We start from the raw sequence: 57,671 nt of genomic DNA on the forward strand, positions 1-57,671 counted from the left end.
TTAACACTCCAAATTTTAGCCCAAAGAGCAAGGTATGGCGACTCGCCAAAAAACCGCACTACCGAGCACCTGAAATTCCTTTTAGGGGAATGCGCCCTTCCATACTCCAGTTACGGATCATACTGGAGCCGGTATTTCTAATCCGGTAGCGGTATTGGCCTGCCACCCTTGGGAAGAAGTTGCGACTAAAGCTCCTTACACCACGGCTTGTACTCTTAGAAACCGGCACCCATACACCTTTGGTGTTTCGTTCAATAATATGCTCTATAACACTGTTTGGGCTATTGCCTGATAAATCTTTGAATTTAAAAGAAACCGCGCCCAGACAGGAGATTTTAAACGGCCCATACACATTATCGAAAGACCCTGCGGCCACGCGAGATCCGCTGCCAGATACCTTCATATTGACACAAGTGTCCGCCTCTGCGGGATAACTTATACCCAGCAGAAGAAGGATCCCTATGGAGACGAATGATTTTCTGATCTGACACCTCCCGCGTAATAATAAAGACGTCACGCAATAAGTAAGGTCACAGGCAACAGTAATGATTGAACCAATCTATTAAATCATCCTGCCATCTTCGAAACCAAAGTCAAACTGTTGCACCTGAAAGCCTGGCAGTTCGGGGTTAAGCTTCCAGTTCCCTTCCAGCCTGATATCCGGCAGCTGGCCATCACGCAGGATCGACAGCAAGGAGCGGCTGGCACTGTCCCAGGAGAAATTGAGCGGGATATCCAACATGGTTTCACTTTTTGCCGGCAGGCGAGTTTCGCTGTCTTTGCCGATCTGAACCGGTTTCATACCGTTAATCACCAGTGCGGCACTCAGTTGCTCCAGGTTAACACCAAACATATTCGGGTTGTTGACCGGTAGCTGCACATTAAGCTGCAGGCCGCTTAAGCTGACATCACCCAGGCTGATTTTTGGCATTTTGATTTCCGGTAACTTCGGCGTCGCTATGGTTTTGCTTACAGTAACCGGTTTTTGCCATTTCAGCCCCAGAGGGCCGTTCAGGGTCAGCACTGTACCAAAGGTGTACTCCAGCTGATCTTTTTTCAGTAGCTCCGGTGCCAGTTTAACCAGACTGTCCAGGCGGACTTTAAATGGCAGGCTGATATTGGCTTGCCCACTCGGTTTCAGGCTCAGGCCGTTGTTATCACCTGTTACTAACTGTTGACCCTCTACATCCAGCGTATAGTTAAAGCCATCCAGGTTCAGGGCAACCGGGTTGGGGTTCAGCAGTTCGATATCCGCATCAAAATAGATGTAATTGAAGTCCATTTTGCTCACCTGAATCTTCTGGGAGACAACTTGCGGACTTTTAATCGCATTTTCAGCCATTGTCCCCAGCTGGGCACAGCCCGTGAACAAAACGGTAGACAGCAACAGAAACAGGGCTCGGTAATAACCGGAAAGCCGATGAACTGCAGATAAAACGAATGACATAAGAGATTCTCCAATAATGACAAAGTTATAATGCCACAATCACTGGCGAATTAACGCCACTCATAAAAAAGCCCCTGAACCGAAATTCAGAGGCTACTTACAGCATATAGAACTAACAATCAGAACAGACGGTTTAGGCCATTCAGTGCCGCTACCCGGTAGGCTTCCGCCATGGTTGGGTAGTTGAAGGTATTATTGACAAAATATTTGATCGTATTGCCTTCACCTTCCTGGTTCATGATCGCCTGACCAATATGCACAATCTCAGATGCCTGGTCACCGAAGCAGTGGATACCCAGCAACTCCAGAGTTTCCCGGTGGAAGAGTATCTTCAACATACCTGCAGTTTCACTGGTAATCTGAGCGCGAGCCGTATCCTTAAAGAAGGCCTGACCCACTTCATAGGGGATTTTAGCTTCGGTCAGTTCACGTTCACTCTGGCCAACAGAGCTGATCTCAGGAATCGTATAAATTCCGGTTGGAACTTCATTCACAAAGCGGAATTCGTCATCATCCAGAATATCTGCCGCCGCCGAACGCCCCTGGTCATATGCGGCACTTGCCAGACTCGGCCAGCCGATCACATCACCCACAGCGTAAACATGCTCAACGCTGGTACGGTAGTGCTGATCAACTTCTAACTGACCCCGTCCATTCGCTTCAAGACCCACAAGCTCAAGACCAATATCATCGGTATTACCGGAACGGCCATTGCACCATAGGAAGGCGTCTGCCCGTAGTTTCTTACCAGACTTCAGTTCCATCGTGACGCCCTGCTCATCGGCAGTGACTTTCTCATACTCTTCGTTGTGGCGGATCAGAACACCTGTGTTACGCAGATGGTAACTCAGAGCATCAGAGATCTCGTCATCCAGGAAGGAAAGCAGACGATCACGGTTGTCGATAAGATCTACTTTTACGCCCAAACCACTAAAGATAGACGCATATTCACAGCCGATAACACCCGCTCCATAGATGATCAGACGACGCGGTGTGTGCCCCAACGTCAGAACCGTATCACTGCAATAGATACGAGGATGGCGGAAATTAATATCTGCCGGACGGTAAGGGCGCGAACCGGTAGCGATAACGATCTTCTGAGCGCGTAGCTCTTCGGTGCCATTATGCGGGTCACGTACCATTACGGTGTGGGAATCCAGAAAACGGGCCTTGCCGAAATAGACATCAATCCGGTTACGGGCATAAAAGTTTGTCCGCAGCTGAACCTGACGCTCAATCACACGCTGAGAGCGCTCCAGAACCTTTGGGAAAGAGAACCAGCGAGGCTCACCAATATCGCGAAACATGCGGTTGGTATTAAACTGGATAATCTGCTTCACCGCATGACGCAGCGCCTTGGAGGGAATAGTTCCTTTGTGAGTGCAATTACCACCTACAGAGCTTTGCATTTCAACCACAGCCACACGCTTACCGTGTTTTGCTGCGTTCATTGCTGCGCCTTCACCTGCAGGGCCTGTACCTATCACTACTACGTCGTAATTATATACCGCCATTGTCGCCGAATAACTCCCTAACCGTCGTGTTAGATCTGGCTGCACCTGAGCCTTCTGATTTTGAGCCTAAACAGGCCCGAACACCCTAATGTGGACTCATGAGTCACAGCCAGCAATTATGCTTTCGCCTCGTATCTGCAAAAACAAACGTCATTATTATTTATAACATCACACCTAACGCTAAACCTTAACGCTGTACAAACAATTGCATAGCCACTGCTTTCTTATCAGGAAAAATGCCCATCATCTGCAGAAACTGTCATTGCCGACTGTAATGTTATTTATTTTTACCTGCACTTTGTGTTGCATCATATGAAAGATCTGCGCGCTGAGAGGCCTTGCCTGCTTTTTTCTCTTGCTCAGTTTCACAGATATCTTTGTTACCACCACAGATATCACAATCAGCAACCATGCCGATAGCACTCATACCACCACAGGAGCCTGTAATAGGTTTGCGACCAAACAGAACGCCTACAGCCATACCTGTCATAAGTAACGCGATAACAACAAACGCCAGAATCATTGTAGTCATTTAAGAGTACCTCAGATTATTCATTAAAACTCGTTGTAACGATAAATTTATAACGATAAAAAAGACGGAAAATACGACTCAGTACTTCTGATTCGTCAAAGCGGTAAATTGTTCCGTCCGGATCACATCAAAGCCTTCTTCTTCAGCCTTGACCAACATATAAACAGCAAGCTTGTGCTGACGGGCAAATTCAAGCCCTTTTTCAGGCCCCATAACCATCAATGTAGTCGCAAGGGCATCCGCCGTTGCACAGGAAGCATGTAAAACAGTTACTGAAGCCAGTTTGTGCGTAATAGGCCTGCCCGTCAGAGGGTTAATCGTATGAGAATAACGCTGACCATCTGCTTCAAAATAATTCCGGTATCCGCCAGAGGTTGCCACAGCGACATCCGTCACAGCCAGAACCTGCTGTGCTACCTGCCCCTGAGTGTTAGGCTTCTCGATTGCTATCCGCCAGGAAGAACCATCCGGCTTACGCCCTTTAAGCTGGAGTTCGCCACCCACTTCAACCAGGTAATTTTGATAACCCTGCTTCTGTAAATAACGGGCAACCTGATCAACAGCGTAACCTTTTGCAATGGCTGAAAGGTCCAGGTAGATCGCTTTATTTTTTCGAATAGCCGGAGTCTTTCCTTCAAGACCTTTCACCTGAACCGAGTGATGGCCTACCCGTTCAAAAGCAAGTGCCAGCTCAGCTTCACTGGGCACCTGATCAGGTTTAAGGTCCGGGCCAAAACCCCAAAGGTTAACCAAAGGCCCTATAGTAGGGTCAAATGCCCCACCGCTTTCTTCTGCAATCAGCAGTGCTTCGTTAACAACGGCAGCGGTATCCCCCGAAACAGGAAACCACTCTCCAGTATCCATCTGATTAAACCGGGACAGTTCAGAAGACGGTTTATAGGTCGACATTTTAAGATCAACATCGACAAGGGAATCTTTAATGCCCTGAGCCAGCGATTGTCGCCCGGCTTCATCAAGGCTGAGGCCTTCACTTTCGACCACAGAAACATGATATTGCGTGCCCATAATCGGGCCGGAAAATTTAATAACAACCGGATCACTATCACAACCAGCAAGAAGGGCCAGCCCTATTAAGGCCAGCCCTACTTTCAGAGCCTGCCCCGAACGGGACAGGCTGCCAGTGATCAGTTTTCCAATCTGCCGCCATCCTGCTCTGGTATAAACAGTAGGCGACAACCTGAGATCACTGCACATTACTTAACCACCGAAGTCATCAAGCAGAATGTTCTCTGGCTCCACACCCAGATTCTCAAGCATCTGGATCACAGCTGAGTTCATCATTGGAGGTCCACACATGTAGTACTCACAATCTTCAGGCGCTTCGTGATCCTTCAGGTAGTTTTCATACAGTACGTTGTGGATAAAACCAGTCATACCTGTCCAGTTGTCCTCAGGCAAAGGATCAGACAGTGCCAGATGCCAACTAAAGTTCTCGTTCTCTTCGGCCAGCTTGTCGAACTCTTCCACGTAGAAGGCTTCACGTACGGAACGCGCACCATACCAGAAAGAGATCTTACGCTTGGAATGAAGGCGCTTCAGCTGGTCAAAGATATGAGAACGCATTGGCGCCATACCCGCACCACCACCGATAAAGACCATCTCGTTGTCGGTATCTTTAGCGAAGAACTCACCAAATGGACCTGATACGGTAATCTTGTCACCCGGCTTCAGGCTAAAGACATAAGAGGACATCTGACCCGGTGGTACATCATCACGACCCGGAGGTGGAGATGCGATACGGATATTGAATTTAACAACGCCTTTCTCTTCCGGGTAGTTCGCCATGGAATATGCGCGGGTGATAGGCTCATCAACCTTAGACACATATTTCCAGATGTTAAACTTGTCCCAGTCCGGACGATATTCTTCTTCAATATCAAAGTCTTTGTAGTGAACCTCATGGGGAGGCACTTCCAGCTGAACATAACCGCCAGCACGGAAATCTACGTTTTCACCTTCCGGCAGACGCAAGGTCAGCTCTTTAATAAAGGTGGCTACGTTCGGGTTAGACTCTACAGTACATTCCCATTTTTTCACGCCAAATACATCGGCTTCCACTTCTACTTCCATGTCCTGCTTGACAGGAACCTGGCAGGATAAGCGCCAACCTTCTTTTTTCTCGCCCATTGTAAAGTGGGACTCTTCCGTAGGCAGGATAGAGCCGCCGCCGGAAGATACAATACATTTACACTGTGCACAGGAACCACCGCCACCACAAGCTGATGACAGGAAGATACCGTTCGAGGCCAATGTCTGTAGCAGTTTACCGCCAGCAGGGGTGGTAATTTTCTGCTCACCATTAATGGTTACCGTGACATCGCCACTGCTAACCAGCTTGCTGCGTGCTGCCAGAATCACCAGTACCAGAGATACTACGATGATCGTGAACATGACCACGCCCAGCACAATAAGTTGTGAATCAACCATGTTCTGAACCTTTTTGTTCTAAGTTTCCGCCAACTGTAATTACAGCTGTACGCCTGAGAAGGACATAAAGCCCAGAGACATCAGACCTACAGTCACGAAAGTAATACCCAGGCCTTCAAGGCCTTTTGGCACATCACTGTACTTCAGTTTTTCACGGATACCTGCCAGCGCAACAATCGCCAGCGCCCAACCGATACCAGCACCCGCACCATATACCACGGACTCTCCGAAGTTGTAGTCACGCTCTGCCATAAACAAAGACGCACCCAAAATCGCACAGTTCACAGTAATCAACGGCAGGAAGACACCCAGCGCGTTATAAAGTGCAGGTACAAACTTATCGAGGAACATCTCAAGAATCTGAACCATCGCCGCAATAACACCGATGTAACTCAGATACCCCAGGAAGCTCAGATCAATAGATTCCGCACCTTCCATCCCAGTCCAGGTCAGCGCACCTTCGCGCAGCAGGTTGTTATAGATCAGGTTGTTTACCGGTACAGTAATGACCAAAACCACAACAACTGCGATCCCCAGACCCAATGCCGCTTCTACTTTCTTTGAAACGGCCAGGAAGGTACACATACCCAGGAAGAATGCCAGGGCCATGTTTTCTACAAACACTGCCTTAACCAAAAGGCTTAAGTAGTATTCAAACATTATACGGCCTCCTTAGCCTGAGTATTGGGAGCGATCTTAAACTCAGCCACTTCATTCTGGGAAGGCTGCCAGGTACGGATCAGCCAGATAAAGCCCGCAATAATAAAGAAAGCAGAAGGTGGCAGCAGCATCATGCCGTTAGGCAGATACCAACCTCCATCGTTAATCTTTTCAAGAATCTGGATACCGAACAGACTACCGGAACCAAACAGTTCACGAACAAAACCAACGAACAGCAGAACCACAGTGTAGCCCAGGCCGTTACCGATACCGTCGATGAAGCTCATCACAGGACCATTTTTCATCGCGTATGCTTCAGCACGGCCCATTACGATACAGTTGGTAATAATCAGTCCCACAAATACTGACAGCTGCTTACTGGTTTCATAAGCATAAGCCTTCAGTACCTGGTCAACGACGATTACTAAAGATGCAATAATCGTCATCTGCACAATAATACGAATGCTGTTTGGGATCTGATTACGAATCATCGAGATAAACATACTCGAGAACGCGGTCACCAGAGATACAGCCGCACCCATCACCAGGGCAGTACCCAAGTTGGTCGTTACCGCCAGAGCGGAACAAATACCCAGAATCTGTAGAGCAATTGGGTTATTAGCGAAAATAGGGCTTACCAGAACACCCTTTGGAGTATCAGCCATCTTTATACTCCTTCCTTACGAATTTTGCTGAGGTAAGGACCAAAGCCCTCACTGCCGACCCAGTATTTAACCAGGTTACTTACACCACGACTGGTCAGAGTTGCACCGGACAGGCCGTCAACTTTATGCTCAGCGTTTGGAGTACCTGCATCAACGGAACCTTTGATCACTTCGATCACTGGCGTCATGCTACTACCTTCAAACACTTTTTTACCTGGCCAGATCGCTTTCCATTTAGGATTATCAACTTCACCGCCCAGCCCCGGAGTTTCCGCGTGCTGGTAGAAGCCAAGACCGACAACCGTGTTAGCATCAGCCTCCAGAGCTAAAAAGCCATGTAGGGTTGACCACAGGCCGTAACCACGTACCGGCAGAATAATACGGTCAAGCTGACCGTTTTTCTCAACCAGGTATACCGTAGCAAACTGCTCACGGCGCTTGATGCTGGCAATATCTTCACTGTTGGATAGTGCTTTAGACATAGCAGGATCTTTAGCCGCTCTCAGCTGATCGTAAGTTTCAGCGTTAACTTCGTCCGTATACTCACCTGTATTCAGGTTTACCACACGAGGGGTAATCTGAGCATACAGCTCATCGACTGACTTACCTGGTTCTAACAGACCGGCTGCAGCCAGAATATTAGATTTACGATCCAGGTCTTTATTTTCCTGCTGTTGTGCTTTGAAAATAACCGCTGCGCCGGAAACAATCACGGAGCAGACGATACACAGCAGTAACGCTACGGTAAGCGTTTTCTTGATGGAATCGTTGCTACTAGACATTGCGCATCATTCTCCGTTTGATATTGGCCTGAACCACAAAGTGGTCGATAAACGGTGCAAACAGGTTCGCAAACAGAATCGCCAGCATGATCCCTTCAGGGAATGCTGGGTTGATCACCCGAATCATTACGGTCATAACACCGATCAGAATACCGAACCAGAACTTGCCTGTATTCGTCATAGAGGCCGACACAGGGTCAGTCGCCATGAAGAACATACCAAAGGCCAGACCACCCAGCGTCAGATGCCAATACCAAGGCAGTGCAAACATAGGGTTTGTATCAGAACCGATAGCATTCAGAAGAGAACTCAGAGCAAACATACCGACAAACACACCCAGCACAATACGCCAGGATGCAATCTTGGTTGCCAACAGCACGGCACCACCGATCATGATTGCCAAAGTCGATGTTTCACCCATAGAGCCCGGCATAACACCGGTGAAAGAATCCCACCAAGTCAGCGTCTCTGTCAGACCGGCCATGCCATCAGCAGCAGCAACACCCAGAGCCGTTGCTCCAGTATAGCCATCTACTGCAGTCCATACCGCGTCCCCGGAGATTTGAGCCGGATAAGCAAAGTAAAGAAAGGCACGACCTGCCAAAGCAGGGTTAAGGAAGTTCTTACCAGTACCACCAAAGATCTCTTTAGCAACAACCACACCGAAGGTAATACCCAGTGCAACCTGCCACAGAGGAATGGTTGCGGGCAGAGTCAGTGCAAACAGGATAGAGGTAACGAAGAAACCTTCGTTCACTTCATGGCCACGCTTCATCGCGAACAGCACTTCCCAGAAACCACCGACAATAAAGGTCACGGCATAAACCGGCAGGAAGTACATCGCACCGTGGATCATATTGTCCCACAGGCTTGCAGGGTCATAGCCAGCAAAAAGACTGATTAGACCACCACGCCAGCCTTCAGCCGCCATTAGGCCGGTTTCAGCCATCGCCATATTCGCGTGGTAACCCACATTCCACATACCGAAGAACATCGCAGGGAAGGTGCACATCCATACGGTGATCATCATACGTTTCAGGTCAACGCCGTCACGTACGTGAGCTGTGTGCTTAGTTGTAGAACCCGGAGAGTAAAAAATGGTATCAACTGCTTCGTACAGCGCATACCAGTTCTCGTACTTACCACCTTTGTGGAAGTGAGGTTCCATATTATCAAGGATTTTACGCAGACCCATTATGCCCCCTCCTTCTCAATCGTGGTCAGATTGTTGCGCAGGAGAGGACCGTACTCGTACTTACCCGGGCAAACATAGGTGCACAGGGCAAGATCTTCTTCGTCCAGCTCAAGACAACCTAACTGCATTGCAGTTTCGATATCACCAACGATCAGTGCACGCAGCAGCTGAGTCGGCAGGATATCCAGAGGCATAACGCGTTCGTAAGAACCTACAGGAACCATGGCACGTTCACTACCGTTTGTATTGGTAGATGGCGCATAGTTCTTCAGGCCAAACAGTTTGGAAACATAAATATTCAGCATGGAGTGCTTATTCGCGCCCGGCGACAACCAACCCATAAAGTCACGCTCAGTGCCTTCTTTCAGTACACTGACCTGTGTGTGGTAACGTCCAAGGAAAGAGTAAGGGCCTTTAGCGGTTGTTCCGCCAAACACAGAGCCAGAGATCAGGCGTACTGAATCACGGTCTGCGATGTCCGCACCACATACATCTTCCAGAGAGGCACCCAGACGGGTCTTAACCAAACGCGGGTTTTTAACTTCAGGGCCGCCCAGAGCGATGACACGGGAAACATTCAGCGTTCCTGTCAGAAACAGCTGACCAAAGGCTACGACATCCTGATAACCAATCGCCCAAACTGTTTTGCCAGAACTTACAGGATCTAAATGGTGGATATGGGTTCCAGCCAAACCTGCAGGGTGAGGGCCTGCAAACTCTTCAACCACAACCTGGCCGCTGTTTTGAGCCGGTACAGAAGCACCTGCCGCTTTACAGACAAAAACCTTACCATCAGTAAGGCGCGCCAAAACATCCAATCCAGCCTGGAAATCTGCTTCCTGTCCTTTAAGAACAGCCACAGGATCAGCCGCCAGAGGGTTAGTATCCATTGCCGTAACGAAAATGGAGTTTGGCGTGCTTTCCAAAGCAGGAACACGGCTAAATGGACGAGTACGTAGCGCAGTCCACAGACCGGACTCAACCAGCTGCTCCTGAACCTTTGTACGCTCCACCGATGACAGTTCACTCTGACTATATTGAGCAAACTGAACACTTTCTTCCTGCTCGGCAACTTTGATGACCACAGACTGAAGAATACGACGCTCACCGCGGTTAACTGCTACAACCTCACCAGCAGCAGGAGCCGTATACTTCACGCCCGGGGTCTTTTTATCACTGAAGAGCTCTTGACCCAGCTTAACCTGATCGCCGACCTTCACCATCATTGTAGGCTTCATACCCACATAGTCAGTGCCAATCACAGCGACCGTACGTGCCTGAGCAGCATCTTCGATGCTTTGCTTAGGTACGCCGGCTATAGGCAGATCAAGGCCACGTTTGATTTTTATCATACGTCTCGCCCAATCACTTAGTTATTTTTTAAAGGTAAAGCTTAGATAACCTGAGGCAACATGCCCCGATATGCTGAGAAGCACCCTGCATCAGGTCGATAATTCTTATGGCCAGCTTGGCTGTTTTCGTAATCACAGGTCTGCCCACCCGGATCACGCCCAAAATCGAACACATTATAAAGACCTGCCAGCCCCTTTACCACTCGACCTGCGACATTTTGCTACAACCTCAGCCCAACAAACGCATTAGCCTTAAGTTAATTTCGGTCATTTAGGGGGCAACGTCTGAAAATATCCGCCAATTACCGGATAGATAACAGGAAAAATGTTTAATTTTCTTTTACTTAGATGCAAAAAAGCCCACTCATTGAGTGGGCTTTAATTATATCCGGATAAAAGACCGGATCAGCATTTATCAGCGGATCAACGTGCCGGGAAATGCTGGAAATGTACGTTAGAGATCTGCTGTAGAATACGTACAACCTGGCAGCTATAACCAAATTCATTATCGTACCAAACATACAGAACAGCCTGCTTGCCATTCACGATGGTTGCCTCACCATCTACAATCCCTGCATGACGGTTGCCAACGAAGTCGGAAGAAACCACTTCAGGAGACTGAACAAAGTCGATCTGCTTCTGAATAGATGAGTGCAGTGACGCATCACGCAGGTAATCGTTAACGTCTTCCACAGACGTCTCTTTACCCAAGGTCAGATTAAGGATCGCCATTGATACGTTCGGCGTTGGAACTCGGATCGCATTACCGGTCAGCTTACCTTTCAGGGAAGGCAGTGCTTTGGCTGCTGCAGAAGCCGCACCGGTTTCAGTGATCACCATGTTCAACGGCGCGGAACGACCACGACGCTTCGCTTTATGGAAGTTGTCGATCAGATTCTGGTCGTTAGTAAACGCGTGAACTGTTTCAACATGGCCATGCTCAATGCCATATTTATCTTCGATCGCCTTAAGAACAGGTACGATGGCGTTAGTCGTACAGGATGCAGCCGAAAGAATCTTATCGCCTTCTTCGATCACGTCACTGTTAATACCATGTACAATATTCTTGATATCACCTTTACCAGGCGCTGTTAGCAGAACACGGGATGCACCTTTACAGTTCAGGTGCTGGCCTAGACCCGTTTCATCACGCCACATACCTGTGTTATCAACAACAATCGCATCGTTAATGCCGTAAGTCGTATAATCAACTTCAGCCGGCGAGTTTGCATAGATCATCTGGACGTAATTACCATTAATGATCAGCGCTTTTGCTTCCTCATCAACAGAAATTGTACCCTGAAAAGAACCATGCACAGAATCACGACGCAGTAAACTTGCACGCTTCTGCAGATCGCCGTCCTTACCACCACGAACAACAATTGCACGCAGGCGCAACTTATTACCGCCACCCGCTTTCTCAACCAGGATACGCGCCAGCAAGCGGCCAATACGACCAAAACCATAAAGCACAACATCTTTATAGCCATCTTCGCCATTATCCTGATATTTACCTACGGCTGTATCCAGCTCTTTGCGCAGGAAGGCTTCCAGGTCGCTACCGCCTTCGTTCTTGAACTTAACAGCCAGTTTACCAATATCAACGTGAGCAGGGCCCATGTCCATACCTGCCATCGCTTCCAGAATAGGATGCGTGTCACGAACTGACAGCTCAGTACCCTCAACCTGGCGAACAAAGCGGTGGTCTTTCAGGATGCGGATAACCGACTGGTTGACCATTGCGCGGCCATACAGTGAAGTCACTACATTGTTTTTACGATACAGCTGACCGATCAGCGGGATCATACCTTCAGCCAGAGCTTCACGCTCCTGCCAATCCTGGAAACAGCTATCTAACATATCTTGACTCACGGGCGGCCTCACTTTAAATCAAAAAAAATCTCAACCGAAAATGCGGGCGTATTATGAAAGCAGAATGCCCAAAGGGCAAATTTAAACGCCGGTTTTACGGCCAAAGTCTATTTCACGGCCAGATTGAAGCATTCCATATTAAACTTATCTGTTTAAATCCTGAATATGTACGCTTTACATTCATATACACCGCCTTAGACTTATCGTCTTTTCTGTCCCCTAAGACATTTTATACAGCTACGGACCAGACATGATGCAACTGCAGCTCAAGCCTCAAACAGTTCCCGTTAAGCCCGGCGATACCCGTCACTGGGGAAACTTACCCGGGAACGCCCGCGCACTTATTATCAGTGAGCTGGCAAGACAGCAGGACCGCCTGCTGTTTGTGGTGACTCAAAGCCAAAGCGATGCAGAGCAACTGGCGGAGCTACTTGAATTCTTTCTGCCGGATGAGCTACCGGTACTTCGCCTGCCTGACTGGGAAACATTGCCCTACGATGCATTTTCTCCCCATCAGGACATTATCTCAGAGCGCCTGAAAGTACTGTTTCAGCTACCCCAACTGAAAAAAGGCGTACTGGTAGCGCCAGCCTCAACATTAATGCAACGGCTGGCACCGGAAAGTTATATCAGTGGTTCGACCTTTCTCCTGGAAACAGGTCAGTCCTTTAATGCCCAGTCCATGAGCCGCCAGCTGGAACAGGCGGGCTACCACTGCGTTGACAATGTCTACAGCCATGGCGAATACGCAATCCGTGGCGCCCTGATGGATATTTTTCCAATGGGCAGCGATCAACCGATCCGCATCGATCTGTTTGATGATGAGATCGACACTCTGCGTACATTTGATCCCGAAACTCAGCGCTCTCAGGAAAAAACCGATCAGATCCGCATTCTGCCCGCAACAGAATACCCCCTGGACAACAGCGGAAAAACCCAGTTTAAAATCGCTTTTCAGGAACAGTTTGATATCGACTTCCGCCAGTGCCCTCTTTATCAGGATGTCAGCAAAGGCATCCCTTCACCTGGACTGGAATACTATCTGCCGCTGTTTTTTGAGCAAACTGCCGATCTTTTCAGCTACCTGCCGGACAACACTCTGCTGGTCAGCCACAACAATACCGAAGAAGCCGCCGAGCACTTCTGGGCAGAGGTCGAGCGCCGTTACGAAGATCGCCGCTATGATATCCAACGCCCGATTCTGCCTCCTCCGCAGCTGTTTCTGCCGGTAAACCAGCTTTTCAGCCGGCTCAAAAGCTTTGCCCGTATTCAGCTGCATACCTCTTCAATTGAAGAAAAAGCCGGACGGATTAATCTGCCGTTCAGCGAACCTGCTCAGCTTCCTATTGATGCTAAAAGCAATACACCGCTAAAACAGCTGCAGGATCATCTGGCCGGTACAGATAAAAAGGTACTTTTCTGCGCCGAATCCGCCGGTCGCCGTGAAGCTCTTCTGGAACTACTCGCTCGCATTCATTGCACACCAACCGGTATTGATAACTGGCAGGCGTTTACCTCCGCTCCAGAAGCCGAGAGCAAACTGACTATCGCAGTTGCTCCGCTTCTGGAGGGCATCACCTGTGAAAACCCCGCTATTGAGCTGATCAGTGAAAGCCAGCTGTTTGGTCAACGGGTTTTCCAGAGCCGGCGCCGTCAGAAAGCAACCGATATTGGCGAGTACACAATACGCAGCCTGACAGAACTACAGGAAGGCGCACCCGTTGTGCATATCGATCACGGGGTTGGCCGCTACCTGGGTTTACAGGTACTGGATATCGACCAACAAAAAGCCGAGTTTCTGACGCTGGAATATGCCGATGGGGCCAAGCTTTATGTTCCGGTCAGCTCACTACATCTGATCTCCCGCTACTCCGGTGCCGGCGATGATCACGCCCCTTTGCATAAACTGGGCACAGAACAGTGGGAAAAGGCCAAACGTAAAACCGCTGAAAAAATCCGTGATACCGCAGCCGAGCTGCTGGATATCTACGCCCGCCGGGCTGCCCGAAAAGGCTTTAAGCATGATGACCCGGATCACTCCTATGAGGCCTTCTCAGCGGGCTTCCCTTTTGAAGAGACCCCAGATCAGATGATGGCGATCAACGCCGTGATTCAGGACATGACCTCACCCCAGCCAATGGATCGTGTTATTTGCGGTGATGTGGGCTTCGGTAAAACCGAAGTTGCTATGCGGGCTACGTTTATGGCGGTTCAAAGCGGTAAGCAAGTGGCAATTCTGGTACCCACAACCTTACTGGCGCAACAGCACTTTGAAAACTTCCGGGATCGCTTTGCCGACTGGCCGGTGCAGGTGGAAGTGCTCTCCCGTTTCAAGTCTGCCAAAGAACAGAAAGCAGTATTGGAAAGTATGGGCAACGGCAAAGCAGATATTGTCATTGGCACCCATAAGCTATTACAGAAAGATACCCGCTTCGATGACCTTGGCCTGTTAATTATTGATGAAGAGCACCGCTTTGGCGTTCAACAGAAAGAAAAACTCAAATCTCTGCGTTCTGAAATCGATATTCTCACCATGACAGCGACCCCCATCCCCCGCACCTTAAATATGGCAATGTCTGGTATCCGGGATCTGTCGATCATCGCCACACCACCAGCCAAGCGACTTTCCGTGAAAACTTTTGTTCGTAAATATGATAAGCCAACCATTAAAGAAGCGATACTGCGGGAGATTCTCCGGGGCGGTCAGCTCTACTTCCTGCACAACGACCTGAAAACTATCGAAAATGCGGCAGAAACTATTCGGGAGCTGGTGCCAGAAGCTAGAGTCGGCGTTGCACATGGGCAGATGCCGGAGCGGCAACTGGAACAACTGATGTCCGATTTCTATCATAAACGTTTCAATGTACTGGTCTGCTCTACCATTATTGAAACCGGGATCGATATCCCCAGCTCCAATACCATCATTATTGAGCGAGCGGATAAGTTTGGTTTAGCTCAGCTACACCAGCTGCGGGGACGCGTCGGACGCTCACACCATCAGGCATACGCCTACCTGCTAACCCCGGAAGGCAAAAAACTAAGCAAAGATGCCGAAAAGCGCCTGGATGCCATCGCCCTGGCAGACGATCTGGGCGCAGGCTTCACACTGGCCACTCATGATATGGAGATCCGCGGCGCAGGTGAGCTATTAGGTGAGGGTCAAAGCGGTCAGATGGAGCAGGTAGGCTACAGTCTCTATATGGAGATGCTGGATAAAGCAGTAAACGCCATCAAACAGGGTAAAACCCCCGATCTGGATAAGCCCCTGAACCAGGGCGCTGAAATCAATCTGCGTATTCCGGCACTGATACCTGATGACTACCTGCCTGATGTACACACCCGCCTGGTGATGTACAAACGAATTGCTAACGCTAAATCCAATCCTGAGTTAAAAGAGTTACAGGTGGAGATGATCGACCGTTTCGGCTTATTGCCGGAACCGGTTAAAAACCTATTCAATCAAACCCGGCTTAAGCTTCGCGCGGAAAGCCTGGGTATCAGCCGAATCGACTGCGGTGCTGAAAATGGTAGCCTTGAATTCTCCGCTGAAACTCAGGTAGAACCCCTCTCCATTGTTAAAATGGTACAATCAGCGCCAAACCGGTATCGTCTTGATGGTGCAAGTAAATTACGCTTTACCGACCTTATGAACCAACCGGAACGACGGTTCTCGGTGATAGAAACGCTGCTGTCAAAACTGTCACCTGAGAAGGCAGCCTAAAATGAGAACTATTGATCCAATGATGCAAAGCCAAAAAAACAGAACAGCTTTTCTTACATGGGGACGCCAGACAGCAGAGCGCGCAGCAGGCCTGTGCATTCTGTCCACCGCATTACTGGCGATGATGGTTGGCTCACCAGTATTGGCTGCAGATAGCACCGCAGGCAAACCCGCCCCACGCTACTACTCCGTAGAAATGATTATCTTCAGCTATGAAGAGCAAGATGAAGGTTTATCGGAGAATTGGCCGGAAAATATACAGGTCGAACTACCTGCATCTTATTTACAGCTTTACCGCCCTTCCGATATAACGTCTGAGCTCCTTAGGGTCACTCAGCAGGAAGTACAGACGCGCGTAAAGACCAATAGTCAGGGTGAAACTGAGCTGGTCGAAACCCCTGTTGGGGTTGTCCCCCTTAGTTCACAGCAAAGGGCCGATATAAAAAACAATCGACTGCCAAATTTCTTTTATATGCCGAAAAAAAAGATGCAGTTAAATGCTCAGTATAATCGCCTGAAGCGGCGCAGTGGCCTTCGGGTTATGTACCATGAGGCCTGGAGCATGCCGGTCTACGACCGGGAAAACAGCACACCAATCCTGATACAGGGTGGAGAGCAGTTCGATAACCTGTTTGAGCTTGAGGGTAGTATTGAGATTTCTGTTGCCCGATACCTGCACTTGGATACCAATCTCTATCTAAGAGAGTTTGAAGCCAATCACAACACAGATCAGGCTAATCCTGCAGACTTTAATGGGCGTCTAAGCCACCATGATAGCTCTGTGTCGGTACTACAACAGAACACCGCTGTACCCAATCCATCCCTTGCCCTGCTGGGCTTCCGTCAGTACCGAGTAGATACGGTAATCCCTCTTAAGCAGTCACGCAGGATGCGCAGCCGTGATCTCCACTACATAGACAACCCTCGATACGGCATTCTGATTCAACTGTTGCCTTATAACCCGGAAGAAGAGCCTATCCCATTGCGGTAACACTTAGCGGCACACTCAGAAAACACTCCTGCTATAGCTTCCTTCAGAGAGGAATATAACAGGAGTGTTTCAGCAGGAAGCAATAAAGATTTAAACCCTGAATGCCGCTACAACCCGTTGTAGCTGGTCGGCTTGCTGCGAGACCTCTTTACTGGACTCTGAATTACGGCGAACAGCTTCAGCGGTGTCCTCGGTGATATCACGAATCACCACTATATTTTGACCCACTTCATTGGCCACGCTGCTTTGCTCTTCGATGGCGGCTGCAACCTGAGTTGCACGATCAGAAATATCGGTCACGTCCTGTGTTATCGCCATCAGAACCGTTTCAACCTGAAGCGCCTGATCCCGGCTATCCATTCCCTGATTCCGGCTACTGTGAATCAGTTGAACAATATCATCCGTCTTACCCTGTAATGAACGGGTTATATCAGAGATCTCCTGAGTAGCATCCTGAGTACGCCCGGCAAGCGCCCGTACTTCATCTGCCACAACAGCAAAACCACGCCCCTGCTCACCGGCTCGTGCAGCCTCAATAGCAGCATTGAGTGCCAACAGGTTAGTCTGTTCAGCAATACCCTGAATAACCCCCAATACCTGACCAATGGTCTGACTCTGTTCAGACAGTTCTGAAACCGTAGAAACAGATCCTTCCAACTGATCAGAAAGATCCCGGATCAGGCTTATCGCTTGCTTCACCTGTTGCTGGCCACTTACAGCATCCTGATAAGTGTTACGGGCATTATCAGCCATACGCTCAGTGTTATTCGCGATCTCTTCTACCGTACTCACCATCTCAGTCACCGCAGCGGCAACCTGATCTGTTTCCTGGCGCTGACGCTCAACATCAGAAGCCGTTTGAGAGGCATTGTCAGAAAGCTGGTTCGTAGTATGGTTCATCGCGCCGACAGCTTCATTGACCTTACTGATTACTGTCTGAAAACCGGCCAGCATATTATTCAGCGATGAAGCCATCATAGTAATTTCATCTTTACCGCTCTGATCAACCCGAAGCTTCAGGTCATGAGTTTCATGTATTCTTTGAATATCTCTCTGAATCCGGTTAATTGGCTGAAAAATAGAGCGGCCAATCAGGTAGATAGTTACCATAGTGATAAGAAGAGCCACAACAAATACAGAAATCGCCAACGTATAAGCCCAGGCAATGCTGGCAGCTAACTGATCACTTACTTTTTGCAGCGTCGAACTCAGCAAAGCCTCCGTACTCTGAATACGCTCGCGCATCTTAAGTCGCAACCCATTGTTACTACTCAACCCAAGATGCTCCCGGCCCTGTACATAAGCAGAAAACTGCTGCTGATAGCTGCCCGCATAGTCAAGAATTTTCTGATCAACACCCAGCTGCTTCAACTGTTGTTTTAGCACGACGATTAATCTGCTGAATGTCTCTGGATACTTTGCAGTGCCGCGCAAAATAAAATCTTTTTCCGCCCGGCGAAGCTGAAGCATTGTCACCATAACAGCATCAGCGGAGAGCGCTTTCAACTCGCGCTCAATATTGTGCACGGCTTGCCGTAGTTCTCCCTGGAGGCCTGATTCATGATCCAGACCAACCGCTTCAGTGGCCTTTACAACATCATGAAAACTGCTTTGATACTGACTGAAAGTCGTTTTAAGCTGTTTTAGCTCCGGAAGCTGTAGATCATACGTATCAGCAATAACTTGCAGCTCCGCAAGCACAGTACGGGTATGGAGAATTTTCTCATCAAAGCCCGGAACATATTTCAGATCACTGCGGGCCATAAAGTCTTTTTCAAAACGCCGCATACTCAACATATCAGACTCAAGGCTATGAGCAAGTTGCTGCCCACGCCCCAACTTTTCAACCGTAGTTAACGCCCAAATAAAAAGCCCGAACATAACTAACATGACAATCACGACAATCGCCGCATTAATTGAAAGCTTGTGTTTAATCAGCATAGAAAGAAAACCTTAGTCAATTCATTAAAGCTCAAAGACCAAATAGTCTTTAGCAGAGCAGAGCTTGTCGTGATTCCTTTCTAAATAAGCGAAAGCCTCCTTGTTATTCTCGTATTCAGATCAAAATTACATTTTGTCACATACAAGCCTACACTTTATTACATTAATAATTATTATTGTCCAATATAAAAGCGCGGCACCCATAATACAGAAAAAAATAATTATAAAAATCAGTAAGATAAATATTTGGTTAAACATTAAAACGATTCATATGCCCTGATACAGCCTGAACAGAACGCTCCAATTCACCGCTGGCTTGCCGGGTTGAGTTTGCTAATGAAGAAAGCTGATCAGACTGATCATTAATCTCATGTACTGTATCGTTAATATGATTAGCAACTACAGACTGCTCTTCAGTCGCAGTGGCAATTTGTGCTGACATGCTATTAATCGTATTAATACCAGAAACAATTCCTTCCAGTGCATCGTTGGCAGACTGAACACTACTGACCGTAGCGGTGACCTGATCGCTGGCCCCCTGCATCGCCTGAACCGAGTCGCCAACCCCTTGCTGCAACCGTTCAATCATTTGCTGGATATCCTGGGTCGACTGCTGAGTCCGGGAGGCTAATGTCCGTACTTCATCGGCTACAACCGCAAATCCACGACCTGCTTCACCGGCACGAGCAGCCTCGATAGCGGCGTTCAGTGCTAGCAGATTGGTTTGCTCTGCAATTCCTCCAATAACATCAAGCACAGACGCAATATTATTACTCTCTGACTTCAGCTGAGTAATCAACACAACGGCACGCTCCATCTCTTTGGACAGTACATTGATCTGAGAGGACGCATCACGAATGGCAATACCTGATGCCTGAACTTCCTGGTTTGCCTGATCAGACTCAGCCGAAGTATTCTGCGCATTAACAGCGATTTCCTGAATCGCCTGCTGCATCTGATGTATGGCTGTCAGCACCTGCTCAACCGAGCGACTCTGATGGGCGGCTCGTTCACCCGTCTGCCCAGCGCTATCCAGTAAACCATTAACCCCCTGAGCCATCTCCTGAACATGATCCTGAGCTTCCGCAATCATGGTTTGTAAAAACTCAAGAAGGCGATTTACCTGCTTAGCCAAACGGGCTATTTCATTTTGCCCCTCCGCCGGAAGTCTCTGGGTAAGGTCACCGCCACCATCGGCAAGTGCTGCCATCAGTGTTTCCAGGTGAGTTAAAGGCTGCGCTATTAAACGAGGAATCAGTATCGTTGCAATCAGGGTGACAATAATGGTCAGAGCAAGAATAGCCACGGCGTTCAAACGTGCATCGCTGGAGACCTGAGTTATCTCTTCTGCCAGTATCTTTGCCCGATTATCAATGCCTTCACCCATCCGGTCATATTGCCCACGCAATTCAGAAAACGCAGCACCTTCAGAACCTGCCATCAGGATAAAAGCGACCTGGCTGTTTCTGGCATCGGCGGCTGACATTACTTTTCTCGCTTCCTGATGCCAATGCTGCAACGCCAGATGAAACTCATCTTCAGGCAGCAGGGCAACCCCGGCTTCCCCAGCCAGCTTACGGGCCAGAGCCATCCGCTCTTCAGCCTGCTGAACATTCTCATCAAAATCAGCCCTGGCACGATCAACTGAAGAACCCTGACGGCTCAGAGTCACATAGTCTCTTAGCGCAACCGCAGCCTGATAAAGATCCCGATCTGCATTTAATACTGCACTTGAGGCCGGCGTCAGCATCGTTGCCATTCGCTCCGAACGTTCACTGACATGTGAAATTCCGCGCGTTCCCATATACCCTTCGACCAGGATGAGAAGCAAAAGCACCATAATAGGCAGTGCTACCTGCCATCTTAAACTCAGTTTGCTATACGATTTAATCATGGCCTAACCCCGCACTTTATTTAAATCCGTTTTTTATTCCCTGAACCTACCTTATACAGGCAGGTACCTCTGCCCTATTAATCATAGGAATAAAGTCTCCTTATTAACAAAAATAAATGGAGCTTAAACGAAAAAACCCTCTCCGTAAGAAGAGGGTTCTAATTTTAAATTACGAGAAAATAGCCGGAATCAATCCACCGAAGTAGCATCCTCTTCTACATGAATCGCTTCCTCATCTTTCGCGGCATTCTTAGTTCTGTGCTCAATAAGGAAGTAAAGAACCAGACCTACACCCAGACCCCAGGCTGCACCATGTACAGACAATACAACACCCATGATACCGGCAACCCCCATAGAGGTTGCGCTTTCAATCTGCTCCACCGCAACAGCAATACACAGATAACCTGTAATAATCAGCGTGATCGACAGCGCAATCGGTAATACAGGCTTAAACAGCGTAATCAGCGGCAAAATAAACAGCGCGATAAAACCAACAATCCAGAAAACACCAGCACCAGAATAAATAGTATCCATAGCACCACGGCCATAACGATAGCGCTCAGCAATCGTCGCCATTACACCCGTAAATAAAGGACCTGCCAAACCCGGGTACGGCGCAAAGAAAGAATGCATCAGATTACGAAGACCTGTTACTAGGTGCACACGATCAACATCAACTTCGATCTTTTCATCAGGGCGTAAATGGTCAACACGACTCAGCAAGCTCTGGCCCACAATAATGTCACCAAAAGCGATGATATACGCAATGATCGCCGTTGGGATCGCAGCGAGGAATAGGTCAATACCCGGCATACCTATGGTGAACGGCAGGTAGTCCCAAATCGCTGCAAAGTTAGGTGTAGAAACCCCCATCTCAATTTCAGGCAACGGGTATTCACCAACGCTCCACCCAATTGCCATAGCGATCAGCATACCTGGCACCATGCCATAACCGGCAATAGTTTTTGCCCAACGGTGCTTCTCGACCCAGCCACGGAAAGATAGTGAGAACAAAACATAAGCTGTGATAAGACCACCAATACCTAGAGATATCGGAGTACTGTTTAAGCGACCACCATCAACAATCTCACCGCTGATTGCCGCAATACCAGCACCCAGCAGAATACCCGCTTTAATAGAATCAGGTATCGAGTTCACCAGCTTAGAACCCAGCCGGGTAACCCCCATAAAGAGGAATACTGCGGTAACCACTAACTGCAGAGCCACTAAAGCTTTAATCGCTTCAGGACCGGGTTCAAAATCTCCGATAAAGAGAAGGACAACAGGGATAGCAGGAGTAATCCATCCGGGCACAAACGGTACACCGAGCAGATTAGGCAGCATAAAGCCAATACCACAAATAACAACATAGGCCAGAGCTACATCATAAGGTAGTCCCAGGTACTTTTGCAGCAACGGGATCATTGCCATACCCACGACAAACATCACCATACCCTGAACCGTCTCAGCCAGTTCCCAGCGGTAGTGAATGAATGGCAGACGAATTTTAAACGGACCCGCAGGCCAGTACGGATGCTCTTCTCCGTGTTTACGTTTTAATAGCACAGTAACACCTGTTAATTATCAATTTATTTTTAGTTTATTCAGCCATACCGGTATCAGGAAACTGATTTGTCATTATCGTTATACAGAGCCATCCGGCATGATCAGGTGCTTTTTACCTCTATTTCGCATCCGCAGCATATTAGACCTTGGTCAGAATACGAGATGACTTTAAGGTCATACTTCATCTATAATTTTCAATGACTTAGAAGTCACATACCAACCTATCAACCGGAAGGCCATGCCATGCATAGGCTACATAAAATTCAGTCAGCCGTTTGACTGCAAAACTAATACCATCCTTTCGGAAACTGGTATTCGACTAAAAGATAGGCACTCTGGCGCAGAGATACCGGGTCTGTTCTTTCATTTCCTGCAGGTGTTATGCTTATGTCACAGATGGGTATTAACATCTTATGAAACAGCATGTTAGCAATATATTTTTTCATCATTCGCCGGGAAAAATCTAAGAGGCCCCTATGCAAACCTTTAGTCAGCGTGCAGATCAACTTGCTGAAGTACTGAAACAAATGGAGATGCAGGCCGATGAATCACAGCTCTTTGCTCTGGGTTACATCATTCCGCAGCTGACCTTGGTTGCTGAATACGTCGAGCCTGAAGACGACTTTGATACCTGCTTTACTCGTTGGCTGCATCAGGTATTCACTGATGATGGCATGAACAATGAAGATCAGCAGGAGATTTTACAGATCTGGCAGGCAGCTCAAATTAAAGCTCAATAACCTATACCCCTCCCTGTATCTTGAAATATAGCCGGGCAGAATCGGAAACAGAAAATCTCAGCACGGTAAACAGGCAAGATTAAAAAGATAAGCAAAGCGCAGTCCCGAAAAGACAATAGATGCAGGGACAGGAGATAACGGTATGACATCACATAAAAAGCCAAAAGGCATTGATACACATATTTCGCCAGAAGGTAGCCTTGAAGTACTGTCTCAGACTGAAGTGAACCGGTTGAAATGTACTTCTGAAAACGGCCAGTACAACCTGTTAAGAGGTTGTGCTCTGGCAGTCCTTAACTGTGGCAGTCATACGGACGACAGTAAGGCGGTACTGGAGCAGAACAAAGCATTTGATATTGAAGTACTTCAGCAGGACAGGGGGATCAGGATTCATCTGACACAAGCCCCGGCATCTGCTTTTGTCGATGGTCAGATGATCAGAGGTATCAAAGAGCATCTTTCTTCTGTTCTGAGAGATATTGTTTATGTCAGTAGCGAAGTTCAGCACAATAGCCGCTTTGACCTGAATGATTCTGAAGGTATCACTAATGCAATTTTCCATATTTTACGCAATGCAGGTACTCTGAAAGCAAACCATACACCAGATATGGTTGTTTGCTGGGGTGGTCACTCGATCAGCCGCGAAGAGTACCGCTACACTAAAGATGTTGGTCATGAGCTTGGTTTGCGTGGTCTCAATATCTGCACGGGTTGCGGGCCAGGTGCTATGAAAGGGCCCATGAAAGGGGCTAATCTTGCCCATGCCAAACAGCGTATTCAGAATGGCCGTTATCTGGGGATTTCTGAGCCGGGCATCATTGCGGCAGAGTCACCTAACCCGATTGTCAATGAATTGATTATCATGCCCGATATTGAAAAGCGCCTTGAAGCCTTTGTTCGTGTTGGCCATGCCATTATTGTATTTCCCGGGGGGGCAGGAACCGCTGAGGAGATCCTTTATCTTCTGGGAGTATTGCTCAACCCTCAAAACGACGATATCCCTTTCCCGGTTATCTTCACAGGCCCGGAAAGCAGTCGTGACTACTGGCAACAGATCAATCAGTTCATTGGGCTGACGCTGGGCTATCAGGCACAGCAGCGCTATAAAATCATTATTGATGATCCGGCCCGGGTAGCCCGTGAGATATCTCATGGTATCTCTGAGGTTAAGAAATCCCGGTGTATCAGCAGCGATGCCTTCTACTTCAACTGGCGTTTAAAGATAATCCCCGAGTTTCAACAGCCTTTTGAACCAAATCATGAGAATATGGCATCACTCAATATACGCTTTGATCAGCCGACACATATACTGGCCGCAAACTTGCGACGTGCCTTCTCAGGTATTGTCGCAGGCAATGTTAAAGCTCAGGGAATCACTGCGATTGAGCGATTAGGCCCGTTTCAGATCAATGGTGACGAAGAGATCATGGCTCCTCTTGACGCACTGTTACAATCTTTTGTGCAACAACAACGCATGAAACTACCGGGAACAGAGTATAATCCGTGCTATGAGATTGCTAAGGACGGTAAATAGCACGCATAAATATCCTGCTTGTTGCAAAAAAAAGGATAACAGATAAGGATCAGGATACAGTGGTTGAAAGCCCTGTATTGATGTCTGAGGTTTTCAATGCAAAACATGAGAAAGCTGAAGGAAGATGCCCTTCGGCGAAAACAAGAGTTCGAAGAAAAGCAGCGCAACGACGAATTCAAAAAACAGAGAAAAATGAGCGGTGGTCGCTCATCACGTTCGGATAAACGACGCCCCTCTAAAGGGCGAGGTAGTAGTGCACAGGATCAGCGCCGTAAGGCGGTGCCTGCGCGGACTCAGGTGCGTAAAAAAGCGAAAAAAACGCCAGGCCGCTGGGTTATCGACACACTGCTTGTTGTCGGTACTTTGATGGCTTTGGTTGCACTGTTTAATCCCTACTAGCCTTATTCGCGATAATATTCAGCCAGAGTGACCAATCCTCTGGCTTTTTATCCTCTATTGGCACGCTTTATACCATCATAAGTCTTTCCGGTTGCCCTTAACTTCGCACTAAAAAGACCCAGGATTTGAAGAGGAGCAGAGCTTTTAACGTCTTGACCGGGGTAATGAAATTGATCTGAGCGCGCTTTCCAACCGACTGAATTCAGTATCGCCACAAGGCAAACCAAACCGTAATCGACGACATGACTCAAAGGCACGAACCCAGATACCTTGTTGTGCAAGTTTCTGCTGAATCAGTTTCACAGTCTTATGATGCTCATCCGCATCAGTGGGCAACACCATACTAATAAACAACGGCGTTTTTCCCAACTCAACCTTAAGCGGAAATGCGTGCTCCAGATATGTGACCAGCCGCCTGCTTTTATCGGCTAATCGCTCCCTCGCCCTGTTTTGCCAAGCAACATCATTTAACATTCGGGTTGTTAGCCAGCTGGTAACGCCACTGACCGGCCAAGGCCCCGTATTTATTTTCAGCTGCGCTATCAGGGTCGCTCCCGCCAATACAAAACCACTGCGTATCCCCGCCAATCCAAAAAACTTTCCGATTGAACGTAAAACAATCAGTGAATCACAGGCATCACAGGCGACACTCAGCTTTTCCTGTTCTGCAGAGGAGTAGGCATCAATAAAAGCCTCATCCACCACCAGCCAGCCTTGCTTTTCCGCCAATATATGATGACAGGCAAGGAGCGTTTCCCGGCTAAAATGCTGCCCTGTGGGGTTATTCGGGTTAATTACCACTAAAATATCGCAGGCCTCAGCACAGGAAATTAACTCGTGGGCATTGCTCGCATGGTAACAAAGCACTTCAAAGCCAGATTTCTGCCAGCACCAAGCATGCTCACGGTAACCCTCTTCAGGCACCGCAACAGTTTTAGTATAGGAACAACGCCTAGCCTCCGGCTCAGCGCCTATACTCCCTGTCTCAAGCGTCAGTCTCAGACACAAAGCAGGCAATAGTTCTATTCCTTGTTGGGAGCCATTCACGGGCCATAAATCAAACTGCTGATAATAACCACGCGCAGCCTGTAGTAGGGCATCATAATCATCCGGTAAATTCTGAAAGCAGGTGGCAGGGATAGCAGGGAGCGGCCAGGAGTCGGGGTTGAGTCCGGCAGAGAGGTCCACCCAGTGTTTGATATCAGGATAAGCTTGTTGGGCTCTTTTCAGGTCTCCCCCATGCAGGGGGGCATCAAGAGCAGGCAGCTTTGACAGCAGCTTTTTTTCCGATGAGTGCGACTGATAGAATAACGACATCTAAGAAACCAGATAACCTACAGCGAGCAAAAATATACTGCCAACGACAAGCCAGGTAAGCAGTACTCGTCCTACCAGCTTCTCTGCCGCCCTGAGATCTTTTACTTGCGGAGGGCAGCCCTCTCCTAATATGGGGCGCTCTTTCCAGTGCCCATGGTAAGTATCACCACCGCCCAGTCGTACCTTCAATGCACCGGCCCCAGCAGCCATAACAGGCCCGGCATTAGGACTTTCCCAGCCGCGGCCCTGTTTCCACCAACAACGTAGGCCAGACTTAATACCTGAAGTACCATAGGGGCTATTCAAAGCATAAAATAGCGCGGAAATACGAGCGGGCACCAGGTTCAGTGCATCATCAAAGCGAGCCGCGGCCCAGCCAAAACTTAAAAAACGCTCTGCCCTATAACCCCACATCGCATCCAGTGTATTCGCCATACGGTACAGCAAAACACCAGGGGCTCCGGCGAGTAAAAACCAGAACACGGCAGCGAAGGCACTGTCACTACCGTTCTCAAGGCCGGACTCAATGGCTGCCCGTGTCACACGCACCTCATCCATATCAGAGGTATCCCGACTAACGATCCAGCCCACATAAAACCGGGCCTGCTCCAAATCCCCCGCCAACAAAGGGCGCTCAATCTGGGTCAGGTGCTGGCTTAGGCTTTTAGCTCCGAGGGCAAAATAGAGTACGCCACCCTGCAGCACAATGTGCACCCAAAACAGGTAACCACTTTCCGTCTCAGGTATAAGACAAAACATCAGGGTAATAAAGGGAAGCAGGGCCAACAGTAGGGCAAGAATACCCAAAAAGCGTTTCTTCACCACCGAAACAGAATGACCTTGCGGCTGACTATCAGGGTTTAACCCCCGCTCCACCCAGTTTACAAGGCTGCCATAACCCACCAGCGGGTGCCAGAAAGGAAGTTCGCCAAAACGACGGTCCAACCACCAACCTAACCAAAGCGCGAAAAAAATAATCTCTGGTGCGTATAGCGCCATAGGAACTCCAAGACCGAGTGCTCAAATGGCTGACGTAAGTGGCCATCAACCTACAGTAAAAAATGCGCTATCATATCGCCTTTTTTCAGTACCGTCTTTTCAGTACCTTCCTTTTTATTTTTAAATATCAACACGACAAACGAACCGGAACCAATACGATGGCCACCTGCAAAACGCTTATGATTCAGGGTACCACCTCCGATGCCGGCAAAAGCGCTATGGTGACCGGGCTCTGTCGCTTGCTCGCGCGCAAAGGTGTTAGGGTCGTACCTTTTAAGCCTCAGAATATGGCGCTGAATAGTGCCGTAACGATTGATGGCGGTGAAATCGGCCGGGCACAGGCAGCTCAGGCTCAGGCCTGCTTTCTCGAGCCTCATACCGATATGAACCCGATACTTCTGAAGCCCAATTCAGATACCGGGGCACAGGTCATTATCCAAGGCAAAGCGATCACCAATATGGATGCTCGTGTTTATCATAACTACAAACAGGAGGCGATGAAGGCTGTATTGGATAGCTATCAGCGCCTGCAACAGCAATACGATGTCATTCTGGTAGAGGGCGCAGGCAGCCCTGCCGAGATCAATTTAAGAGATCGTGATATTGCCAATATGGGCTTTGCTGAAGCGGTAGACTGCCCAGTAGCGATTGTCGCTGATATCGACAAAGGGGGCGTTTTTGCTCATCTAGTTGGCACTCTGGATCTGTTGTCAGAATCTGAACAACAGCGCACCATCGGCTTTCTGATCAATCGCTTCCGTGGAGATATCGCTCTTTTAGAGCCTGGTAATGACTGGCTGGAGGCACGTACTCAAAAGTCAGTATTGGGCGTGATTCCTTTTTTGCATGGGCTTTGTCTCGAAGCGGAAGATGGCATAGGGGGGACAGGTGGAGACAGTGACCACGAAGGCTCAATTAGGGTTATAGCCCCGGTGCTGCCCCGGATCAGTAACCACACTGACCTCGACCCTCTGCGTCACCACCCTCAGGTCGACTTCCACTTTGTGGCACCAGATGAGGTACCGCCACCAGCAGATTTGATTGTTATTCCCGGCAGCAAAAGTGTACAGGCAGATCTGAACTGGCTACGAAGACAAGGCTGGGAAGCCTACCTGAATAAACACCTGCGTTATGGTGGCAAAGTTATAGGTATCTGTGGCGGCTTTCAAATGCTCGGCCAGTGGCTGCATGATCCGAAAGGTATTGAAGGCACTCCGGGCAGTCTTTCAGGGCTTGGATTTCTGGAGACAGAAACAACCCTTGCTTCCGAAAAGCAACTAAAAAAGGTGGATGGTGTGCTGAACCTCCAGCAATGCAAGCCATCAAGCTCCGAACCGTTAACTCCAATGTGTGGCTATGAAATACACGCTGGAATCACCACCGGAGAAGCTTTATCTCGCCCGCTGGTACGGCTGAGTCATGGTAAAAATGACGGAGCTTTATCAGCAGATGGACAGGTAGCCGGCAGCTATCTGCACGGGCTGTTTGATCACCCGGAAGCCTGCCAGGAGATTCTGAAGTGGGCCGGGCTTAATCATGCAGAGCACTTCGATATTCGCACCCTGCATGAAGATGCCATTGAACGTCTTGCAGATGCACTGGAGGCCAGCCTGAATCTTAAACACTTATCTAAACTCACCGGTATCCCTTTTTGAGGTCAATTTCATTTGACCACTTTTGCAGACACCCCGTTATGGCCTGATATAATCCGGAGCCATTTAGCCAGATAACGATCATTATCAGTTTTTTTTTCGGAAACCAAAATATGCAAACACGAACACTACGCTCTGATCTTATGCTGCTGATTACCGCAGCTATCTGGGGCACCGCCTTTGTTGCACAGCGGGTAGGCATGGATTATGTCGGTCCCTTTACCTTTACTGCAGCCCGTTTTTTTCTCGGTGCGCTTTCTCTACTGCCACTCTTACTGATTCTGAAGCCCGCAGCTATTAATAAGCCAACAACGGGCAAAGCCCGCCTGAACATATGGCAAGGAGGCTTGATCGCGGGAAGTTTTCTCTTTGCCGGTGCCACCTTACAGCAGGTCGGACTTCAGTATACAACCGCAGGTAATGCCGGCTTTATCACTGGCCTTTATATTATTCTGGTTCCCGTTATCGCATTGCTTTGGGGGCAGAGAACCGGCCGTAATACCTGGGTTGGTGGAATACTGGCCGTAGTGGGTCTGTATCTGCTGAGTATCACAGATGATTTCACCTTAGCCTATGGCGACCTTTTGCAGCTGATCGGCGCTCTTTTCTGGGCCGGGCATGTGTTGATAATCGGTTGGCTTTCGCCGCAAATGGACGCTCTGCGCCTTTCTATTGTGCAGTTTTTTACCTGTGGCCTTGTGAGCTTGGCTGTGGCACTTTTCATCGAAAATCCAACCTTTGCCAATATCGGTCTGGCCTGGCAGCCAATTGCTTATGCTGGCCTTCTATCAGTTGGGGTTGCCTATACCCTTCAGGTATTTGCTCAAAAAACAGCGCCTGCGTCCCACGCAGCAATTATTCTGAGTCTTGAGGCTGTGTTTGCTGTTATTGGCGGTTACTTTCTGCTGGGCGAGCGCTTGGATAGTCAGGGAGTTATCGGGTGTGGCCTGATGCTGGCAGGTATGTTGATCTCACAGATTCCAGGCAGAAAAGGGCCGAAAAAAGAAGCTCAGGTTGAGATGTTGCATTAATCCGGAAATAACCATGCTCGCCTACTATCAAGCACCTCAGCGGCCATAAACCGTTGGGAGTGCTTTTATCTCTGTTGCTTGGGCTCTCAGTTATTCTTCACTTTCAACACCTGAGAAATACCCGCAGTAACAAAGATTACCTCATCAGCAATTTCAGCAATTCTCTGGTGCAAGCGACCTGATTCATCCACAAAACGGCGAGCCAGCTTATTCGTCGGAACAATCCCCTGTCCAACCTCATTGCTGACCAGAATCAGATGACCATCAACCCCCTGACAAAGAAAGTCGAGAAAAGCCTGCTGGCGTTCTGCCAAAGCCTGATCATCATCGAGCAGCAATAGATTGGTCATCCAGAGCGTCAGGCAATCCAGTAAGACGCAGGTTTTCTGATCGCACACCAGAGCTTTAATAACCGGAATAATATCAAGAGGCTCTTCGGTGGTTGGCCATTCCGTTGGGCGGCGACTCTTATGATGTTTAACCCGACCGGCCATCTCATCATCCCACACCTGAGCCGTGGCCAGATAGTGCACCGGCAAACCACTCTCAGAGGCCATTTTTTCTGCCAGCCCACTCTTACCGGAACGGGCACCACCAAGGATAAAACTAATCACATCTTTCTCACTTAAATACAAAATAAAGCATCAACTAATCACATCACGTATTGTGATCAGTTATGCTGGAGGCTTAAGCTGAACTTTGTCAGCTTCCCTCTGTCCAGAAGGTATCGGCTGCATCGCACAAATGACGCTATTTGAAAGCAGCCCTCAGACAACGAAAGGATACACCCGTGAAAAATAAATTGATCGCATTCGCCGGTATTATGTGGATGACACTGGCATTTCAGGCCCAAGCACAATCACCGGAACAGCCTCATATTATCGTTCAGGCGGAAGGTGTTGAGTACACCTTACCAGATCAGGTTACACTCAGCCTGACATTGGAAAATGTCAGCCCCCACTTATCCAAAGCCCGTGACAACGTAGAGCGACGTAGTGAACAACTACTACGGAGTATCCGTCGTTTTCAGTTGGATGATAAAGATATTGAAGCGGGGCAGGTTCGGGTTCAGCCTGAATACCAATGGGAAAATAATAAACGTATCCAGACCGGTACCAAGGTCAGTCGAAGCATGCAATTCCACATTCGGGATCTGAGTATCTACCCGGATGTGCTGGATGAGATTTTCTCTGCGAAAGTGGACTCTATGGCCCAAGTGATATTTTCCCACAGTCAGGCGGAAACATTACAACAGCGCTCTCTGGCCAAGGCTGTAAAAAATGCGAAAGAGAAAGCAGAACTGATGGCCCGTCAGCTGGGGCAAAGAGTGGGTAAAGCTTACATGATTGAAGAAGCAGGGTTTAGCCGTCCAGCGCCTGTTGCCCGCAAAGAAGTTATGATGATGGCCGATGCAGCCCCTCAAGCCAAAACTGATTATCAGCCGGGCGAAGTGGCCTTTCGCAGTCAGGTGCGTATTGTCTTTTACCTGAACTAACAAAAAACAACCTGATACAGACAAGATGGGCGCTTCACCTGAAGCGCCCATTTTTTTTCACAGAGGGCTTAGCTACTCGCCCTGCTTCACTTTTTACCGATCAAATCTTTGCCAGACCCCGAGCCAGATCCATCTTCAGATCTTCCAGAGTTTCCAGGCCTACAGCGATACGCAACATACCATCCGTTATACCCGCTTCATCACGTTCCTGCTGGCTGATACGTCCATGCGTGGTACTGGCCGGATGTGTGATGGTGGTTTTCACATCACCCAGATTCGCCGTAATCGACATCATCTCCGTGCTATCAATAACGGTCCAGGCACCCTCTTTACCACCGCGCACTTCGATCGAAAGCACAGCACCAAAAGCAGACTGCTGCTTTTTAGCCAGCTCATGGTCAGGGTGCGATACAAGTCCTGAATAGTTCACTTTAACAACCTGAGGTTGCTGCTCCAGCCATTCAGCCAGTGCCAGGGCATTTTCGCTGTGTGCTTTCATGCGCAGGTTAAGTGTCTCCAGACCTTTCAGGAAGACCCAGGCATTAAAGGGACTCAGGCTTGGGCCACAGGTGCGGACAAAACCGACAACCTGCTCCATATCCTGTTCGCTGCCAACAACCACACCACCGATACAGCGTCCTTGACCATCCAGATACTTGGTGGCCGAATGGATAACAATATCAGCCCCCATAGACAGCGGTCGCTGCAGAGCCGGTGTGCAGAAGCAGTTATCAACAATCAGCTTGGCGCCTTTGTCATGGGCAATCTCTGCAACTCTTGCAATATCAGCCAGCTCACAGGATGGGTTAGATGGTGTTTCCAGGAAATACAGTTTTGTGCGCTCTGTAGCAACGTCAGCCCAACCGGCATAATCCTGAAGATCCACGTAGCTAATGCTGACGCCGAACTTCTTCATATATTTTTCAAAAAGATTAACCGTTGAACCAAAAATATTGCGGGAAGCCACGATATGGTCACCTGATTCCAACAGTGCCATACAGGTACTCAGAATCGCAGCCATACCCGATGCAGTACCCACCGCTTTTTCGCCACCTTCCAAAGCCGCGATACGCTGCTCAAACATGCGTACCGTTGGGTTGGTAAAGCGGGAATAAACATTACCCGGCTCCTCACCGGAAAAACGCGCCGCCGCCTCAGCCGCAGAGCCAAAAACAAAACTAGAGGTAGGGTAAATCGCTTCGCTATGCTCACCTTCCTGAGATCGGGTCTGGCCGGCACGAACGCCTAATGTCTCCAGTCCCCATTCATGGGCATTAATATCAAAATCGTTCATAGGGTGCTCTTTAATGGTCTGATCGGGTATGTCGCTCTTATGGGTAGAGCTCTGACAGGCAGACTAAACAGGTCAGAGGCAAGCCCTATCCCTGTTTAGTCTGGAAGCACGCAGCTTTAATCGTCCGTGCTATCGTTGTGCATATCAATCACAACATCAACCTTAGGGTTTGAATCCTGCTTAGCATCATCATTACGCTCCGCATCAATACGATCCAGATAAGCCTGGTCAATATCGCCGGTCACATACTCACCATTGAATACTGAGCAGTCAAAACCTTCGATCTCAGGATTGCCCTCTTTACCACACTCGATCAGGTCGTCCAGATCCTGATAGATCAGCCAGTCAGCACCAATCTTCTGGCCTACCTCATCATCGGTACGGCCATGAGCAATCAGCTCTTCCGCAGATGGCATATCAATACCGTAAACGTTCGGGAAGCGTACCGCAGGAGCAGCAGAGGCAAAGTAAACGTTCTTGGCGCCGGCATCACGGGCCATCTGAATGATCTGTTTACAGGTGGTTCCACGAACAATCGAGTCATCAACCAGCAATACATTACGACCTTCAAATTCAAGATCAATGGCGTTTAGTTTCTGGCGCACCGATTTCTTGCGCTCAGTCTGACCCGGCATAATAAAGGTACGACCGATATAACGGTTTTTGATAAAACCTTCACGGAAGGTCACACCCAAGTGGTGTGCCAGCTCCAGTGCGGAAGTACGGCTGGTATCCGGAATAGGGATAACCACATCGATGCCATGATCAGGGCGGTCACGCTGAATCTTTTCAGCCAGTTTCTGCCCCATCCGCATGCGGGATTTATGAATGTGGATACCATCCATAATAGAGTCAGGGCGGGCAAGATAAACATGTTCAAAAATACAGGGACGCGGACTTGGCTTATCAGCACATTGCTGGGTAAAAATTTCACCTTGCTTACTGATATATACCGCTTCTCCCGGTGCAATATCCCGCACCAGTTCGAAACCTAAAACATCCAGCGCGACACTTTCAGAAGCAACCATATACTCTGTGCCCTGGTCAGTTTCACGCTTACCAAATACTGCAGGACGAATACCCATCGGATCACGAAAAGCCACAAGACCCAAACCACTGATCATAGCAATTGCGGCATAGCCACCATTACAACGACGGTGTACACGACGTATTGCGTCAAAGATATCGTCCGGCGTTAACTGCAACCCTTGTTTACCCAGCTCATGAGCAAATACGTTCAGTAACACCTCAGAGTCAGAGGTGGTATTGATATGACGCAAATCCGTATTGAATAACTCCTCAGCCAGGTCTTTAGAGTTAGTCAGATTACCGTTGTGCGCCAGAGCAATACCGTAAGGTGAGTTTACATAGAAAGGCTGAGATTCCGCTTCACTGGATGAGCCTGCCGTTGGGTAGCGGACATGACCAATACCAATATTGCCATGCAGGCGCTGCATATGACGGGTGCGAAATACATCGCGTACCAGGCCATTACTTTTACGCAGAAAAAACCGACCATCCTGGCAAGTCATCATACCGGCAGCGTCCTGTCCACGGTGTTGTAGGACAGTTAAGGCATCATAAATGGCCTGATTTACACTGCTATTGGCAACAATGCCGACGATTCCGCACATCTAATATCACCTCTTAGGGGTTTAGGCTACATCAAACAAAAAAGTTAACTGATCTGTCGATCAACCAGGCCTGCCGCCTGATCTCTCAAATTTTCCAGCATAGGGATAAACTGCGACTCACTCCACCAGCCTGAATCCGCCAATGGTGTTAGGCTGACAACCGCGGTTAGTATCACAAGAATAGCAACACCACGAATACCACCAAATATAAAACCCAGAATACGGTCAAAGCCACCCAGGCCACTTGCTGTCACAAGGCTATGAGCAGCCCTGGAAATCATAGAGCCCAGCATAACGATAATGATCGCGGTCAGCGCAAAACCAAGACCATTTCTGATGGTAGTGTTATCAATATAAGGTATAAGCATATCGCTTACCTGAGGACCAAAAAGCCGGGCGATCATAATCGCTGCGATCCAGGTGGCTAAAGCCACCAGCTCTTTTATCATGCCCCGAATCAGGCCAAAAATGGCAGAAAGTACCAAAATTGCAATAATAGCCCAATCGATCCAGACCATGACGGCTCCTTACTTTATTTCATCAAACGATTCATTTACCCATATTCCACAGGGCTTACCGTTAAACAGGCTTTACTGCCTCAAAATACCTGGCCACCAGGTACTCTGAACGACTTCAGGCTTACTTCCGTCGGTTACTGACGCACATCTGACATCGGATCATAGCTGACCATCAAAGCTTTAATACCAAAGCCATCTTTTAGCGCTGCTTTTACCTGATCTGCTTTACCAGGATCTGCAAAAGGGCCAGCATAAACAACAAAATAGGGCGAGCGCTCACGAACATAGGAGCGAATAGATTTGGCGCGAATTCGATCGCGGAGTTTGATCGCATTATTTTTATCTTTAAAACTTGCAGCCTGCAGCGTCCAGGATGCAAGGGTATGACGCTCGGATAGACCCGACTGCCATTGTCCGCGCTCAGGCGCTTTTTTTACAATATCCGATGGCTCTTCAGCTACAGGTTCATGAACTCTGATCTCAGGCTTTGGTGGCGCTTTCGGAATAGGCGTGGTGGTCTGCGACAGCTGAGGACGCTCGCCACCATCCAGTATAATAGGTAGGAAAATAACGGCGAGAGAGAGCAAAATAATGGCGCCGATAACCCGGTGTTTTAAGCCATATTTCACTGGTCTGTTCCTTTCATATCGGGCTTTGGGCAACCCTTCATATTTGCTTTTAAAAAGGTATCTCTGGGCACAAACATATCAGGCCGTTAACCGCTTTTTCTCTGCCAGAACACCGGCAACTGTATAGAAAGAACCAAAAACAAAGACAAGATCCTGGTCATGTGTTTCCTGCAAAACGCTACTCAGGGCAGAGGATACACTCCCGAAGCTGCGTATATTAACACATCCCTTAGCGGACAGGTGTGATTCAATACGTTTCACATCTGTCGCCCTCGGGCTGTCCAGCTGAGCCAGATACCAGGCATCAAAATAAGGAGCAACAACATCTAATACTGACTCAATATCCTTATCATTTAACATCCCTAACAGCGCAACACGTTTACCGGAAGCCTCAGGCAAGCGCTGGACAACATAGCTCGCCGCATGAGGGTTATGGGCCACATCTAACATAAAGCGGCCAATACGCTGCATTCGCCCTGTAAGCTGAGCTGAAGCCAGTCCTTGATAAATAGCTTGAGCGGGAAGGCTTAGACCAAGGCGCTGAACCACCTGAAGAACCGTCGCGGCGTTATCAATCGGCAAATTTAACTCAGGCAACTGCAGATACTGCAGCTCCACCGCTCCGGCAGTGTTTAACTGCTGCCAGTTCCAGCTTTTATCTGCTTTTTGCCAACGATACTGCTGCCCAAGTTGATCAATGAAGGAACACCCAAGAGCTTCGGCGGTTTCCCGAACAGAAGGGACCATTTTTTCCGAGCCGATAATGGCAGGTTTGCCTGCCCGGAAAATGCCGGCTTTCTCACGACCGATCTGCTCGATATCGGAGCCTAACCAACTTTCATGATCCAGAGCGATTGTGGTCACAACAGAAATATCTGCATCGATAAGATTGACCGCATCCAGACGTCCACCCAAACCTACTTCAAGTATCACAACATCCGGCTTCTGCTCCGCAAAGATCAAAAGAGCTGCCAACGTACCAAACTCAAAATAAGTCAGGGATATATCACCACGAGCCTTCTCAATCTGCGCAAAAGCCTTACAGATTAGCGTATCGGTCACGGGCTGACCATCCAGAGTGATACGTTCGTTATAGGACAAAAAATGGGGTGACGTGTAGCAGCCGGTTTGATATCCACCTGCGCGCAGCACACTTTCAAGTAAAGCGACAGTAGAGCCTTTACCATTAGTCCCGGCAACCGTCACGACTTTGCAGGGTAACCTTGTTGCACTAAGCCGCTCAGCGACCTTGCGCAAACGATCAAGCCCCAGATCAATCTCTGTTGGGTGCAGAGCTTCAAGGTAGCCCAGCCATTCAGAAAGTGAAGCCGTTTCAGCAGCAAACCCCTGAAAATCAGGGGTTTGTCTACCGGAGGTCAAATTACCGGATTGAGTCTTCATTAATCAGAAAATGCTCAGTTAGCCGGCATAGCCGTTAGCTTACGCAGGATAGAGGAGAGACGCTCACGCAGTTCGTGGCGGTGAATGATCATGTCGACTGTACCATGCTCCAGAAGGAACTCACTGCGCTGGAAGCCTTCAGGCAGTTTTTCACGTACGGTCTGCTCAATAACACGAGGGCCTGCAAAGCCACACAGTGCGAAAGGCTCGGCAACGTTCAAATCACCTAGCATCGCCAAACTGGCAGAAACACCGCCATACACAGGATCGGTCAGAACAGAAATATACGGAATACCTGCCTGTTTTAGTTTCTCAAGTGCTGCACTGGTACGGGCCATCTGCATCAGGGAGAACAGAGCCTCCTGCATGCGGGCACCGCCACTGGCGGAGAAACAGATAAACGGAATACCTTCTGCCAGAGCCAGCTCAGCGGCTTTTACGAAACGCTGCCCCACCACAGAACCCATGGAACCACCCATGAAGCTAAACTCGAAGGAGCAAGCGATCACTTCAACACCTTGAACAGAGCCGCGCATAACGATCAGCGCATCTTTCTCTTCTGTATCACGCTGGGCAGCCGCCAGACGGTCTTTGTACTTTTTCGAGTCTTTGAATTTCAGACGATCAACCGGTTCAATTTCAGAGAACAGCTCAGTACGACCCTCTTCATCCAGGAACATGCCCAGACGCTTACGAGCAGTAAGACGCATGTGGTGATCACACTTCGGGCAGACATTGTGGCTCTTCTCTAGTTCAGGGCGGTAGAGAACAGTTTCACATTTAGGGCACTTGCGCCACAGGCCTTCCGGGATATTGTTACGACGGTTACGATCGGAACGAACGATCGAAGGTACAATTTTTTCGAGCCAACTCATAAGTTATTTACTTCTGCTATTCCGTATAACAGCTTGACCGCCCGCGGGCGACCAGCAGCGAATCTTTTTGTGATAAAGAACGCCCCTAACGGGGCGTTCTCTGAGCTTAGGTGCAATATACCAAAACAACACGGATCACATAAAGTAAAGAAGCGTGTTTTTAGGCATCCATTGCCAAACGCATCTCTTTAATACGCTCCTGAAGTGCAGGAGCAATTTTTTCCGGGGTATCAGCCAGCTCTGCAATACAGTTCACCAGCACACTACCGACAATCACACCATCAGCAACCTGGCTGACAGCAGCAGCAGAAGCACCATCGCGAATGCCAAAGCCAACAGCAAGAGGCACATCTGTCAACTCACGGAGATCCGCCAACTTGCTACCTACTTCAGCAACATCCAGGGTTGCTGAGCCGGTGACACCTTTCACGGAAACATAGTACAGATAGCCAGATCCGTGTGCTGCGATTTTAGCCGCACGCTCACGGGTTGTAGTCGGAGCTACCAGAAAGATAGTATCAATGCCTGATTCTTTAAAGACCGGAACCACATCTTCAGCCTCTTCCGGTGGCAGATCTACCAACAGCACACCATCAATACCCGATGCTTTGGCGTTCGCAGCAAAGGCTTCATAGCCCATATGTTCAATTGGATTCAGATACCCCATCAGCACAACCGGTGTGGTGTTATCTTTCTCGCGGAAAGACGCCACAATATCCAGAATGCCCTGAACGCTTGCACCGGCAGCCAGTGCACGCTCACAGGCTTTCTGAATCACCGGGCCGTCAGCCATAGGATCAGAGAAAGGCATACCCAGCTCGATCATATCAGCGCCAGCCTCAACCAATGCATGCATCAGGCTCTCAGTGTATTCCGGCTTAGGATCACCACCTGTGATGTAGGGAATCAGTGCCTTTTTGCCTGCAGCATTCAGAGCTGCAAATTTTTCTTCTAAACGATTCATCATCAACCTCACACCGTAATTCCATCGATACCCGCAACCGTGTGAATATCTTTATCACCACGGCCGGACAGGTTGATAATAATGTGCTGATCAGGGTTCATGCTTTGAGCCAGCTTGCGACCATAGGCCAGGGCGTGACTACTTTCCAGTGCCGGCATAATACCTTCAACACGGGTCAGCTCACGGAAGGCTGACAAGACTTCATCATCGTTAGCAGTCACATAGTTAACACGGCCGATATCTTTCAGATAAGCATGCTCAGGGCCTACGCCCGGATAGTCCAAACCTGCAGAAACCGAGTGCGTTTCAATAATCTGCCCATCAGGATTCTGCATCAGGTAAGTACGGTTACCATGCAAAACACCTGGCTCACCCGCACACAGTGGAGCCGCATGACGACCAGTTTCAACGCCATCGCCACCAGCTTCAACACCGTACATAGCCACAGACTCATCCTGCAAGAAGGGATAAAACAGCCCCATCGCATTAGAACCACCGCCCACACAAGCAACCAGCGCATCCGGCAGACGGCCATTTTGCTTCAGACTCTGCTCACGGGCTTCGCGGCCAATAACAGAGTTAAAGTCACGAACCAGCATAGGATACGGGTGCGGCCCGGCTACAGTGCCAATGATATAAAACGTATTATCAACATTGGTAACCCAATCACGCAGGGCTTCGTTCATCGCGTCTTTCAGGGTACGGGAACCAGAAGTAACCGCATGCACCTTGGCACCCAGCAACTTCATGCGATAGACATTCAGGGACTGACGTTTAACATCATCAGCACCCATGAAAATCTCACACTCAAGGCCCAAACGAGCAGCAACGGTTGCCGTGGCAACACCATGCTGACCAGCACCGGTCTCAGCGATAACACGTGGCTTACCGGTATATTTCGCCAGTAATGCCTGACCGATAGTGTTGTTTACTTTATGAGCACCCGTGTGATTTAAGTCCTCACGCTTCAGAAAAATCTGTGCACCACCCAGTATCCGTGACCATCGTTCTGCGTGATAAAGCGGCGAAGGACGACCCACATAATGAGCCAGATCTTTATCAAACTCTGCCTGAAACTCAGGATCTTTTGATAATTTATTATAAGTCTCTTCCAGTTCTTCTAACGCGTAGCTCAGCGTTTCTGAAACAAAGCGACCGCCATAGGGGCCAAAATGGCCTTTGGTATCCGGCAGTTGCAGAAGTTCAGCATAGGTGTTCGCCTTGGTCACGGATTTGCACCTCTAATAAATGCATGAATTTTAGCGGGATCTTTAATCCCTTTCTGGGCTTCAACACCGCCTGAAACATCAACCCCATAGGGTTGGAGCCGATGTACGGCAGAGCTGATATTTTCCGGGGTTAAGCCCCCGGCAAGAATAATAGGTCTTGGTGGATCTTCCGGAATCAATTCCCAGTTAAACGTCTCACCGGTTCCACCTGGCACTCCGGGACGATAGCTATCCAACAACAATGCCCTTGCTTGTTTAAACTCTAGCATCTGCAGGGACAAAGATTCCGCGTCTTTAACACGAAGCGCTTTAATCCAGGGTCGATTAAACGACTGGCAGAACTCAGCAGATTCATCACCGTGAAACTGAATCAGATCACAATGACTCATCTCTAGGATACGATAAATATCATCGGATGGTTCATTAACAAAAAGTGCAACAGTGGAAACAAAAGGTGGCAACTGGCCGATGATCTCTCCGGCTTTTTCCGGCGTCACATAGCGAGGACTGGGTTTATAAAACACAAAACCCAAAGCATCGGCACCCGCCTCAATTGCCTCCAGTGCATCTTCTATTCGGGTGATACCACAGATCTTTACACGAGTTCGCATGACTTAGATATTCTCAGAACCTAACAGAGTTAAAAAATGCGGACCAAGCTCCAGTTTTGGCAGACAAAAATGCTCTGGATACTGGGCTTCAACAAAGTAAAGACCATTGGGAGGTGCCGTCACACCAGCCTGAGTACGATCCCGCAGAGCCAGAAGTTCTGCTATCCACTCAACAGGTTTATCCCCGGCTCCAACCGGCAGTAGCGCACCAACAATATTACGGATCATATGATGAAGAAAAGCGTTTGCCTGAATCTCCAGGATCACCAGAGAGCCCATACGAAAAACTTTAGCTCTCTCGATATTACGCCACGGCGTATTAGACTGACAACCCGCAGCACGAAATGAAGAGAAATCATTTTCTCCTAACAGATGCTGAACCGCTTTATGCATGCGATTCTCATCCAGCGGCCGGTCAAACCAGGTCATCTGATCACACATCAGCGCAGGACGCACACGCTGATTGTAAATCACATAGCGATAACGCCGGGAAGTTGCGGAATAGCGCGCATGAAACTCAGAATCCACAGGAACCGCCCAACGAACCGCGATACTATCCGGCAAATTGGTATTACAGCCAAAAACCCAGGCTTTACTGGAACGCACCGCTTTTGAGTCAAAATGAACAATCTGGGATGAAGCATGTACACCCGTGTCTGTCCGACCCGAACACATGACCGTCACAGGCTCATTTGCCACTTTACTCAACGCCTTCTCCAGCGTTTCCTGCACACTTCTTACACCTGGTTGCTGCGTCTGCCAACCATGGTAACCCGAACCATTATATTCAACACACATCGCATAACGGCCTGCACGACCATTGTCATCGGGGATTACAGAAAGCTGAGTCATATTGAGAGGATGTATTCCAGTTAAACAAAAGCGTTATACAAAATCTGCTGAGCCTAATCAGGCCAGCCTTAAAACGGCATCGGGCCTGACCTGAGTCAGACCCGATGGATACTGCGGTATCTGCATCAGATGCTAAGCATCGCCCTGCAGTTTAGCTATTAGTTCGCTGGCATCACGTTTTTGCTCAGTGCTACCACGCTTAAGAACATCTTCCAGAGCTTCAATGGCTGATGTAGTATTCCCCATATCAACATAGGCCCGTGCCAGATCCAGCTTGATTTCCGGGTTCTCGTTTTCATCCAAAAGCCCATCAAGATTCAGCTGCTCATCAACACTGTCTTCTTCAAAAGAGATATCTGATAGTTCTCCAAGATCCGCAAGATCGTCATCATCATCGATACTTGGTGAAAGATCGGCAATATCATCAGAAGCAAGATCCTGACTAACAAGCTCTTCCATACCTCTTACTTCTGAAGTTTCAGGCTCATTAACCGCTGACATAGACAGGTCGCCAAGATCCTCAATATAGTCTTTAGCATCCGATCTAAGGGCTTGCTGGCTATCATTAAACTGATAATCAGCATCACTTTCATCAACGCTGAACGGAGTCAGATCATCAGATTCTAAGTCCGCTAGATCCGTCAGTTCAAAGTCGTCTTTACCGAGAGGTTCCGGCTCTCCAAGCTCCAGTGGATCCAGGTTGATCATGGGCTTATTGTCTTCAATATCATCGCCCAAATCCAAGTCCATCAACTCAAAGTCGACATCATCCAGATCGAGGCTATCATCAGAAGATTCCTCACCGGCATAGCGTTCAAAATCGCGTTCCAGCGCATCCAGTTCACTATTCAGGTCAACATCATAGTCAGCATCTGCTGATTCAGAAGAAACAGCCTTATCATCCAAAGGCATGATGTCATCCAGATCATCAACCTCATCTACAGCAGACGGTTCAGCAACATAATGGCTGGCACCGGTTTTGTTGTAAAGTTCCTGCTGCAGCGTCAGCGCCTCACCCAATGCTTTAGCATCCGCTGCATTCTGCAACTGGCGTAGCTCGTGGTCGAAAGTTGCCTCATCGCCCAGATCAACCAGCACTTCCATAAACTTCAGACGTACATCATTGTCTTCCGGATTCTCACCGAGGCTTCTCTGCAAGATTGCAGCAGCCCGCTCAGGCTGGCCGAGTTCACGGTAGCTTTCAGCCTCATCTAAAGCACTAAGCTCAGAGACAGTATTATCAATCTCTTCATAGTCACTCAGCATATCAGGAGCATCACCAGATTCAGAAAAAGCAGGCTCTGCAGCAAAATCGTCAGAGGCAGCGTCTGTAGAGAGATCCTGTTCTGACTCTAAGGCCAATTTCTCAGCTTCCCGAGCAGCCGCATCATCTGCCAGAGCGGCCAACAGCTCATCATCCTTCTGTTCCTGAGTATCGATAGCACCGCCATCAAGAGGCAAGTCAGGGATATCATCTATCTCTGAAAGTTCCAGATCACTCAGGTCATCACCTTCCAGGTCAATGAGTTCCTCATCATCCAAATCAATCTGAATATCCGGATCACCTTCACTGGTTTCTGCTATGGTATCTAACTCCAGATCGTCAAGCACTTCCGGTTCAGATATCTCATCATCAAATGAAATATCTGAGTGCCCGGCATCTGACTCAATGAGATTATCCTGAACCGACTCACCTGAATCAGCTTCAACGGCTAATTCGGTGTTTACTGTCGACTCAGCTTGCACGAAAGGGAGTTGAAAATCCCCCTTTTCATCATCTCCGTCAGGGTCGCCCAGATCAAAGTCTTCAGAAAAATCGAGATCATCGAGATCAAGGTCGCCATCCAGCTCCAAAGACTCACCGTCGGCTTCAAGGTCATCCCCCAAGCCACCCAGGTCGAAATCACCAAGATCTTCGATATCTGCAGAGCTGCTTTCCGCCTGAACATCAGGCTCACCGAGGTCATCAAGATCCATCTCAATCTCAGACAGGCTACTCTCATCGAGATCACCGCTCAGGTCATCATCAAGGCTCAAATCATCCGGTAGGTCATCATTTGATATAGCGTCCAGAGCAGCGACACCAGCAGCACCCGCTGCTGCACCGGTTGCCAGATCAGACAAATCAGAATCATCACGGTTATTTTTCTGTTTTGCCGACTTTTTACTGGCAGCCTTACGACGACGCATCACCACAAGCAGCAGAATCAGAGCCAATATAGCGGCAGCAGCACCACCAATAATCGTTGCATTTTTTCGAAGACTATCAACGAGGAAAGACCCAGGATCCAGCTCCGTTGTTTCCTGTGTATCCAATGAGAAGGATTCAACAGGCTCAGACTGAGCATCCTGTTCAGTTACAACGTCACTCTGCTCCGAAGTTTCTTTAGCTTTGGCAGCCAGATCCAAACCAATAGCACCGGCACTAACCTGGCCAGTTACCGCTGCTGATGCTGTTGTTGCAACAGGAGGTTCAGTACTGATCGCCATGCTGTCTTTTTCGGTAGACTGGGTATTGGATTCTGCAACAGACTCACCCGACAGAAGCTTATTCTGCTTATCAAGCATTGCTTCCATCGCGGCCAGCTGTTCATCTTTTAAGCGAATCAGTTTCTGTAGAGTACTAACCTGCTTCTGAAGCTCATCCAGTCGACCGGATAATTCAGTTTTTTCACGGTTTGACTGATCAAGACTTTCTTTGCTGAGCGCCAGCTCTTCACTGACTTTTGCGCGTTCTGAGTCTGTCGCCTGTTGCTCTGTATCTGCGACCAGCTTCAGAGGCTTACTGTCAGCTGGTGCGGTACTAGCAGGCTTTAATTTGGCAGCCCCAGGTACTGACTGAGCTTTAAATGCGACCCAAGCTTTATTCTGGCGGGCAACCTCTCGAATAGCTTCAAGCCCGGTACGGCTCATCATAGCGGAGCGATTAGGAATCAGGATGGTGCTGCCTGCTTCCATGTTATTGATATTACCGGTCGGGAAAGCATCCGGATTAGCGTCCTGAATACCCAGCATAGCCTGCTTAATAGTAATATCACTATCTGGGCGGTTCTTACGCGCAAGGCTCCAAAGTGTATCCGTTGGGCCAACCTTAATTCGATGCGCGCCCTCTTCAACCAAGCTTGCAACAGGCGAGGCAGTACGCGCAGAAGATGCCGGGACAGCCTGCACACCGGAAGAAGACTGTGCAGATGTATTGTCAGCTGACGCATTGTTATAAGTTGGAGGGTCGATCAGGAAAGTATATTCCCGCATCAGCTGCCCCTGCGGCCACTCTACAGCCAGCAGAAAGTTCAGAAATGGCTCTTTAACCGGTTTAGAACTTTTAAGTTCAATATAGGGACCGTTACCACCCGAAATAACACTAAAGGTCAGGTTCTCCAGAAAAAACTGGCGATCCAGCCCCGCTTTAGCAAATGCGCGTTCATCCGCAAGTTGCACGCGAATATCTTCAGCATCAACATCGTCTGTTTCTGCCAATTGAATCGTCGCCCTAAACGGCTGATTCAGTGATGAAAGTAACTCGGCTTCACCGAGTCCTAAAGCAAACGCCAGTGGACTGCTTAACATACCCACCGTCGCAAGAGTTCCCGCCAGCTTGCGCACCATATTTCTGATTCCTTAACACTTTGCACCGACCTGAACGGCAGTACGGCAGACTGAGATTGCTAAACCTTAGCCTTTCTGTCCCAGTTGATATTGGATTAGTGTAACTTTTATCAATATTTCAACAATTTGTACACATCACCAAAGAACCATTCAGGCTTTTTATTTGTTTAGGTTGTTATTTTTTATCCGCTTTTTCCCCGGCTAAACGGCTGATCAGTGCCATAAGTTAACAACCTGTCGTTGATAAAAGCAAAAAACAAGCCAAAAAAGATCCATGCGCAAGATCCGAATAAAATACTTTGAAAGCCTGTAAAATATTAATCCGCTGCCAACAACCCCGGGTATTATGAATATCAGCCAGGTATTGTCGAATATCATCCTGCCCCTGCTGATGCGAACGGGATAAGCATTGCCGCTGAAACGGAAAAAGCCTGCCGAAGCAGGCTTTCCTATTGTAATAACTGAAAAAAATCAGTTATCCATCAGGATTGTCAACATACGACGTAGAGGCTCAGCAGCCCCCCACAACAGCTGGTCACCCACACTGAATGCATTCAGGTATTCATTACCAATATTCATCTTACGCAGACGACCTACTGGTACACTAAGGGTGCCAGTCACTTTCGCTGGTGTCAGCTCCTGAGCCGTGATATCACGCTCATTGGGAATCACTTTCACCCAGTCATTAGCCTCTGCGATCATGGCATTGATCTCATCCATTGGCACATCACGCTTAAGCTTAATCGTGAATGCCTGACTATGACAACGCATAGCACCGATACGTACACAAGTACCATCAATTGGGATCGGGTTCTTATCCAGCCCCAGAATCTTATTGGTTTCGGCCACCGCTTTCCACTCTTCCCGGCTCTGGCCGTTATCCAGCTTGCTGTCGATCCATGGGATCAAAGAACCTGCCAGTGGCGCGCCGAAGTTGTCCAGCGGCATCTGATCGCTACGGATAGTTTCCGCTACTTTACGGTCGATATCCAGAATCGCGGCGGAAGATGCAATATCATCAGCAACTGAGCCATGGATAATCCCCATCTGACTAATCAGCTCTTTCATGTGGCGGGCACCACCACCGGAAGCAGCCTGATAGGTCATGGAGGTCATCCACTCCACAACATCATTCTGGAACAGGCCACCCAGCCCCATCAGCATCAGAGATACAGTACAGTTGCCGCCGACAAAGGTTTTAACACCGTTTGCCAAACCATCTTTGATCACGTTCATATTGACCGGATCCAGAACAATGATCGCCTCATCATCCATACGCAATGACGATGCGGCATCGATCCAATAACCGTTCCAACCACTGGCACGCAGCTTAGGGTAAACATCGTTTGTATAATCACCACCCTGACAGGTGATGATAATATCCATGGCCTTCAGCTCTTCGATATCGGTAGCGTCTTTCAGAGCAGGGGCTTCTTTGCCAAAATTTGGCGCAGCCTGGCCTGCCTGAGAGGTTGTGAAGAAAATAGGTTCGATCTGGTTGAAGTCTCCCTCATCCTGCATGCGCTGCATCAGCACAGAACCTACCATTCCGCGCCAGCCAACAAGACCTACACGTTTTTGAGCCATATTGTCACCTATTGGTCTATGGAGTATTTGCCGTCCTACACCTCGTCTTAGGGAATAGGCCGGTTAAGTAATTAACAACAGAATCCATTTAGGGCAGGCCTATGACCTACCTTTCCGTAATCTGTCTAAGCTGCTTTGCCTGCAGCCTCAATGCTGTACCATAACGGTTTTACTAAAGTGCAGCGACAACAGCAGCGCCCATCTCTTCAGTACTAACCAATTTACAGCCTTCCGACATAATATCGGCTGTACGCAAGCCCTGATCCAGCACCTTTTCTACCGCCTGCTCAATACGATCTGCCGCGGCAATCTCATTCAGAGAGTAACGCAGCATCATAGCTACGGACAGAATCGTTGCCAGCGGGTTTGCTTTACCCTGACCTGCAATATCCGGTGCAGAACCGTGGCACGGCTCGTACATACCTTTACCGTTTTCATCCAGAGAGGCAGAAGGCAGCATGCCGATAGAGCCGGTCAGCATCGCTGCAGCATCCGATAGAATATCACCGAACATATTGCCGGTTACCATCACATCAAACTGCTTAGGTGCACGCACCAACTGCATCGCAGCGTTGTCCACCAGCATATGAGACAACTCAACATCCGGGTATTCTTTGGCCAGCTCGTCCATCACCTCTTTCCACAGCACGGTAACTTCCAGCACGTTGGATTTATCGATGGAACACAAGCGCTTACCACGTTTTTGGGCGGCCTCAAATGCCTGGCGACCAATACGACGGATCTCTGATTCAGAATAAACGTAGGTGTTGTAACCTTCACGCTCACCATTTTCCAGAGTACGGATACCCCGAGGCTGACCAAAGTAGATACCGCCGGTCAGTTCACGCACGATAAGAATATCCAGACCTGAAACCACTTCAGGCTTCAGTGTGGAGGCTTCCGCCAGCTGCGGGTACAGGATTGCAGGGCGCAGGTTTGCAAAAAACTCCAGCTGAGAACGAATGCCCAGCAGGCCTTTCTCAGGACGCTGCTCCATTGGGTTAGCATCCCATTTAGGGCCACCAACAGCTCCCAATAAAATAGCATCGGCGTTACGAGCTTTTGCTAGAGTTTCATCCGGAAGAGGATTGCCGGTGGTATCTACAGCTGCCCCACCAATCAGAGCGGAGTCAATTTCAATATCCAGGTTCAGCGTGCCCAGTACTTTTACTGCTTCGGTTACAATCTCAGGGCCGATGCCATCACCGGGCAATACCAATACATGCTTTGTCATTTTCTGTTATCCCGAGGCAGGTCAATTACCTGCCTTTATCTGTACATAGAATATTTAGCTTCACGGTCTGTTAAAACAGAGCTCAGTCAGTCATTAAAAAGCACATTAAACCTGACGGAACAGCCATGGCTGCGAAGCCTGATGCTTCGCTTCAAACGCTTTAATTGCATCTGATTTTTCCAGTGTCAGGCCGATATCATCCAGACCGTTGATCAGGCAGTGACGGCGGAAGTCATCTACATCAAACGTAATACTGCGGCCAGATGGCGTACGAATCTCTTTGGCATCCAGATCCACCGTCAGACGGTAACCTTCTTCACCAGCAACTTCTGTAAACAGGCTATCTACAGTAGCATCATCCAGAACAATCGGCAGAATGCCGTTCTTAAAGCAGTTGTTATAGAAAATATCCGCAAAACTTGGCGCAATAACACAGCGGAAACCGTAATCTAACAATGCCCAGGGCGCATGTTCACGGGAAGAACCACAACCAAAGTTCTGGCGCGCCAACAGCACGGAAGCGCCGTCGTAACGCGGCTGATTCAGAACAAAGTCCGGATTTTTCGGTCGCTGACTGCAATCCTGATCAGGCTTACCTTCATCCAGATAACGCAGCTCATCAAACAGGTTTGGCCCAAAACCAGATCGCTTGATCGATTTCAGAAACTGCTTGGGGATAATCATGTCGGTGTCGACATTGGCGCGATCCATTGGAGCAACCAAGCCATCTAATTGAGTAAACTTTTCCATGGGTGCCTCCGGTAATCAGTTAGCTTGCAGAACATCACGAACATCAACAAAGTGGCCAGCAACCGCTGCGGCTGCAGCCATGCCCGGGCTGACCAGATGCGTCCGACCACCAAAGCCCTGACGACCTTCAAAGTTGCGATTTGATGTTGAGGCACAGTGTTCACCAGCGCCCAGTTTATCGGCATTCATCGCCAGACACATGGAACAACCCGGCTCACGCCATTCAAAACCCGCTTCGACAAAGACTTTATCCAGCCCCTCTTTTTCTGCCTGGACTTTTACCAGACCAGAGCCCGGTACAACCAGTGCCTGCTTAACATTCGCTGCAACTTTTTTTCCTTTGGCAACAGCCGCTGCTTCACGCAGATCCTCAATACGGGAGTTCGTGCAGGAACCGATAAAAACACTATCCAGCTTAATATCAGTAATTGACTGGCCGGCTTTCAAACCCATATATTCTAAGGCACGGGCATAGGCTTTTTGCTGATCTTCTTCTGCCTGTTCTGCAGGGTTTGGTACGATACCTGAAACCGGCAAGACCATTTCAGGAGAGTTCCCCCAAGTGACCTGAGGCTCAATATCAGCGGCTTCAAGTTCAACGACAGTATCAAACACAGCATCAGCGTCAGAGTGCAGGTCACTCCATACCTCAACGGCCTGTTCCCATTGAGCCTCTGTCGGCGCAAACGGGCGACCTTTAACATAATCGATCGTTGTCTGATCTACAGCTACCAAGCCGACACGGGCACCTGCTTCAATCGCCATGTTACAGATGGTCATACGGCCTTCCATCGACAGGTTACGAATCGCTTCACCACCAAATTCGATGGCACAGCCGTTGCCGCCTGCGGTACCTATTTTACCGATTACCGCCAGAACGATATCTTTACCGGTAACACCGGCGGCCAACGTTCCGTTAACCTTAACCAGCATATTTTTCATTTTGCGCTGAATCAGGCACTGGGTCGCCAACACATGCTCTACTTCTGAAGTACCAATACCATGTGCCAGAGCACCAAAAGCGCCATGGGTTGCGGTATGGGAGTCTCCGCAAACCAATGTCATACCTGGCAGAGTCGCTCCCTGTTCAGGACCAACGACGTGTACAATACCCTGGCGTATGTCGTTAATTTTGAATTCTGTGATACCAAAATCGTCACAGTTCTCATCCAGAGTCACAACCTGAATTTTAGAAACCGGGTCTTCGATACCCGCGTTACCCTCTTTACGCTCTTTCAGTGTGGTTGGCACATTGTGGTCCGGCGTTGCCAGGTTCGTATCCAAACGCCAGGGTTTACGGCCCGCAATACGCAAGCCTTCAAACGCCTGAGGTGACGTTACTTCGTGCAGTAACTGACGGTCGATATAAATCAACGAAGTGCCATCATCCCGCTCTTCAACTAAATGGTTATCCCACAATTTATCGTACAGGGTTTTGCCTGCCATCTGCCTAACTCCTCATGCATCTGTTTTCAGACCCGTATTTCTCATATTTTCTGCAACAAGCGGGGTTCAAACAGCAGGTTGCATTTTTATTTACGGGTTATTCGACCAGTTTATAAGCCGCAATAAGATAAAACAAATTCATATTTTTTATCTATTGGATTCCTTTTAGTTATAATTGATTTCATTTGGTTAACAAATAGCCTTCAAGTGAGAATTTAAGAGCGGACCCCATGGATACTCAATCGTTACATGCCTTCATTACAGTTGCAGAAACAGGCTCTTTTTCCCGAGCAGCAGAGCTGCTACACCTGACTCAACCGGCAATATCAAAACGTATTGCAAACCTGGAGCGACAACTGGCGTGCAGGTTGTTTGACCGTATTGGTCGGCAGACCCATCTCACAGAAGCGGGCCTGGCACTCATGCCACGGGCACAAAGCGTTCTGATCGAACTGGAGGACACGCGCCGACTGTTGAATAACCTTAGCGGTGAGGTCTCCGGCTCGCTGGTACTGGCTACCAGCCATCATATTGGGCTGCACCGGCTACCACCTGTATTAAAAGCGTTTACCCATCAGCACCCTCAGGTGAAACTGGATATGCGCTTTCTGGATTCAGAGCAGGCTTACGAAGGCATATTGCAGGGCAAGCTGGAGTTGGCTGTGGTGACACTCTCACCTCAAACCAATAGCAGCCTGAAAGTTGTTCCGATCTGGACAGACCATCTGAAACTGGTGGTTTCTAAGGACCACCCTCTTAATCGATCGGACAAGGTTAGTCTCCATGAATTAACCCATTTTGATGCGGTACTGCCAGGCTTTCAAACCTTTACCCGAGGTATTGTTGAAACAGCTTTCGCCCGGGAGCAGTTGATCCTAAATGTGGCGCTATCCACTAATTATATGGAAACACTAAAAATGATGGTCTCAATCGGCCTGGGCTGGAGCCTTCTGCCAGATACTCTGATTGATGACAGCATGTCTGTTATACCCTTGCCGGATGTCGATATTACACGCCCTCTGGGTTACCTTTATCACAAGGAACGCACCTTATCTAACGCTGGGCAGAAAATGATAGCCTTACTGGACGATGCCGCAGAGCCATCTGCAGATATAAAAGCACAACACCGACAATAAAAAGCCGGCACCCCCTCAAGGTCGGGGTACCGGCTTACAATGCCGTTGAACTCAGATTATCAAAGCTAATCAGCGTTCCTAGCAACGTCTGCTTTTAACACATCAACAATCCGCATTGTGGCATAAGCTCCCGGAGCAGCTTCAATGACCTTCAGTTTACCAGTACCTGGCTCACGGGCTGCAACCATCGTTTTAGGGTCAGCATATTTATTTGATGTGCTCCACTCCTGCCAGTTTGGCCACCAAGAACCCGGATGCTTTTCAGCTCCCGCAAACCAGGCATCCGGTGTATCTGCCAGTTTGTCATTAGTCCAGTAACCGTATTTCTCTTTGGTAGGTGGATTCACAATACCGGCAATATGCCCTGAACCGGACAGAACAAACTTAACCGGCCCTGAATGCACTTGAGCCCCCTTGTAGGTCGACGTCCATTTGGCAATATGGTCCTGAATGGTCGATACGAAATACACCGGCGTTTTGATCTTACTCAGATCAATCGGTGTTTCATTCAGGGTAATACCACCCGGTTTAATCAGGTTGTTTTCCAGATACATATTACGCAGATAAAACTTATGCATTGCTGCAGGCATATTCGTACTGTCAGTATTCCAATACAGCAGATCGAAAGCAGCCGGACGCTCGCCTTTCAGGTAGTTGTTGATAAAGAAGGACCAGAACAGATCGTTCTCACGTAATAAATTAAAACTGAAAGCCATCGCCCGGCCATCAAGATAACCATCACGGTCCAGCTGCCGCTCTATACCAGCGAGTGTTGCCTCATTAATGAAAACGCCGATTTCACCAGGGTCTGTGAAGTCCTGCAGCGTTGCCATATAAGTTGCAGATTTAACACGCTTATCATTTTTCGCTGCCATATAGGCCAGCGTTGATGCTGTTAGCGTACCGCCAATGCAGTAAGAGATCACATTGACCTCTTTCTCACCGGTTGCCTGTTCAATAGCATCTATCGCTTCCAACGGGCCTTCCAGCATATAGTTTTCAAAACTTTTATCACGCAAAGATGGCCCAGGATTCACCCAGGAAATAATAAATACAGTATGACCCTGATCAACCAGCCACTTAACCAGCGAGTTACTGGAGCGAAGATCAAGAATGTAATACTTGTTGATCCAGGGTGGCACGATCAGCAGCGGCGTCTTAAATACTTTTTCAGTGGTTGGCTTGTACTGTATCAGCTGCATCAGGTCATTCTGGTAAACCACCTCACCTGGTGTACTGGCAACATTTTCACCAGGCTTAAAAGCACTCCGGTCAGTCATAGCAACATTCAGACCATCACGGCTGGACTTAAGGTCCTCAATGAGCTGCTCCATACCCTGAATCAGATTACGCCCCTTAGTTTCAAAGGTACGACGGATCACTTCCGGGTTAGTTGCCACAAAATTACTCGGGCTCATTGCATTAACAAACTGCCGGGTATGAAAGTCTATGGTTTGATTCGCATGGGGACTCAAACCTTCAATATTGTGTACTGTATTAAAAATGCTGCGGGCAAATAGCAGGTATGACTGTTTAATAAAATCAAACAGAGCATTTTCAGCCCATTCACTATCATTAAAACGGCGATCATCTTTAGCTGGTTCAACAATCGGGTCAACGGCCTCTCCCATCATCTGGCGTGCCGTATTTTGCCAAAGCTGAATCTGGCTCTTCCATAGATTCATCTGCTCTTCATAAATCACCATTGGATTTATGGCTAGCTGTTCAGACATCTTCTGAAAGGATTCCGATACGTCGAATAAAACGGAAAGAGATGGGTCACTCATACCCTGTCGGGACATCAGCTGTTCGATAAGTTTTTGATATTGGCTGTTAGCATTGGAAATAAAATCAGCTAACTCAGCAGGATCGTAGATGTAATCCGTTGAATCTGTGCTCTGTTCACTCATGAGCATACCTCACTTGGTCTAAATTAAAGACCGGGTCATCCCTGGTGTCTTTCGACAAGCATCACAATTAGAAAAAAACGAGGAGGGAGAATAAGAAGGCCACATAATTGCGGCCTTCTGGGTATTCAGCAGATTAAGCCGAAGCTGAGCTGCGGCTATTGCCCTTGGCTGCTGGCTTGGATTCAGCAGCCGGAGTAGCTGCCGCAGTTGTGCGAGATTCTTCAACGATTTTCTCGACTTCCTGCTTAAATTCCATGGTCATATCAGCCATGCTTTTTGCATCTTCCAGAACTTTCTTACTCAGGGTACTCATGAGTTCAGCCTGAGATGCAGAGAAGTCACGTACAGAATCAGCGTCTTTGATTTCCGTAGCATTTTTCAACTGATTAACGCCCATTTTACTGTAAGACTTAAGAGCTTCGATCTGAAACTCTGTCATCTTTTCCATGTTTTCAACCATCAATGCATTCATTTTACGCATTGGTGCATACATGTTTTTTGTCTGTTCAGCAAAAGCGTTCATGATTTTGTCTTGCATGATATCTTCCTTTTTGGATTATCGACTTGATAAATTCTATAGTTTGCCAAGTGTCAATATGATTACATCTGAGAGGCACTCATATTGCATTGCACACAACGAATACTTTCGTTGGGTATGGCGTTAATAAGCTCAGCTTATTTTTACCTGCCAATGCATCCGGCACTAAAAGCAGGCATTCTCCCTGTCACTTCCCTATCTCTATTAGAACATTCCATTTTACTGTAAATTGTTTTTTTATTTTTGCTGGGTGTAGCTATTAAGCATCTGCATCATCATTTTTTGATATGTCTCAACAGAATCAAAACCCTGACTTATAAAAGGCTTCATTAAAGCTAAGGGCTCGTAACCCTCAACGCCTTCTTCCATCTGCTGGCGAATTTTGACCATCAGATCTTCCTGAAATTTTTGCACATCAGGAAGGCCCATCGCCTTGCGAAATTCTTCAGGCGTCATATCGACTTCGATGTTTACCTTCATGTAATCTCCTTTCCCCGTGCAGGGGAATTATAAGACTAATGTAACGCGCAGTGTCGCTATGTTGCAACTGCACAATCTTTATATCTGCGACTTTGAGCAATATTCCAGTCACAAGTTTAGTTAAGTTTACTGTTTTTCTTCCGTCCAGTAGCTGCGGTGTCTCCACAGCGACCAAAGCACCAACGCAGCACCAAAACCTGCAGCAGCACAAGCCAGTAGATAACTTCCCTGGGCACCAATACTCACCCAGAGCAAACCACTACCCCAGGCTCCAAGTGCTCCACCAACGCCATACCCTAAACTACTGTATAACGCTTGCCCCTGGCCTGCTGTTTGGCCCGTAAAAAAACGTTGTACTAAAGCAATTGAAGCCGCATGAAAACTGCCAAAAGTGGCTGCATGCAACAACTGCGATGCTAAAAGCAACATCAGCTCATCAGCAAAAAGAGCGACCATCAGCCAGCGCAGAGCAGCTAAAACCAAACTCAACAGCAGTAAAACTTCTGGCTTAAAGCGTGTTAACAGCAAGTGCATTATGGCAAACAAAACCACTTCAGCCATTACACCTAATGACCATAGCAATCCAATCAGGCTGCGGCTATAGCCAACACCTTCCATATAAATGGAAAAAAAAGTGTAATAAGGTCCATGTGAGACCTGCATCAAAATCACTGACAACAGAAAGACAAAAACGGGAGGGTGCTTTAAACGCAGCCAAAAACCTCCCTCCTGACAGGAGTCTCTCCTGCTAACGGAGGGGTCATCCGGTTCAGGCGCTGCTATTTTTTCCTCAACACCGGGCCAAACCTTTCGAGCCGGAATCATCAGTGTCGATAATGCCATAAAGGCCATGACAGATAAGATACTGATGGGTAACCAGGTTACTGCGACCAGATCCAACAACCAGCCAAGGCTTGCAACTGCCGCAATAAATCCAACAGAACCCCAAAGGCGTATCTGGCCATAACGTTCTTCACGGCCTTTTATCGCGTTTAAGGTAATCACCTCATATTGCGGCAGGATGGCATTCCAGAAGAAGCTATACAGCACCATCGCAACAGCCATTGACCAAAACCCCTGCTGCAAATATACCGTCAGAAAACAAAGAGGTGTTAGCACAGCTCCCAGCCGCATAACGGATACATGGGCTCTCTTCTGGTCTGCCCAATAGCTCCACAAATTAGGAGCAATCAGCTTGGTCGCAATAAAGATAGCCATCAGAGAGCCGATCTGCTTTGCATCAAACCCCAGAGACTGCAGATACAACCCCCAATAAGGGTTTGTAGCCCCAAGAACTGCAAAGTAAAAGAAATAGACAGAAGATAACACCCAATAAACATTGACCGTCATATCAGAGCCACTGGATCACTTGATTTAAGTACATAGGAAGCCACCGTCATAGAAGAATCAATAGCCAACAGGAAGATAAAAAAATACCCCGTACAAGCCGGGGTATCATTGGATAGGACTCTCGAATCAAGCCTGAGCAGGCACAACAGGTGTCGGCATAACAACATCACCACATTGTCCACGGTGGCGCAAATAGTGATCCATCAGAGTAATGGCCATCATCGCCTCAGCTATGGGCGTAGCACGAATACCCACACATGGGTCATGGCGTCCTTTAGTTACCACCTCTACAGACTCGCCATTGATATTGATACTTTTACCCGGTAAATGCAGGCTGGATGTTGGCTTAAGGGCTATATGAGCCACAATATCCTGCCCAGACGAAATACCACCTAAAATACCGCCTGCGTTATTTGACAGGAAACCTTCCGGGGTTATCTCATCACGGTGCTCAGTGCCTTTCTGAGCCACAGAATCAAATCCTGCCCCAATTTCAATACCTTTCACTGCATTGATGCTCATCAGAGCATGAGCAAGTTCTGCATCCAGGCGATCGAAAATCGGCTCGCCTAACCCTGGTGGCACATGGCTGGCTACCACAGTTACTTTGGCTCCAACCGACTCCCCCTCTTTACGCAGAGCATCCATATATCGCTCCAGCTCAGGCACCTTATCGGCATCCGGGCAGAAGAAAGGATTTGTGTTCACCAGATCCCAGTCGACTTTCTCAACTTTAATTGGTCCCAACTGAGACATATAGCCCCGTACCTCGATACCCAGACGCTCTTTCAGAAACTTCTTGGCGATAGCACCTGCAGCGACACGCATCGCTGTTTCACGAGCCGAAGAGCGCCCTCCGCCTCGATAATCCCGGAAACCGTATTTCTGATTATAGGTGTAATCCGCATGAGCAGGGCGATACTGCTGGGCAATATTGGAATAGTCTTTGGAGCGCTGATCAGTGTTTTCAATCATCAGACCAATAGCGGTACCCGTGGTTTTACCTTCAAAAACGCCGGATAAAATTCTGACTCTGTCATCCTCGCGACGCTGGGTCGCATGACGGGATGTTCCCGGCTTACGACGATCAAGATCAATCTGCAGATCGTCTTCTGAGATTTCCAGACCCGGCGGACAACCATCAATAATCGCCCCCAGTGCAGGGCCATGGCTTTCACCAAACGTGGTCAGGGTGAACAGTTTTCCAAAGCTATTACCAGACATGAAACTCTCTCTTGCATTGCCCTTTCAGGCGTCATTTATTCTGTAAAATTCAGCCCCGAAAGAATCAGGGCCATTAAGCGCTGTGGAAAAGGGTATCAACCACAGAGCTCTTGTTTTTTCAGGGAAACAAATCGATCAGGCGAAGTGACCTGCATATTCTTTTAATTGCTCAGCGGTCAACATAAAAACACCCTGGCCACCCATCTCAAATTCCAACCAGAGGAAAGGCACCTCCGGAAAGGCATCCTGCAACGCGAACTCGCTGTTGCCAACTTCACAGATCAGCACACCTTTATCAGACAGGTAGCGCGGTGCATCACGTAAAATACGGCGGGTAATATCCAAACCGTCAAGACCCGAGCCAAGACCCAGTGCCGGTTCATGGTGATACTCTCTTGCCATCGCCTCCAGATCCTCCTCATCCACATACGGAGGGTTAGAGACGATCAGATCATAAGCCGCCTCTTTGGGCAGATCATCAAACAGGTCGGACTGGTAAACCGTTACCTGATCAGCAAGATCATGACGCTCGACATTACTACGGGCAACGCAAAGAGCATCTTCAGAAATATCTGCCAGGTCAACACGGGCATAGGGAAAGGCATAGGCTGTTGCTATACCGATACAACCACTACCAGAACAAAGATCCAGCA

General features: G+C 48.5%; 47 protein-coding genes (1 of these 47 cut by a window edge). 9 read left to right on the forward strand and 38 right to left on the reverse strand.

Translation table 11 applies throughout. From position 1 onward, the window contains the following. Positions 1-562 precede the first annotated feature (562 nt). The 11 genes from ACN0R8_RS07810 to ACN0R8_RS07860 form a co-directional block, all read right to left on the reverse strand. Entirely contained in the window at positions 563-1,447 is an 885-nt protein-coding gene (locus ACN0R8_RS07810; RefSeq protein WP_417596524.1) for an LEA type 2 family protein, read from the reverse strand. A 119-nt stretch (positions 1,448-1,566) separates the two neighbouring features. Continuing rightward, complete coding sequence (gene sthA / locus ACN0R8_RS07815) at positions 1,567-2,961, reverse strand: Si-specific NAD(P)(+) transhydrogenase (RefSeq protein ID WP_077242701.1); 1,395 nt, start codon at positions 2,959-2,961, stop codon at positions 1,567-1,569. A 277-nt stretch (positions 2,962-3,238) separates the two neighbouring features. Further along, entirely contained in the window at positions 3,239-3,493 is a 255-nt protein-coding gene (gene nqrM / locus ACN0R8_RS07820) for a (Na+)-NQR maturation NqrM (RefSeq protein ID WP_417596525.1), read from the reverse strand. 78 nt (positions 3,494-3,571) lie between these two features. Continuing rightward, a complete protein-coding gene (locus tag ACN0R8_RS07825; protein WP_417596526.1) occupies positions 3,572-4,708 on the reverse strand; it encodes an FAD:protein FMN transferase in 1,137 nt (378 codons plus the stop codon). 3 nt (positions 4,709-4,711) lie between these two features. After that, positions 4,712-5,941, reverse strand: a complete 1,230-nt coding sequence (gene nqrF / locus ACN0R8_RS07830; RefSeq protein WP_417596527.1) for an NADH:ubiquinone reductase (Na(+)-transporting) subunit F — start codon at positions 5,939-5,941, stop codon at positions 4,712-4,714. Positions 5,942-5,980: 39 nt separating this feature from the next. Then, on the reverse strand, positions 5,981-6,601 hold the full coding sequence (gene nqrE, locus ACN0R8_RS07835; protein ID WP_417596528.1) for an NADH:ubiquinone reductase (Na(+)-transporting) subunit E: 621 nt from the start codon (positions 6,599-6,601) through the stop codon (positions 5,981-5,983). Then, positions 6,601-7,266 (reverse strand): NADH:ubiquinone reductase (Na(+)-transporting) subunit D, encoded by a 666-nt coding sequence (locus ACN0R8_RS07840; protein WP_417596529.1) that lies wholly within the window; start codon positions 7,264-7,266, stop codon positions 6,601-6,603. The genes nqrE and ACN0R8_RS07840 overlap by 1 nt, the downstream gene beginning before the upstream one ends. Before the next feature lie 2 nt (positions 7,267-7,268). Beyond that, positions 7,269-8,048: a Na(+)-translocating NADH-quinone reductase subunit C gene (locus ACN0R8_RS07845; RefSeq protein WP_417596530.1), complete on the reverse strand. Its 780-nt coding sequence runs from the start codon at positions 8,046-8,048 to the stop codon at positions 7,269-7,271. Continuing rightward, a complete protein-coding gene (locus ACN0R8_RS07850) occupies positions 8,041-9,243 on the reverse strand; it encodes an NADH:ubiquinone reductase (Na(+)-transporting) subunit B (protein ID WP_077242708.1) in 1,203 nt (400 codons plus the stop codon). The genes ACN0R8_RS07845 and ACN0R8_RS07850 overlap by 8 nt, the downstream gene beginning before the upstream one ends. Beyond that, the gene (locus ACN0R8_RS07855) at positions 9,243-10,595 is read right to left on the reverse strand and encodes a Na(+)-translocating NADH-quinone reductase subunit A (RefSeq protein ID WP_417596531.1); all 1,353 of its coding nucleotides are present in this window, start codon (positions 10,593-10,595) and stop codon (positions 9,243-9,245) included. The genes ACN0R8_RS07850 and ACN0R8_RS07855 overlap by 1 nt, the downstream gene beginning before the upstream one ends. A 423-nt stretch (positions 10,596-11,018) precedes the next feature. Then, positions 11,019-12,467, reverse strand: coding sequence for a glyceraldehyde-3-phosphate dehydrogenase (locus ACN0R8_RS07860; RefSeq protein WP_417596532.1), 1,449 nt, complete (start codon positions 12,465-12,467; stop codon positions 11,019-11,021). 250 nt (positions 12,468-12,717) lie between these two features. On the opposite strand from ACN0R8_RS07860, the gene mfd reads away from it, so the two are divergent. Then, positions 12,718-16,188, forward strand: coding sequence for a transcription-repair coupling factor (gene mfd / locus ACN0R8_RS07865; protein WP_417596533.1), 3,471 nt, complete (start codon positions 12,718-12,720; stop codon positions 16,186-16,188). Between the two features lies 1 nt (position 16,189). Next, on the forward strand, positions 16,190-17,179 hold the full coding sequence (locus ACN0R8_RS07870) for a CsiV family protein (RefSeq protein ID WP_417596534.1): 990 nt from the start codon (positions 16,190-16,192) through the stop codon (positions 17,177-17,179). Between the two features lie 90 nt (positions 17,180-17,269). Here the strand turns inward: ACN0R8_RS07870 and ACN0R8_RS07875 are convergent, their stop codons facing one another. From ACN0R8_RS07875 to ACN0R8_RS07885, 3 genes are all read right to left on the reverse strand, one after another. Beyond that, on the reverse strand, positions 17,270-19,120 hold the full coding sequence (locus tag ACN0R8_RS07875) for a methyl-accepting chemotaxis protein (RefSeq protein WP_417596535.1): 1,851 nt from the start codon (positions 19,118-19,120) through the stop codon (positions 17,270-17,272). Between the two features lie 250 nt (positions 19,121-19,370). Further along, the gene (locus tag ACN0R8_RS07880; protein WP_417596536.1) at positions 19,371-21,014 is read right to left on the reverse strand and encodes a methyl-accepting chemotaxis protein; all 1,644 of its coding nucleotides are present in this window, start codon (positions 21,012-21,014) and stop codon (positions 19,371-19,373) included. A 189-nt stretch (positions 21,015-21,203) separates the two neighbouring features. Next, on the reverse strand, positions 21,204-22,580 hold the full coding sequence (locus ACN0R8_RS07885) for a xanthine/uracil/vitamin C permease (protein ID WP_417596537.1): 1,377 nt from the start codon (positions 22,578-22,580) through the stop codon (positions 21,204-21,206). 476 nt (positions 22,581-23,056) lie between these two features. Here ACN0R8_RS07885 and ACN0R8_RS07890 point away from each other — a divergent pair, with 476 nt between their 5' ends. The 3 genes from ACN0R8_RS07890 to ACN0R8_RS07900 all read left to right on the forward strand — a co-directional run bounded on the left by ACN0R8_RS07890 (position 23,057) and on the right by ACN0R8_RS07900 (position 25,253). Further along, on the forward strand, positions 23,057-23,320 hold the full coding sequence (locus tag ACN0R8_RS07890) for a hypothetical protein (RefSeq protein ID WP_077242716.1): 264 nt from the start codon (positions 23,057-23,059) through the stop codon (positions 23,318-23,320). A gap of 142 nt (positions 23,321-23,462) precedes the next feature. Beyond that, complete coding sequence (ppnN, locus tag ACN0R8_RS07895) at positions 23,463-24,854, forward strand: nucleotide 5'-monophosphate nucleosidase PpnN (RefSeq protein WP_417596538.1); 1,392 nt, start codon at positions 23,463-23,465, stop codon at positions 24,852-24,854. Positions 24,855-24,950: 96 nt separating this feature from the next. Further along, complete coding sequence (locus ACN0R8_RS07900) at positions 24,951-25,253, forward strand: hypothetical protein (RefSeq protein ID WP_417596539.1); 303 nt, start codon at positions 24,951-24,953, stop codon at positions 25,251-25,253. Positions 25,254-25,397: 144 nt separating this feature from the next. Here the strand turns inward: ACN0R8_RS07900 and ACN0R8_RS07905 are convergent, their stop codons facing one another. Together ACN0R8_RS07905 and cbiB are read right to left on the reverse strand one after the other, a co-directional pair. Continuing rightward, entirely contained in the window at positions 25,398-26,570 is a 1,173-nt protein-coding gene (locus tag ACN0R8_RS07905) for a threonine-phosphate decarboxylase (RefSeq protein ID WP_417596540.1), read from the reverse strand. After that, on the reverse strand, positions 26,571-27,569 hold the full coding sequence (gene cbiB / locus ACN0R8_RS07910) for an adenosylcobinamide-phosphate synthase CbiB (protein ID WP_417596541.1): 999 nt from the start codon (positions 27,567-27,569) through the stop codon (positions 26,571-26,573). Positions 27,570-27,727: 158 nt separating this feature from the next. Between cbiB and ACN0R8_RS07915 the strand changes: the two genes are divergently transcribed. Both ACN0R8_RS07915 and ACN0R8_RS07920 read left to right on the forward strand, forming a co-directional pair. Beyond that, complete coding sequence (locus tag ACN0R8_RS07915; protein ID WP_417596542.1) at positions 27,728-29,224, forward strand: cobyric acid synthase; 1,497 nt, start codon at positions 27,728-27,730, stop codon at positions 29,222-29,224. A gap of 110 nt (positions 29,225-29,334) precedes the next feature. Next, positions 29,335-30,252: a DMT family transporter gene (locus ACN0R8_RS07920; RefSeq protein WP_417596543.1), complete on the forward strand. Its 918-nt coding sequence runs from the start codon at positions 29,335-29,337 to the stop codon at positions 30,250-30,252. 86 nt (positions 30,253-30,338) lie between these two features. On the opposite strand, the gene cobU is transcribed toward ACN0R8_RS07920, so the two are convergent. Then, the gene (gene cobU / locus ACN0R8_RS07925; protein ID WP_417596544.1) at positions 30,339-30,866 is read right to left on the reverse strand and encodes a bifunctional adenosylcobinamide kinase/adenosylcobinamide-phosphate guanylyltransferase; all 528 of its coding nucleotides are present in this window, start codon (positions 30,864-30,866) and stop codon (positions 30,339-30,341) included. Between the two features lie 176 nt (positions 30,867-31,042). Here cobU and ACN0R8_RS07930 point away from each other — a divergent pair, with 176 nt between their 5' ends. After that, positions 31,043-31,747 carry an SIMPL domain-containing protein gene (locus tag ACN0R8_RS07930; RefSeq protein WP_417596545.1) on the forward strand — a complete coding sequence of 235 codons (705 nt, stop codon included), beginning with the start codon at positions 31,043-31,045 and terminating at the stop codon, positions 31,745-31,747. A 100-nt stretch (positions 31,748-31,847) separates the two neighbouring features. On the opposite strand, the gene ACN0R8_RS07935 is transcribed toward ACN0R8_RS07930, so the two are convergent. The 15 genes from ACN0R8_RS07935 to leuC form a co-directional block, all read right to left on the reverse strand. Next, a complete protein-coding gene (locus tag ACN0R8_RS07935; protein ID WP_417596546.1) occupies positions 31,848-33,041 on the reverse strand; it encodes an O-succinylhomoserine sulfhydrylase in 1,194 nt (397 codons plus the stop codon). Between the two features lie 116 nt (positions 33,042-33,157). Beyond that, on the reverse strand, positions 33,158-34,675 hold the full coding sequence (gene purF / locus ACN0R8_RS07940) for an amidophosphoribosyltransferase (protein WP_417596547.1): 1,518 nt from the start codon (positions 34,673-34,675) through the stop codon (positions 33,158-33,160). A 44-nt stretch (positions 34,676-34,719) separates the two neighbouring features. Continuing rightward, the gene (locus ACN0R8_RS07945; RefSeq protein ID WP_417596548.1) at positions 34,720-35,193 is read right to left on the reverse strand and encodes a CvpA family protein; all 474 of its coding nucleotides are present in this window, start codon (positions 35,191-35,193) and stop codon (positions 34,720-34,722) included. A 134-nt stretch (positions 35,194-35,327) separates the two neighbouring features. Continuing rightward, complete coding sequence (locus ACN0R8_RS07950; protein ID WP_417596549.1) at positions 35,328-35,822, reverse strand: SPOR domain-containing protein; 495 nt, start codon at positions 35,820-35,822, stop codon at positions 35,328-35,330. Between the two features lie 78 nt (positions 35,823-35,900). Beyond that, on the reverse strand, positions 35,901-37,223 hold the full coding sequence (gene folC / locus ACN0R8_RS07955) for a bifunctional tetrahydrofolate synthase/dihydrofolate synthase (protein WP_417596550.1): 1,323 nt from the start codon (positions 37,221-37,223) through the stop codon (positions 35,901-35,903). Positions 37,224-37,237: 14 nt separating this feature from the next. Next, positions 37,238-38,098: an acetyl-CoA carboxylase, carboxyltransferase subunit beta gene (gene accD / locus ACN0R8_RS07960; RefSeq protein WP_417596551.1), complete on the reverse strand. Its 861-nt coding sequence runs from the start codon at positions 38,096-38,098 to the stop codon at positions 37,238-37,240. 160 nt (positions 38,099-38,258) lie between these two features. Continuing rightward, entirely contained in the window at positions 38,259-39,062 is an 804-nt protein-coding gene (gene trpA, locus ACN0R8_RS07965; RefSeq protein ID WP_417596852.1) for a tryptophan synthase subunit alpha, read from the reverse strand. Between the two features lie 8 nt (positions 39,063-39,070). Next, positions 39,071-40,291, reverse strand: coding sequence for a tryptophan synthase subunit beta (trpB, locus tag ACN0R8_RS07970; RefSeq protein WP_417596552.1), 1,221 nt, complete (start codon positions 40,289-40,291; stop codon positions 39,071-39,073). Further along, positions 40,288-40,902: a phosphoribosylanthranilate isomerase gene (locus tag ACN0R8_RS07975; protein WP_417596553.1), complete on the reverse strand. Its 615-nt coding sequence runs from the start codon at positions 40,900-40,902 to the stop codon at positions 40,288-40,290. The genes trpB and ACN0R8_RS07975 overlap by 4 nt, the downstream gene beginning before the upstream one ends. 3 nt (positions 40,903-40,905) lie before the next feature. After that, on the reverse strand, positions 40,906-41,754 hold the full coding sequence (truA, locus tag ACN0R8_RS07980) for a tRNA pseudouridine(38-40) synthase TruA (RefSeq protein ID WP_417596554.1): 849 nt from the start codon (positions 41,752-41,754) through the stop codon (positions 40,906-40,908). Positions 41,755-41,886: 132 nt separating this feature from the next. Further along, positions 41,887-45,363, reverse strand: a complete 3,477-nt coding sequence (locus ACN0R8_RS07985) for a FimV/HubP family polar landmark protein (protein WP_417596555.1) — start codon at positions 45,361-45,363, stop codon at positions 41,887-41,889. Between the two features lie 471 nt (positions 45,364-45,834). Further along, positions 45,835-46,950: an aspartate-semialdehyde dehydrogenase gene (gene asd / locus ACN0R8_RS07990; protein ID WP_077242734.1), complete on the reverse strand. Its 1,116-nt coding sequence runs from the start codon at positions 46,948-46,950 to the stop codon at positions 45,835-45,837. A 172-nt stretch (positions 46,951-47,122) separates the two neighbouring features. Then, positions 47,123-48,184, reverse strand: coding sequence for a 3-isopropylmalate dehydrogenase (gene leuB, locus ACN0R8_RS07995; RefSeq protein ID WP_417596556.1), 1,062 nt, complete (start codon positions 48,182-48,184; stop codon positions 47,123-47,125). Positions 48,185-48,289: 105 nt separating this feature from the next. After that, positions 48,290-48,934, reverse strand: coding sequence for a 3-isopropylmalate dehydratase small subunit (leuD, locus tag ACN0R8_RS08000; protein WP_417596557.1), 645 nt, complete (start codon positions 48,932-48,934; stop codon positions 48,290-48,292). Between the two features lie 15 nt (positions 48,935-48,949). After that, complete coding sequence (gene leuC, locus ACN0R8_RS08005) at positions 48,950-50,380, reverse strand: 3-isopropylmalate dehydratase large subunit (RefSeq protein ID WP_417596558.1); 1,431 nt, start codon at positions 50,378-50,380, stop codon at positions 48,950-48,952. 230 nt (positions 50,381-50,610) lie between these two features. Here leuC and ACN0R8_RS08010 point away from each other — a divergent pair, with 230 nt between their 5' ends. After that, entirely contained in the window at positions 50,611-51,516 is a 906-nt protein-coding gene (locus tag ACN0R8_RS08010) for a LysR family transcriptional regulator (RefSeq protein ID WP_417596559.1), read from the forward strand. A gap of 65 nt (positions 51,517-51,581) precedes the next feature. Here the strand turns inward: ACN0R8_RS08010 and ACN0R8_RS08015 are convergent, their stop codons facing one another. From ACN0R8_RS08015 to prmB, 6 genes are all read right to left on the reverse strand, one after another. Continuing rightward, positions 51,582-53,426 carry a PHA/PHB synthase family protein gene (locus tag ACN0R8_RS08015; protein WP_417596560.1) on the reverse strand — a complete coding sequence of 615 codons (1,845 nt, stop codon included), beginning with the start codon at positions 53,424-53,426 and terminating at the stop codon, positions 51,582-51,584. Between the two features lie 133 nt (positions 53,427-53,559). Next, positions 53,560-53,964: a phasin family protein gene (locus tag ACN0R8_RS08020; RefSeq protein WP_417596561.1), complete on the reverse strand. Its 405-nt coding sequence runs from the start codon at positions 53,962-53,964 to the stop codon at positions 53,560-53,562. Between the two features lie 237 nt (positions 53,965-54,201). Then, positions 54,202-54,444: a DUF6489 family protein gene (locus ACN0R8_RS08025; RefSeq protein ID WP_077242741.1), complete on the reverse strand. Its 243-nt coding sequence runs from the start codon at positions 54,442-54,444 to the stop codon at positions 54,202-54,204. A gap of 126 nt (positions 54,445-54,570) precedes the next feature. After that, positions 54,571-55,794, reverse strand: a complete 1,224-nt coding sequence (locus ACN0R8_RS08030; RefSeq protein ID WP_417596562.1) for an MFS transporter — start codon at positions 55,792-55,794, stop codon at positions 54,571-54,573. 126 nt (positions 55,795-55,920) lie between these two features. Beyond that, positions 55,921-57,018 carry a chorismate synthase gene (aroC, locus tag ACN0R8_RS08035; RefSeq protein WP_417596563.1) on the reverse strand — a complete coding sequence of 366 codons (1,098 nt, stop codon included), beginning with the start codon at positions 57,016-57,018 and terminating at the stop codon, positions 55,921-55,923. A 135-nt stretch (positions 57,019-57,153) separates the two neighbouring features. Then, on the reverse strand, positions 57,154-57,671 hold the 3' portion of the coding sequence (prmB, locus tag ACN0R8_RS08040; protein WP_417596564.1) for a 50S ribosomal protein L3 N(5)-glutamine methyltransferase. Its footprint extends 409 nt past the window's final position; only the last 518 of its 927 coding nucleotides appear in the window; its start codon lies off the right edge, out of view — the gene reads right to left on this strand; its stop codon occupies positions 57,154-57,156.

The organism is Oceanospirillum sp. (assembly GCF_048265165.1).
GTDB lineage: Bacteria > Pseudomonadota > Gammaproteobacteria > Pseudomonadales > Halomonadaceae > Oceanospirillum.

What these genes read in the sequence shown, in the direction of transcription:
- ACN0R8_RS07810 (WP_417596524.1), bottom strand. Translation starts at nt 1,447, where the DNA reads ATGTCATTCGTTTTATCTGCAGTTCATCGGCTTTCCGGTTATTACCGA.
- sthA (WP_077242701.1), bottom strand. Translation starts at nt 2,961, where the DNA reads ATGGCGGTATATAATTACGACGTAGTAGTGATAGGTACAGGCCCTGCA.
- nqrM (WP_417596525.1), bottom strand. Translation starts at nt 3,493, where the DNA reads ATGACTACAATGATTCTGGCGTTTGTTGTTATCGCGTTACTTATGACA.
- ACN0R8_RS07825 (WP_417596526.1), bottom strand. Translation starts at nt 4,708, where the DNA reads ATGTGCAGTGATCTCAGGTTGTCGCCTACTGTTTATACCAGAGCAGGA.
- nqrF (WP_417596527.1), bottom strand. Translation starts at nt 5,941, where the DNA reads ATGGTTGATTCACAACTTATTGTGCTGGGCGTGGTCATGTTCACGATC.
- nqrE (WP_417596528.1), bottom strand. Translation starts at nt 6,601, where the DNA reads ATGTTTGAATACTACTTAAGCCTTTTGGTTAAGGCAGTGTTTGTAGAA.
- ACN0R8_RS07840 (WP_417596529.1), bottom strand. Translation starts at nt 7,266, where the DNA reads ATGGCTGATACTCCAAAGGGTGTTCTGGTAAGCCCTATTTTCGCTAAT.
- ACN0R8_RS07845 (WP_417596530.1), bottom strand. Translation starts at nt 8,048, where the DNA reads ATGTCTAGTAGCAACGATTCCATCAAGAAAACGCTTACCGTAGCGTTA.
- ACN0R8_RS07850 (WP_077242708.1), bottom strand. Translation starts at nt 9,243, where the DNA reads ATGGGTCTGCGTAAAATCCTTGATAATATGGAACCTCACTTCCACAAA.
- ACN0R8_RS07855 (WP_417596531.1), bottom strand. Translation starts at nt 10,595, where the DNA reads ATGATAAAAATCAAACGTGGCCTTGATCTGCCTATAGCCGGCGTACCT.
- mfd (WP_417596533.1), top strand. Translation starts at nt 12,718, where the DNA reads ATGATGCAACTGCAGCTCAAGCCTCAAACAGTTCCCGTTAAGCCCGGC.
- ACN0R8_RS07870 (WP_417596534.1), top strand. Translation starts at nt 16,190, where the DNA reads ATGAGAACTATTGATCCAATGATGCAAAGCCAAAAAAACAGAACAGCT.
- ACN0R8_RS07875 (WP_417596535.1), bottom strand. Translation starts at nt 19,120, where the DNA reads ATGCTGATTAAACACAAGCTTTCAATTAATGCGGCGATTGTCGTGATT.
- ACN0R8_RS07880 (WP_417596536.1), bottom strand. Translation starts at nt 21,014, where the DNA reads ATGATTAAATCGTATAGCAAACTGAGTTTAAGATGGCAGGTAGCACTG.
- ACN0R8_RS07890 (WP_077242716.1), top strand. Translation starts at nt 23,057, where the DNA reads ATGCAAACCTTTAGTCAGCGTGCAGATCAACTTGCTGAAGTACTGAAA.
- ppnN (WP_417596538.1), top strand. Translation starts at nt 23,463, where the DNA reads ATGACATCACATAAAAAGCCAAAAGGCATTGATACACATATTTCGCCA.
- ACN0R8_RS07900 (WP_417596539.1), top strand. Translation starts at nt 24,951, where the DNA reads ATGCAAAACATGAGAAAGCTGAAGGAAGATGCCCTTCGGCGAAAACAA.
- ACN0R8_RS07905 (WP_417596540.1), bottom strand. Translation starts at nt 26,570, where the DNA reads ATGTCGTTATTCTATCAGTCGCACTCATCGGAAAAAAAGCTGCTGTCA.
- cbiB (WP_417596541.1), bottom strand. Translation starts at nt 27,569, where the DNA reads ATGGCGCTATACGCACCAGAGATTATTTTTTTCGCGCTTTGGTTAGGT.
- ACN0R8_RS07915 (WP_417596542.1), top strand. Translation starts at nt 27,728, where the DNA reads ATGGCCACCTGCAAAACGCTTATGATTCAGGGTACCACCTCCGATGCC.
- ACN0R8_RS07920 (WP_417596543.1), top strand. Translation starts at nt 29,335, where the DNA reads ATGCAAACACGAACACTACGCTCTGATCTTATGCTGCTGATTACCGCA.
- ACN0R8_RS07935 (WP_417596546.1), bottom strand. Translation starts at nt 33,041, where the DNA reads ATGAACGATTTTGATATTAATGCCCATGAATGGGGACTGGAGACATTA.
- purF (WP_417596547.1), bottom strand. Translation starts at nt 34,675, where the DNA reads ATGTGCGGAATCGTCGGCATTGTTGCCAATAGCAGTGTAAATCAGGCC.
- ACN0R8_RS07945 (WP_417596548.1), bottom strand. Translation starts at nt 35,193, where the DNA reads ATGGTCTGGATCGATTGGGCTATTATTGCAATTTTGGTACTTTCTGCC.
- folC (WP_417596550.1), bottom strand. Translation starts at nt 37,223, where the DNA reads ATGAAGACTCAATCCGGTAATTTGACCTCCGGTAGACAAACCCCTGAT.
- accD (WP_417596551.1), bottom strand. Translation starts at nt 38,098, where the DNA reads ATGAGTTGGCTCGAAAAAATTGTACCTTCGATCGTTCGTTCCGATCGT.
- trpA (WP_417596852.1), bottom strand. Translation starts at nt 39,062, where the DNA reads ATGAATCGTTTAGAAGAAAAATTTGCAGCTCTGAATGCTGCAGGCAAA.
- ACN0R8_RS07975 (WP_417596553.1), bottom strand. Translation starts at nt 40,902, where the DNA reads ATGCGAACTCGTGTAAAGATCTGTGGTATCACCCGAATAGAAGATGCA.
- truA (WP_417596554.1), bottom strand. Translation starts at nt 41,754, where the DNA reads ATGACTCAGCTTTCTGTAATCCCCGATGACAATGGTCGTGCAGGCCGT.
- ACN0R8_RS07985 (WP_417596555.1), bottom strand. Translation starts at nt 45,363, where the DNA reads ATGGTGCGCAAGCTGGCGGGAACTCTTGCGACGGTGGGTATGTTAAGC.
- asd (WP_077242734.1), bottom strand. Translation starts at nt 46,950, where the DNA reads ATGGCTCAAAAACGTGTAGGTCTTGTTGGCTGGCGCGGAATGGTAGGT.
- leuB (WP_417596556.1), bottom strand. Translation starts at nt 48,184, where the DNA reads ATGACAAAGCATGTATTGGTATTGCCCGGTGATGGCATCGGCCCTGAG.
- leuD (WP_417596557.1), bottom strand. Translation starts at nt 48,934, where the DNA reads ATGGAAAAGTTTACTCAATTAGATGGCTTGGTTGCTCCAATGGATCGC.
- leuC (WP_417596558.1), bottom strand. Translation starts at nt 50,380, where the DNA reads ATGGCAGGCAAAACCCTGTACGATAAATTGTGGGATAACCATTTAGTT.
- ACN0R8_RS08010 (WP_417596559.1), top strand. Translation starts at nt 50,611, where the DNA reads ATGGATACTCAATCGTTACATGCCTTCATTACAGTTGCAGAAACAGGC.
- ACN0R8_RS08015 (WP_417596560.1), bottom strand. Translation starts at nt 53,426, where the DNA reads ATGAGTGAACAGAGCACAGATTCAACGGATTACATCTACGATCCTGCT.
- ACN0R8_RS08020 (WP_417596561.1), bottom strand. Translation starts at nt 53,964, where the DNA reads ATGCAAGACAAAATCATGAACGCTTTTGCTGAACAGACAAAAAACATG.
- ACN0R8_RS08025 (WP_077242741.1), bottom strand. Translation starts at nt 54,444, where the DNA reads ATGAAGGTAAACATCGAAGTCGATATGACGCCTGAAGAATTTCGCAAG.
- ACN0R8_RS08030 (WP_417596562.1), bottom strand. Translation starts at nt 55,794, where the DNA reads ATGACGGTCAATGTTTATTGGGTGTTATCTTCTGTCTATTTCTTTTAC.
- aroC (WP_417596563.1), bottom strand. Translation starts at nt 57,018, where the DNA reads ATGTCTGGTAATAGCTTTGGAAAACTGTTCACCCTGACCACGTTTGGT.